Consider the following 57,671-nt stretch of genomic DNA (forward strand, 5'->3'; position numbering starts at 1 on the left):
CGGAGGAAAACATGGTCAGGCAAAAGTGTAGCGGTATTAGGCGCAGCTATTTAGAGCGTGGCTCCCCTCCGTCCTCATCCTTATTAAATTGATATTGTGTTTATCTGTCAACAATATGATCCCGTATTTAGTTTATTAAACCCCGTAATACGGGGTTTACCACTACCACTTCTCCTTCCGTTATGCTTTTTTATTATCTCCAGGCATACCAATGTTTGTTTTGCTACAGGAGACAATCATGACATCACATCAGTTATTACGCTTAAAAAAGGTTGAAGAAAAAACCGGCTTGAAACGTTCACAAATCTATCTGTATATGAAAGAGGGTACATTTCCTCGTTCAATAAAAATCGGACCAGCCAGTGTGGCCTGGCTGGAATCAGAAATTGACGAATGGATCAATATTAAATTGTCCCGGCGCTAAACGCGGTCAAGGGAAGGCGAATTAAAGCAACTGATTCAACTAAATACCCTCCAACAGGCTATATACCCAGATATTTCTGCATCTATCTTGCCTGTTGAACAAAATATACGGAATACATATTATGATCCCTTCACTAAATTACGCCGTACTCACCAATGCCCTGCAGGCGCTTAATGAAGGCAATATTCGTCACTGTGAAGATCTCGGTTTCACATTTGACGAAATGAATGCCCTCAGCCAGCTCTCGCCAGATGCACTCTTTACGCTGAGCCGAGCAGCCGCGCCTTTTATCGCAGTCTCGCTACGCCACGATGTTCTGCACCAGTTGCTGGCCCATTCTGGTCAGGAAGAACAGCGCCGACAACTAATTGACCGGGCCATACGACTGGGCGGCTCCATCGCACTGATGAACCACTATTTTGGTCTCACCTCCAATGAAGTCTGCCTTCGCCGTCGGTTGCTGGGTGTCAGCGTGCCGTATGGCCGAACGCCTGAACCGGATGAAAAGACAGATGTGGCTATCTGGTTGCAATGGCAGCAGCGCAGGGTAGAAAACCTTGAATCGCCCGATGCACTGATCACCATGATGCAGGTGACGGAAATCCTGCAGCCAGAGGCCGAAGCGCTGTCACTCACCACGGTCTGGAAACGTATCGCACTGTGCGAACAGGAAGCCGCTACTGGCAGGAGGACTCTCCATGCCGGATGAGATCGACCGCGATCAGGAATTTAATGAACAGCGACTGGAGGAGATGATTGAGCAGAACCGTTTTAAGCCGGGTTCAACACCATCATTATTTCACTGTCGTATATGTGGTAAACCTATTCCTGAAAAACGACGGCAGACTCTGCCGGGCATAACCACCTGTACAGAATGTCAGGAACAACTTGAGCATCGCAGACGCTAATAATAGCGATAAAGACGTTCGGGGATATTATTTCTCTGCACGTCTTTCTGTTTCCATTAAAATAGAATGCCTTCTTTATTATCTGTTCTGCATCCTTCTCCCTCTTTCCGCATCTGATAATCCTCGCCAGTTTATCTCTCTTATTTTTGTTTTGAATTTATCGTTTATATCCCGCACTGAATATCTGATTCTGAAAATGCCATAACAACATGGTTGCCCTGATGGACGTTCATTCGTCCAGGCCGGGGATTGTTCTTTAACAAATTGGATCGGGCTGTCACGTAACCACAATTCAGGGTGCCGCTGAATGTTCTCGCTGACCCGTTAAAACCGGAATGCAGAACCGGGATGTGACCTTTTTATTGCTTTCACGGCTATTTTATTAAAGGAAATACCATGAGAAAACCCAATTATCACGTCTTTATCACTCAGGAAAGTCAGCCCGATGCACAGGGCGAGAAAAACACGTACTGGACCAGGGTTGGTGTGGCCTTCGCACATAACGGTAAGCCTGGCCTGAATATCGTGCTGATCCCCGGTATTGCGGTTTCAGGCAGGCTGGTACTGCTTGAACCGAGAGAAGAGAGTGACATTTCACAGGATGCCGCAGCCGTTTAACCCGCTTTTGTCCTTCTCCCCGGTAACGTGTTTTTGTATACGCTGCCGGACCCACGGTTACGAGGCCACTATGCTTTCCACCACAGCCTTTCTGGCGCTGGCGACGCAGTGCGCCACCAGTGTTCACCCGTCCACGGCACTTGATGTGGCACGGGTCGAATCCGGTTTTCACCCTTACGCCATTGCTGAAATCGTGCCGGGCGGCAAAGGTGTGATTTCACATTTTCCCGCAAGCCATGATGAGGCGATGAGCCTCACCGGACGGCTGGCGGCGCAAGGCCGACGCTATTCGGTCGGCCTGATGCAAATCACCAGCACCAATTTCCGCCATTACGGCGTCACGGCCAGCGACTTACTTAACCCTTGCATCAATCTGTCGGTATTTGAGCGCATTCTCGCCGACTGTTACCGGCGCGGTAGCACTCTGAAACGAGCGCTCAGTTGTTACTACTCCGGCAACTTTGAAACCGGTCAGCGACCGGAATCCGCCTTTAACCAGACCAGCTACGTACAGCGCATTGGCTATGTCGTCCCGTCCACCCGGGAAGACCGGCAGCGAGCCCCTGACCCGAGCACACAACCGTCTGCCCGTTATCCCGCCGTTGTGCTGCGCGGCGAGCCTGCCGGTGCCACTGCGCCGATCCTGACTTCCCTGCATTATCCCGATTCCGTCATTCGCGGCGCTATCCCTGTTATCCCTGATGAGGAGAAATGATCATGCGTAAACGCCGTTACTCCGCTGTTGTTTCCGTGCTGCTGTCTGCCCCGGTGCTGGCGGCGAACAGTGGTTTTAACAAGGCCAATGAAACACTGAGCAATACCTCGACCGGCCTGCTGGGACTGGCCGCCGTCACCATCACACTGGCGACTATGTGGGTGGGCTACAAGGTGCTGTTCGACGGCAAGAGCCTGCATGACATGCGTAACATCATCATCGGCGCGATCCTGATCGTCGGCGCGTCCGGCTTCGGTGCCTACTGGGCGTCATAAGGGAGGCAACGATGGCTACGCTGAATAAAGCACTCACGCGGCCTGCCGCCATTATGGGTATTCCTCTGGTGCCGTTCGTTCTCGTCAGCGGGGCCATCGTCCTGCTGGCAGTCTATGTCAGCTATTACCTGGCGATTATGCTCATTCCTGCATGGGCGGAAATGAAAAATAAAACCCGAAAGGACATTCATTATTTCAGTCTGCTCTGGCTGGCGTTTAAAACCCGTGGGCGGCTTTTCACCAATACCCATTTTGGCGCGAATGCCCTGCTGGCAAACCAGTACGATAACGTTGATGTCTCGGAGTTTATTCAGAAAATGAAATTAAACGAGCGTATTACGCTGGATAAATATATTCCGTACTCCTCCCATATTCACCCTTACGTCATCAGAAACCGTCACCGTGATTTGGTTGCCACCTGGGAGCTGGACGGCACAGTCTTTGAATGTGAAGACGAACATCACCTGACCCTGATGGCCACGCACCTGAATAACGTTATTCGTTCGTATGAGGGTCTGCCGGTAACATTCTATATTCACCGGCTCCGTGAAAAATACCATGATGTTTTTGAAGCCTGTTCGGGTATTCCCTTTTCCGATGAGGTAACACGTCGGTATTACCAGCCGGTAAAAGACAAACCGTTATGGCGGCACCGGCTGTTTTTCACCGTCTGCTACGCGCCGTTCTCTCAGATTGAGAAGAAAACCATGAAAGCGCAGTCGCACAGTAAACGCCAGGCAGCACTGGATGACGCGCTCAAAATCATGCTGGAATACCGCGAAGCACTGGAATCTTCATTATCCCGCTATATGGCAACGCCGCTGGGGATATATGAAGAAAACGGGCGGGTGTATTCCTCACAACTGGCGTTCTTCCATCGTCTGCTTACCGGTCAGTGGCAGAAGGTGGCCGTAACGCGCTCACCATTTTATGAAACGCTCAGTACGCCAGACGTCTTTTTCACCACCGACACCGGTGAATGCCAGACGGTCAGCGGTTCCCGTTTCTTCCGCAGCCTGGAGATTAAGGATTATTCCCCGGAAACCCATACCGGTATGCTGGATGCGCTGCTGTACGCCGAAAGCGAGTATGTTCTGACGCAGTCCTTTACCTGCATGGCACGGGATGAGGCGCAGAATCATATCCGTCTGGCGGAAAAACGGCTTAACTCCACGGACGACGACGCGACTTCCCAGCGCGAAGAGCTGATTGTCCTGCGCGACCTGCTCCAGTCCGGACATGTGTCGTGCGGTAAATTCCACTTTTCCCTGCTGATCTCCTCAGACAGTGCCGGACAGGTGGTGAAGGACACTAACGTTCTGGCCCAGCCCTTCGCCGATCTTGGTATTATGACAACGCTCTCCACCCTGTCACTGCCCGCCGCGTATCTGGCGCAACTGCCGGGCGTGTATACGCTGCGACCCCGACTGGTGGCCGTCAGCAGCCAGAATTTTGCCGATATAGCCTGCCTGCATAACTTCCATCCCCACAAACGCAGCGGTAATCCGTGGGGGGAAGCCATCGCCATCCTCACATCTCCCGGCGGTGGCGGGTATTACCTGAACCTGCACGACAGCCAGGCCGGGCGGGATGACACCGGTGAGAAAACGCCGGGGAATACGGCGATTATCGGGAAAACCGGATCCGGCAAAACCCTGCTGATGACCATTATGCAACAACTGATGCAGAAGTACCGTAACCCGGCGTCGTTTGCGCCTTCTGCCACCATCAAACGGCTGACCACGGTGTATTTCGATAAGGACCGGGCGGCGGAGATGGCGATCCGCCAGGCGGGCGGGCGTTATTTCCGCATCCATACCGGCGAGCCCACCGGCTTCAACCCGTTTGCGCTGGAGCCAACCCGCCGGAACATCAGTTTCATCAAACGGCTGGTGCGCATGCTGTGCCGCCGCAACGGTAAGCCGCTCGATCCGCGCGATGAGGAGCGGATCAGTGCCGCCGTGGACACCATCATGCTGGACTATCCGCCGGAGTACCGCCGGTACGGGATCACCCGGCTGCTGGAAGTGCTGCCGGAGCCGCCGACCACAGACGCCCGCACCAACGGGCTGCGTATTCGCCTGAAACAGTGGGCGCAGAGGGGCGAGTTCGGCTGGGTGTTTGATAACGAGGCCGATACTTTCACCATCAGCGATGTCGATAACTTTGGTATCGACGGCACCGAATTTCTGGATGATGACGATATTCGCGGCCCCGTGACCTTTTACCTTCTGTACCGTGTGACCAGTCTTCTGGATGGTCGCCGCCTGGTGATGTTTATGGATGAGTTCTGGCGCTGGCTGGCCGATGTCGAATTTTCCCGCTTCTCCCTCAATATGCTGAAAGTCATCCGAAAGCTGAACGGTATCTTCGTTCCGGCAACACAGTCACCGGATGAAATCGTCAGACACCCCATCGCCCCGGCGATTATTGAGCAGTGCGGTACCCAGATTTTCCTCGCCAACCCGAAAGCCAGCCATGCGGATTACGTGGAGAAAATGAAAGTGCCGGAAAGTGTTTATGACACGGTCAGGAACCTGGATCCGGGCGAGCATTATATGGTCATCCTGAAAACACCGCTGCGGGCCGGGGAAACCCGCCCGTTTGTGGCGATGGCGAAAATGGATCTGTCCGGGATGGGTAAATTCACCCGGCTTCTCAGCGGCAGTGAGGACAACCTGAAAATATTCGATGCCATTTATCAGGATGGTATGCGACCTGATGAATGGAAAGATACTTTTTTTGACCGGGCAATCTGAAAGCCAACCTGAGGTACTATCAATGCGTTCCAGGAATCACCGTCTGGCATTATTGTTATTTTTCTCGGCGCAGGCGTTCAGCGCCGGAATACCGGTTTTCGACGCCGTGCAGAATACCGAATCCATTAACCAGTGGATGCAGAAACTACAGCAATGGGAGGGTACGGTTACCCATTATAAAAGCGAACTTAATGCGTATAAGAAACAACTGGCTACCGCAACCGGCGTGCGGGATATTCAGGGTTTTCTCAGTGATGCCCGAAGCCTGAAAACCGATATTGATAATCTCCGTAAGAACGGTATTTCACTGGATGATCTGCTGACCACGCAGAACAGTTCATATTCTTATGAACTGCAACACCTTTACAGTAAATACAAATCGTTCAGCGTATGCAGCGAGGAACAGGAAGGAATAAAATATCAGGCCCTGGCCGACAGTTGCAAACAGATAATCCTCAATCAAGCAATGGCGATTGAGAATACCACTGACGTTGAAAACAGGATTAACAGCACACTCAGCGATATATCAGACTTATCTGACCGTATATCGAATGCGCAGGACTCGAAAGAGTCTCAGGATCTGGCTAACGCCATCGCGGCGAAAAGCGTACAGTTAAATGCGCTGACGAATCAGTGGGAGATGTCTGTCAGGCAGGCTGAACAGCGAACGACATTGCTGGAACAGCAAAGACAGAAAGCCTTTGAACAGCAGCAGCTAACGGCACCTGTTGCTGACCTTAATAATTTATAAGGAGGTTATCCGTGCTCAGATCCTTATTCACCTTATGCACACTCTCAGGCGTGATATTACTGTCCGGCTGCAAGGAAACCAAATCCGAAGCCTGGTATAAGCAACATCCTGACGAAACTTATGCGGTTTATACGCAATGCCTGAAGGATGGCGAGGCAAGCGATAACTGCGAATTTGCCCACCGGGCAGCACTTATGTTTGCACAGGAAGGCCAGCCCGGGGTTAAGGAAAAATTCGAGGCGATATTTCAGCAGGAAGCTGCAAAACGAAATGCAGTGACATAGTAATAATATTTCCTCCAACAAAACAGGGAATTCTCCCTGTTTTTTTATTTCCTTTCTTTAAATATCAGGTGAGGCACCATGTCCGGTGGTATTTTTGTTGGTATGGACAAAAACATCATGGATGGACTGAATGCTGTACTGGAAGGTCAGTCTTCCACTTACGGCACGATGATCAGCGTCATCATTGTCAGCTCTTTTACCTTATTTATACTGTATCGCGGTTATCAGACACTGGCTGGCAAACTCCGGACCCCGGTTGAAGATGTCGTCTGGGATGTGGGGCGAATGTTGCTGATCACCACCTTTGTGTTAAACCGGGATGGCTGGCTTGATATGGCGGTAGCGGCTATCCAGGGACTCAAAGACGGTGTCAGCGGCGATGATAATATCTGGGCGCTGCTCGATACTGTCTGGGGAAAGGCACAGGCGCTGGGGCAAAAGTTATTTAATATGGACACATCAACTTACGTCAAACTGAATGGCGGCCTTGCCGAAGTGCTGGTATGGGGCGGCTCTATTGTCCTGCTGATGGCAGCCACCTTTGTCAACCTGCTCGCCGAAATCACCATCCTGTTAATGACCACCACCGCGCCGCTCTTTATTTTCTGCCTGCTGTACGGTTTTCTTAAACCGATGTTTGATAACTGGCTGAAAACGATTTTTGCGGCAATATTAACGATCATGTTTTCCGCCTTATCCATCCGTATCGCCATTAATTACCTGAATAAGATACTGGATGCTGCAACAAAAACATCCGCTGAAACCAATATGGTCACGCTGGCGGCGCAGTGCCTGCTGGCCGGGATAGCGGCAGGTGTGATGGTCTGGTTCTCCGCGAAGCTCGCCAGCGCACTCAGCGGGGCCGCCGTACAGGCGGTGCTGCAGGGGGCAGCCATGAGTGGCCTGAGCGGACTGGCGAACAAATCCGCCGACCTCGCCGGAGCGGGGGTAAAGGGCGGTGCCCGCCTGACTGCGAAAGGCGGCATGGCCGTCGCAGCGGCGACCGGCAGACTCACCGGCGCAGGCGCGGGTAAAACCGTGAGCGCCTGGCAGAAACGCGCCGCAGCCATCGAAAGCATGAAACGCCTGAACCGGCAGCGTCACCGTTAATCCTCCCGATCCTTAATTTCCTTTCCCCGTCACGCCGTGGCCTGCGCCACCGGTGCGGCATTCCTGCATCCATACGATAAGGGGCTTCCATGAAATTCAGCATCATCCTTCTGATGCTGTGCGCGCTCACGGGCTGCGCACGGCATCAGGGCGACCTCCCACCGGTATCCGGCGAACCCGAGCCAGTGAATTCCCCCGCCATCATTCAGGAGCTGACTCACCATGTCTGATATTCAGAACATTGTTAATGTTTCCCGCTCTTTTGAATCCATACTGCTGGAAAAGGAAGAACGTTCCCGAAAAACCGCCTGGCGGGTGGCCGCTGCCGGACTGGTTCTGGCCGCAATGGCGATTGCGGCCATTATTATTCTGCTGCCGCTGAAAACCTCCGACACTGAATTATGGTCAGTGGATAAACAGACCGGGCGCTATGAATATATGACCCGCGTGAAGGAGCGGGATATTGCTGCTGAAAAAGCGCTGGCACATTCACTGGCAGCACACTATGTCAGACTTCGCGAGGGATATAATTATTTCTCCCTCCAGCGTGATTATGACGACGTGCAGTTATTTAACAGCGACAGCGTGAACCGGGACTATCTGGACGGGTTTAACGGCGACCAGGCACCGGACGTGATTTTTAATAAGGCGGAATATGTCGTTTATATCGCCATTATTTCCAATGTGCATGCGCCTGCCACCGGGCCGGATAATCTGGCAACACTGCGTATTAAGCGCACAATCCGTCGTGTTGCTGATAATTCCGTGAAAACGGATGTGTGGAATATCCGCCTCACTTACCGCTACGTCCCGCACCGGCAACTGACCGACAGCCAGCGCGAAGTGAACCCGCTGGGCTTTATCGTCACCAGCTACCAGCGCGATAAAGAGCTGGGGGGGGAATGATGCTGAAACATCCCCTGCTCCTCTCTGGCTTAATGGTGTCATGCCTGGCATGGGGCGCAGCGACACCGCGCGGCAGCGCGTATGACAGCCGGATGCAGAACGTCACGTACAACAGCCAGAACGCCACGGTCGTCAGTACCCGCCCCGGCTACGTCACCATGCTGGTGTTTGATGACGGTGAAACCGTTATCGATGCGCAGGCGGGTTTCCCCAAAGGCTGGACCGTGACGAAAAGCGACAACCGGGTGGGCGTCAGCCCGAACCCGATTACCCAGCCGGTCACGGACGCCAGCGGCAACAACGTCAGCCAGGTGTTTCTGCCGACGGCAAAAGACTGGAAAACCAATCTGTTCGTGGTGACCTCGAAGCGCGATTACAGCCTGGAACTGAACGTGCTGGATAAAGACTCGCCCGCCCAGGCCTTTGTTATCCGCTACCGCTATCCCGACGAACTGCGAAAAAAGTCTGCCGCCGCCAGCGCCGCCCGTCAGCAACATCAGCAGGAAGCACTGGACCGGCAGCGGATAGCGGCGGCATTCGGGCAGGCCACCACGCCGCGCAACTGGCGCTATACAAAACGGGTGGCAGCTGGCTCAGCCTCCATCGCCCCGGACTTTACCTGGGATGACGGTCGTTTTGCGTATATCGGTTTTTCTCCTGCGAAAACCCTGCCATCCGTTTTCCGGGTGGTGAACGGCCTGGAGCAGGCGGTCACGCCCCGAACCATTAAACAGGGCAACTACACCGTGATGGCGGTTCCGGCATCGCCGCAACTGGTTCTGCGTTACGGCACCTCGGTGGTGGGGATCGAAAACGACGGATCCGGGCGTATCCCGCTGACCAACAGTGACACCGTTTCGCCGTCCGTTACGCTGGAGGCAAAATGACCGACAAATCTTTCCCGGACGAACCGGAAAAAACCACCGCAGAACGGGAAGCGGAAGCCCGTGAACGCGCCCACGCGGCAATGGCATATCAGGAGCCGGAGCAGAAAACGCCGCCCGGTCAGCCGGAAGTGACCCGTTTCCGTAAAGCTTCAGGTCGCCGCATGCTGATCGTCAGCCTGCTGAGTCTGGTCCTGGTCATCGCGCTGGCATCCGGTGGCGATCGTCTTCTCAGCGCCCTGAAAACGGGTGATGAGAAAGAATCTGGCACCGCGCCGCCCTCCTCCGGTACGGTGCAGCATGAGCGTAAGAATCTGGGTCTGGACAGTAACCCGTTTGGCCTGTTCGGGCCTGGGAGGCAGGAAAGCACAGACCCTGCCAGTCAGAGCGCCCCGGCCACTCCAGCTCTGCCGCCCGGGCCGCCCGCCCTGAACAAGGCGGCAGCACTGGCAGACGGGCTGAACAGCGACAGTACAGGGTCAGGCGACGATACACGCACGTCCCGAAGCGGATCGCGCAACAACGCGGGAACGTCGGGCAGCCCGTCAGCCTCCACGGCGTACACATCCTGTCAGTCTGTACTGGTCAGTGGCGAAGATGGACGTCTGCGCTGCCCGGATACGACAGCACCGGCAGGCAGCAATAACAACGACAATCCGGGCGTTGCCAGTGTCACTGGTGTCAGGCGGCTGGGCCTCGATCCCGATCTCTATATCCCGGTGGATCGTTATATTCCGTGTTCGATGATGCGGCGCTTCGTATCCGATGTTGGCGGTCATATCTCCTGCCTGATTGGGGAGGATGTCTGGAGCGCCAGCAACCATGTGAAGCTGATCCCGGCCGGAACAGTCGCCCGTGGCGTCTACCGCACCGGCGCACTGCAACACGGGCGCAGCCGGATGTTTGTGCTGTGGACGGAGCTGCGCACGCCGGAGCCCGGCAGCCTGCAAATCCCGCTCACCGATACGCAGGCCACCGGCCCGCTCGGCGAGGCAGGGATCGCGGGCTGGATCGACAGCCATTTCTGGGCGCGTTTCGGCAACGCCCTGATGCTCAGTACCGTGCAGGACGTGGCGGCAGCGGCATCAGATGCCGCGCCGGGTAAAGACCGCAATACCGACTATACCGAAAACACCCGCGCCGCCACGGCGGAAATGGCGAAAACGACGCTGGAAAACAGCATCAATATCCCGCCCACGATGTACCTGAACCAGGGCGATGTGATCGGCATCATGACCGGTACGGATATTGATTTTTCCTCTGTTTATCAACTACGGCTGAAAAAGAAATGGTATGAACGCTGAAAACCTGTCACTGGATTTTATGAAAAACCGGCTGTTTGGCGACTTTCTTGCTCAGGATGGCCTGACAGAAATTGCTGTTAACCGGCCGGGTGAGCTGCATACAAAAATTCGGGGAAAATGGCAAAAACAGGCATCCCCCATCACGTTGCGTCAGTGCCATGCTTTTGCCAGAGCGCTGGCGTCCTGGCATGACGATAATATTGACGATACATCACCCATCCTTTCTGCAACATTAGGATCTGGCGAACGTATTCAGGCGATTATTCCTCCGGCCTGTGAACGTAATACGGTGTCCATTACGCTGCGCAAACCCTCGTTTGAGCAGAAAACACATCAGTCATGGATTGATGCGGGATTTTATCAGCGCGTGGCCGGTCAGGAAAAAACGGAAAGTCAGGATAATGCACTAATCCGGTTATATCACAGCGGGGATATTCCCCACTTTATGGAAAAGGCGGTGGAATACGGCAAAACGATTTTTATTGTGGGTGAAACCGGCTCCGGCAAAACCACCTATATGAAAACGCTGCTGCATTATATTCCGCTGCATCTCCGTCTGGTAACGATTGAGGATAATCCCGAAATCCGTTTTTATCACCACAGCAATTATGTTCATCTTTTTTACCCGGCGGATGCCGGGGATAATGCTATTGTCACGCCCGGCAGGCTGATCCGTGCTAATTATCGTATGAACCCTGACCGGATATTACTGGCGGAAATTCGTGGGCGGGAAGCGTGGGACGCGCTGAAAATTGTCGGCTCCGGGCATGAGGGGTTAATCACCTCCCTGCATGCGGGCTGTCCGGCAGAATGTATTGAAGGGATCATTGACCGCTGCTATGAAAACCCCGACTGCCGGAACATTCCTTTTGATGTGTTGTTACGCAAGGTACTTAAAAGCATTGATGTCATCGTCAGCATTGATATACACGGCGATGTGCGCCGGATGAGTGATATTTACTTTAAGCCAGTTCATTTAAACAGCACGAAAGAGACATTCAGAAAATAACCCCGACAAATAACATTAGCCAAAAAACGCAACCTTTAATTAATCATAATGGTAACTGAAATGAAAAAAGCAATATCCTCCGTATTATTGTTCTGCGTTATTGCATCATGTTCAACATCTGTACTGGCTGCTGATGCCTGCGAGGTGGTGTTATGTATGTACGGTAAAGCAACCGGAAATGGCGGCGGCAGTGAATGTCATTCCGCTGAACGTGCATTCTTTAATATCGTGATAAAGAATAAACACGGCTTTCTTCCTGACCATACGGCCGATGCCAGACAATCATTTTTAAGTGAATGTGATTTGGCAGACCCTGCGGCTATCAGTCAGATCATCAGTAAATATGGCCGCATTCGTGGTTAATACTGGCGAGACGGGCACAGAGCATGACGGTTTTCAGGTTTTTACGGCTTCTATTTTTCGCGGATTAAGAAGCGAAGAAACAGGGGCCGTAAAAATGAGGCTGCGGACAGAAATATTTTCGCGGGTTAAGGAGCGAAAATAATTCAGGCACCGCACCTCACCTGCAAACAGCCGCGCCCACGCGGATTTTGCAGGCCGGGGGGAGCCGGATAAATTTCGCCGCCCCAGCGAGCGAAAAGCTGTCGCCCACGACAGCGGTTTACCCGGGGGGCGCAGCCCCGCACACCGTCGCAGCTAAGTCTCCGGCCCAAAGCCGGTAGCGTGGCGCGACCACCCTCTTTAAAGGTCAGCTTCCCTTTTATTCCCGCTGCGAGGAACGAGCAAAGGGAAGAAAAAGGCGAAAGCGACCGTCTTAAAGAGGGTGGTCGCGCGTAGCGGACGACGGTGTGCCGCCTTTGACCCTGGGGGTTTTGGCGTGGCGTCCAGCCGCGACATTACCCCCATGCACCGAGCAATAAGGGCGTCCAGCCCGCATGTACCGGCGCACGCCGTTTCGTGCAGGGAAGCATGCTTTCCTGCACATGGCCGCACAGCGGCCACCTTCTTTACCCCATACGCTCGCCCCGTCTTTTCGCCCGACACCGTGGGGCGAACTGATGGGGCGATGTCATGGGGCGAACTGCTGACGAAGGAGGCATCGTGATTTTGAATAAGCTGGCCGTTTCACTGTCGCCGATAGTGAATGGGATGCTGGCGGTGCTGGCTTTTGTGCAACAGCATCAGCTGATGCTGGCGCTGTTATCGGGGCTGACGATGCCGTTTTTCGCCTCGTTGAAAAGCGATGAACGGCAAAAAGCCCCGCTGTGGCAAAAGATGATTATTGCTTTTTCAATGCTGTGTTTTCTCTCCGGCACACTGGCCCCGATAGTTATCGGATCCTTCCAGTGGCTGTATAAGACCAGACTCACCAGTGATAATACGGTACTAGCCTGGTCAGCACGGATTGCTTTCACTGTGACCGGGATTATTTTTCATATTATACTTCGCCGGGTATTCACGCCGGAACTGGATAAAATAAAGAAACGCCTTGTTAAAAAAACCACCCTTGAACGGGAATTGCGCACCGATGTCCGCACCGTAAAGTCCCTGCTGCCGGAAACACTGCATTATGATCCGCTGGATTATATCGACCTGAATAAAGGCATTTTTACTGGCATGGACAGGGAGAACGAACCAATGTATCTCCCGTTAAATGACTGGCAGAAACAGCACGCGGATATTATCGGCACCACCGGAGCCGGTAAAGGGGTAGCTGCCGGGATATTGCTATATCAAAGTATTATTGCCGGTGAAGGAGTGTTTGTTATGGACCCCAAAGACGATGAATGGGCACCACACCTTTACCGGAAAGCCTGCGAGGATGCAGGAAAACCCTTTGCCTTAATTGACCTGCGAAAACAGCACTACCAGTTAAATCTGATTGAAGATATCACGCCCGATGAACTGGAAGAATTGTTCGTAGCAGGTTTCAGCCTGGCGGAAAAAGGGCAGGAATCGGATTTTTATCGCATTGATGACCGAAAAGCCGCGCGTATCGCCGCACAATTTGTCAGTGATAATCCATCGGCAACAATCCGTGATGTCTATAACGGTGATTACGTTCAGGGAGTTGCCGAAAAAATCAAAGCATTTTTCGGCAAGATTGAGGAACTGGCAATACTCAATGCCATTAACTCACCAGAAGGCTTTTCGCTTAAGCACATATTTGATGAGGGCGGCTGCTGTTATGTTGTCGGCTCCATGCGAAACAGCAAAATTATTACCGCCCAGCGCATGCTGCTGGTTCGCCTTTACCAACTGGCAGAAAAGCGCGATCGAGTAACAGACGTACCCCGCCCCATTGCTATTTATCTTTCCGAGCTGAAATACCATTTATCCAGACCAGCGCTGGAAGGTTTAGGTGCGGCGCGGGATAAAGGCGTACACATTATTATGGACCACCAGTCCATCGCCGATTTAAACGACTGCCCGGCAGATTTGAAAGGTGACGCCGTTGTCGGTGCGGTTGTTGAAAATGCAAAATTCAAGCTGGTATACCGGGTTATGGACCCGGATACAGCGGAATGGGTGGCGAGAATGTCAGGCACGATTCTGGTGGATGATGAACTCCGTAAAGCGAAAACGGATAATATGCTGACGGAAACGATCGACAGTGAGCGCACAATCCGCCAGGCCGAACGTTTCTTTATTGACAGCAATATGATCCTGAACCTGCCCGATTTTGTCAGCTTTATCTTTACGACAAAAACGCTACCTTCTGCTTCACTGATTTCACCGATAAAGGTCAGAAAGCGTCAGCTAAAAATCTTCTCGGTTTCCCCTGATATTGCCGCATCGGCGGCACCGGTGAAAATCGCACTGGATTTTGACGAGGATGATAAACCATCCATACAGGATGTAATGACAACGTACCCGGATCTTTTCTTCAACGGAAGCGAAGTCAAACCGGCAGAGCCCCAACCTGATGAGGGAGAACACCTGTCCCCGCTGGATTTTTAAGGAGCGGTTATGCTGATTTCGACATATCACGAGCGCCAGACACGCAACAGAGAAAAAATAAAACAACTGCTGAACTTCCTGAAAGAAGAAACCTACAGCGATTTCAAAACGCTGATGCTGCTATTTGGTTTCCGGGATCATAAATCGCTTTATTCGCTGCTGGCAAAAACTGAGAAAATGGGGTTAATCCAGAAGCATGTGCTTGAATCACGGACAATGAAGATTTCATTATGGGGGATCACCAGCGACGGGCTGGCGGTGGTGTTAACCCCGGATGATAAAATCTTTCCCGCGAGGTTTGAACCGTTCAGAATTACCGGCTGGACGCTGGAGCATCATCTTGATAATCAGGCCGCCAGACTTATTCTGGAGAAAAAAGGTGCTTCGGGATGGATTAACGGCGACCGGACCACTTTTATCAGCCAGTATCAGGTGAAACATCGCCCGGACGGGTTACTGACCCTGCCTGACGGTAACGTTATTGCCATTGAAACCGAGCGCCGCCTGAAAACCCGAGCTCGTTATCAGTCGATCATGGCAAGCCACCTGCTGGCCCGTACCCGCAAGCAGTGGATTTACGTTTTTTATGTTGTACCCGATCCACAGAAGAAGCGTGCACTTGAACTGCTGTTTGACAGCATCAGGCATGTCATCATCAACCATCAGCACGTCCCGCTGGAAGAACGCCACCGCCGGGTGTTTCGCATTTATACCCTTGATGAACTGAAACGCCTGTCATTAGACAGCTATACGTAAGCTTTTACACAGGCCAACATGGTGGCCTCACCGGCCTGGCGGCGATACCGCCAGGCCAGAAATTATTTATTCCACTGCGAGGCGCAGACTGTTCGGTACTCGCTGTGCTGCGTTCCGCCTCAGCCTGCGCCTTGCAGCGTTGCCGGTTAAAAACCATGTAACCGCATTCCCTTGCGGTTGTCCGGCTCCGGCCTCAGAGTTTATCCATCAGATAACGATGCGCTTTAGAGGCGGCGCTGGCCGCTTTGAAAATATAGCGCCTGTCGTTTTTCAGAGCTTTCAGCCAGGAAGCAATGTAGCTTTCATGTTGTACCTCTCCCTCAATCCCCAGGTCCGCCATCAGAAAAGCACTTCCCAGCTCCGCCACCAGTTCTTCCTCTGCATAATCCGCACTGCCAAACTTCCCTTTCATTTCACGGTTCAGGCGTTTTTTACCCCCACTCCAGTGGACAAGCTCATGCAGGCCGGTAGCATAGAAGTTAGCCGCATCAGCGAATAGATGGCGCTCCGGTAACCAGACTTCATCAGTTGATGGGCTGAAAAAGGCGTTTTGTCCTTTCTCAATGATGTTTGCGCCGCTCTTCCTGAACAGATTTTCAGCCTGCGGCAACGGGGCAAATGTCGCTTCCGGACTGACAGTTACCTTTGTCAGAGGCAAGCCGTCGATTTGCTGAACGTTAAACACGGTGAAAGTTTTCAGCATCGGGATATGGTCGATTTCTCCGGCGTCGTTTTCCTTCTCCAGCGTGGTGTAGAAAATGGCTGTAGTGCCACGTTCACGCGTGCGAACCTGTCCACCTACCGACTGGGCCTGTTTATAGGTCAACCAGCGTGAATCGCTGAACCCCTGTTTTGATGCACTGCTCCACAGCAACATGATATTCATGCCACTGTAGGCCACGCCGGTGGCGTAATTAGATGGCAATCCAGACATGCCGGATACACGCTGCCACGGGCAGGACCAGGGTTTAACACCGGCTTCCAGCGCTGCAATGATGTTGTCGGTAACGGTCTGATAAATATCCTTTCTGGTTTTAGAAAATTTCGTTTTTGAGGAGCCTGACGGGTCCAGCGGGGATACGCTGGTCGCCGCTGCGGTGTTAGGGGCGCTTGTCCGGGGGTAATGCAGGGAAATTGTCATGGTTTTTTCTCCGTCAGTGTGTGATTTTCGTCTTCGTATCGCCTGACGGTTCGCTTTCCCGGCATCGTTCTGTCCTGCAAGGGCGCAGCATGCGTGCCATTTACCCTTGCGGGACGGGTTGTGTTGGGAAACGATTAACCTGAAGTAGATACGGAGAACGAAAAGTGCACAGGAGAAAAAACTTGCCCCTGCATAGCGGGTGTAGCGCCCCTTAGTTCGCTGCGGTGAAATGTTGTTGGGAAAGGCAGTGTTTTGCATTAAAAATACGGTTCATGTTTTGCTTTCAGACTAGATGTTCACATGCCCTCTATTGATTATCGCACAGTGCTATATCTGCATATCTCTTAAGATCCGAGATACACGCTACCAGCTAAAGCTGAAGCAAAAAGAAGAAAATTAGTCCCAAAAAGTTCTCGATGACAGCTCGTAAAAGTGGTGCAATTATGTGCAGTAACGGTAAGATAATTCCTATCTACACACTAAAATTAAACTTAAGGAAGCGTTTACTGTGGCAATGCAACGAGCATACTACGGTCAGGATCGGGATCGAGAGTATTTTGAGCGTGTTTTTCAGTCAGCAAACATCAACTTTCTTATCGGCTCCGGAGCGTCACTACCAGCTATCCGCATACTAGGAGATATCGAAGCGCAACTAGAAGAGCACGTGCGTTCAGGAGATGACTTAGCCTATTTTCAGCAAGCAGGCGATTTTCTAACCTCAGTTTGGGAAGCTAATGACGTTCTACTCGATAGAACTCAGCAAGGTATACCGCATAGTCAACCCACGTTAGATAACGTAACTGTCACTCGCACCTATTACTCCAGTTTCCTACACTCTCTTGAAAAGATTCTTACCCAAAGAAGAACTGGCCTATTACCTAGGAGAATAAATCTCTTTACCACAAATTATGATCTGTTTATCGAAGATGCTGCCGTCAAAAGCTATAACGTTATCTTAAATGATGGGTTTAGTCGGCGAGGAAATTTGTATGGTGCACATTTATTTGATCCAGCCAGCTTCTACCATACGACTCATGCTACTGGAAACCTTTATAACTATAGCGTTGAGCTACCGACAATAAACCTGATTAAGCTTCATGGTTCTTTATCATGGCTTAAATATAAAAATGATTTTTACTACCAAGTACCCCCATTGAGACCTGTAGCTTTTGCTACCCATGAAGAACTAAGAAATTGGGTGCTATCACATGCACTCATTCTTCCCAGAAAGGATAAATTTCGCGAAACTCTTCTTGAAAATATCTATTACGATCTTCTTAGAAGTTATTCTAATGAATTAGACAAGGAAGGAGCATTGCTTATAGTTTTTGGTTTCTCATTTGCAGATGAACACATAGAGACGTTAACAAAAAAAGCGCTAAGAAACATGTCTCTTAAAGTTATAATATTTTCCTATAATGAAATTTCTCGAATCGCATTTATGGAAAAATTCAGAGACTACTCTAATGTGGAAATAGTTTACACTCCAGGTAAAGAATTAGATTTCACTAAGGTAAACGAAATTATAAATTGTTTTCTGAGGAGATAACTGTGGAACAAGAATTTATTCATGAAGAGGCAGTTCTCCGTGTCGGTGAAGTATGTGAGGTGTCAGGAAGAACAATAAGCATATTGGTCGATAAAAATAAAAACCTTAGCGATCTTTTTTTCCGTGGAAAAGTACTTAAGAACGTATCCGTTGGCGGATTTATCGAAATCAAGAAAGGATTCATGAGCCTAATCGGTAAAATAGAGGCAGAAAAGATACTTGAGGAGAAAAATCCATTAGGAAGCGGTGCTGAGTCCATACGTTTTCGCCGCTACCTGACTGTCTCTTTGTCGGGTTACGTTGATCGGAACGGTCATTTTACTGTCGGTACAAGGGAACTTCCCTTAATTGGAAACGAAGCATTTATAGTGACCGAAGAGATAATTCAGCTCATTCATCAGATAGTGAGAGCACAAACTTGTGCTATCACATTCGCCCGTACTGATCTTGAAGATATCGATATTACCCTACCTGTTAGCGGTTTATTAAATTCTCACATTGCTATTTTCGGTAATACCGGTAGTGGAAAGTCAAACACTCTGGCATCTCTGTACAAACACGGTTATGCCGCATTGTCTGAAATGCTAAAAGAGAGCTTTCAAAGCAAGTGTAAGTTTATATTGTTTGATTTCAATGGTGAATATGGTGCCGATGAATGCATAACCTCGGAGAAAATTGTCTATAACCTTAGCACTTATAATGATCAAGGGGATAAAATCCCTATGCCGGAAGGTGTATTACTTGAACATGAGATCCTTTCTGTCCTTACTGATGCAACAGACAAAACCCAGAAACCATTTTTAAGGCGAGTACTTGAACTCAAATCGGCAGTTCATCGCTCTGATGCCCCTATTGATTTTTTTAGAAATATACTCAAGAAAAAGATCAGGGAAACTTTGTGTGGTAGCGATAAGACACGTTGTGATGCCCTTCTTGATCTTTTTCGACCAATTTTTAACGATCATGAGCATATGACATCCGATCTAGAGTTTCATTTCGGTAGAAAAGTTTGGTTTAACAACACAGGTCGCTTTTTTGACTCTCCTGAAGATACGGAGCATTCAAACCTGTTCAGACTCGCAGAATCCTATGAATTTCCAAATGATGTTATAGAATCCTTGCTTGGATTCATGTATTTGCAGCTAATCCTCGAATTCTTATCCGGTCGCTCAAATCCTGAACACATAGCACCAGTAGTAAATAGAATGAGTGCAAACAGAAAAGATATTAGAAAAGTCTTTGATACCAATGGGAATAGAGATTTTTGGGGCAACAGTAATTTTGTAGTCATCAACCTGAATATGGTCAATCTGACCATGAAAAAAACACTTCCATTATTACTCGCTAAATGGGCCTATGCTGATAAAAAAGCAGGTGACCCCTACTCAACTCTCAGTCTCATCATTGATGAAGCACATAACATCCTGTCTAATACATCTTTTCGTGAAACCGAGAGCTGGAAAGATTATCGACTTGAAACTTTTGAAGAAATCATCAAGGAAGGGAGAAAATTCGGTGTATTTGTAACCCTATCGAGTCAAAGACCGAATGATATTTCCTCCACTATTATTTCTCAGGCGCATAATTATTTCATCCATAGGTTGATAAACCAGAATGATTTATACGCTATTGAGAAGTCAGTTTCTTATATTGACCGTCTCACCGAGGAATCAATTCCCACCCTTTCTACTGGCACCTGCATATTCAGCGGTGTGGTATGTCCAATGCCGCTGAAACTTCGCATCAATGAATTGGAGATACATCATAGCCCCCACAGCAGTACCATTACTTTTGAAGAAATTTCACTACTATGATCATGATTCAATATCAGAACAGTGCAAGATTAGAGATCTGCGTCTCTACTAGGGATAGCCCTATGATGTGCTCATTAATATTTTATTTGAATAAGATGAATAGCAACGACTATTAGGAAAAATAATGATTCTAACTGACAACGAAACAAAAATCGATCTGCTAAACAATGAGGCCATTGCCTCCACCATTATTGGATTGCTTCGAGAGCAGCTCAATCACCCAGTAACAATTGGTGTTCATGGTGATTGGGGTGCAGGTAAGTCGAGCGTACTCGAAATGATTGAGTCGGGCTTCTCCGACAAAGATGATGTTTTATGCTTAAAGTTCAATGGTTGGCGTTTCCAAGGATTTGAAGATGCAAAGATAGCCTTAATTGAAGGCATCGTCTCAGGTCTGGTAGAGAAACGTCCTGCATTGAAAAAAGTTGAAGGAGCTATTAAAGACGTATTCCGTAGTATCGACTGGCTAAAGGTTGCCAAGCGAGCCGGCGGTCTGGCATTAACCGCATTTACCGGTGTTCCGACACCTGAGCAAATTGGCTCCATCATCAACTCCCTGCAAGGTTTGGCTGAAGATCCCGTCAAACTTATGACGAAAGAAAATATCTCTAATACTATCAATGAAATAAAGGCGGTGACGAAAGAGGGAGAAACAAAAAATGTACCGATGGAAGTGGAAACATTTCGCAAAGCATTTGATCAACTACTGAAAGATGCTGGTATCAAGCAACTTGTGGTATTGGTTGATGATCTTGATCGTTGTCTACCTGATACGGCCATTGAAACTCTTGAAGCGATTCGTCTATTTGTATTTACCTCGCGGACAGCATTTGTTGTTGCTGCTGACGAGGCTATGATTGAGTACTCAGTGCGTAAGCACTTCCCTGACCTGCCTGACAGCACTGGGCCACGAGACTATGCCCGTAATTATCTTGAAAAACTCATTCAGGTCCCGTTCCGGATCCCTGCTTTAGGCGAAACAGAGACGAGAATTTATGTCACATTACTTCTTGCTGGTGCTGAAATAGGTGAGAATGACCCAGACTATGAAAAGTTAATCATCGTTGCGCGGGAAAAGTTGAAACGCCCGTGGACAAGTGGTGGATTGGACGCTGCCACGGTAAAAATAACTCTCGGCTCGCAAGCCGATAAAGCAAATAATGCACTAATTCTGAGTGATCAGATCGGACCAATTTTGGCTAGCGGAACAAAAGGTAATCCTCGCCAAATCAAGCGTTTTCTTAATACCCTCTTGCTACGTGACCGCACCGCAACAGCGCGAGGTTTTGGCGATGATATCAAACTGCCAGTACTAGCAAAACTCATGCTTGCTGAGCGATTTATTCCAAGATTGTTCGAACAGATCGCGTTTGTTGCGGCGATACATTCAGATGGACACTGCAAAGATCTTGAAGCATTAGAGACGTTTCTTACGATTTCCAATAAAAACGATGATAAACCAAAAGAAAAAAAAGCCGCAGAAGTATTATTGCCACCTGATAGTACGGTTTTGACTGAATGGAAATCTTCAGAAACGATAAGTGACTGGGCTCGGCTCCCACCGAAGTTATCAGGTCTCGACTTACGTCCCTACTTGTTTGTAACAAAAGATAAAAAAGATTATTTTGGTCCGGTATCAGTTTTGGGCCACTTAGCCGAGGTGGTCGAGAAATTGTTCGGCGGCAAAATGGCGGTTCAAAGTTACGAATCAGAGTTGAAGCAACTTGTGCAACCTGAAGCCGAAAAGGTCTTCGAGGCAGTTCGTAGCAAAATAATGAGCACAGCTACTTTTGATATCAAACCGGCAGGAATTGATGGTTTGAGCGTTCTTGTAAAGGCACAACCAAAATTACAGAGCCAGCTAATGGATTTTCTGGAGGCATTGCCAAATGATAAGTGTGGTCCTTGGGCTGTAAGTGGTTGGCAGAGTGCTATAAAGGATACCGAATGTTTAGCGCGTTTGACTGTACTATTGGGGAATTGGAGCAAACTAACTACTAATACCAGCCTCAAAGTCGCAGCCGAAGCAGCGCTTAAAAATCACAAAGGAATACATTAATGGGAACATCAACAGCTTATGGAGGGCCTGGCGGCGGGACTCCACTTATTCCATCATGGTTGGATAACGCCCCCCCGGCATCCCCGCAAGGCAATGGCCCAGGACAAGACGACCAGCAGCCAATAGATCGTCCTGAACCCCTGACTCCACCAAATCGCCCACCAATACCAGGTACAGCTGATCCGCAACGTTTCTCAAACGCGCGCAATAACTTCACACGATTTGCAGGGTCTGGTGGTTCAGATCGAGCAAGCCTCGGGCGGGCCATATCGAAGTATGTTTCAACGTCATCAGGTGGTGCTAGGCAGGCAGCACAACGTATGGGAGCTTCCAGAGGGGCGGGGGCACGGCTCCTCGGTTTCCTAGCGGAGGTACAAACAAGGGGTGTCAACGAAGCGCTACGCTCACTGAATTTAGAATCGCTAGCAGGCCGTCCAATCACTGAAATTTTCATTGGGCTAGCTGATTTCATCTGCCCAGGAGCAGGTACTGTTGATGAGGGCATTGCCCGTGAAGCATACATCGAGACTATCGTAGAACTTGCTAACGAAGGTCTCACTGATTTGAATACATTTACACCAGATCAAATGCAAACCGTTTTCGAACTATATGCTACTCACGCGATCGAAGCACGCATTTGTAATGACATTGGAACCAAAGCGGTGACGATGCCAATAAATGCGCATACAGCACATCTTGTTGAGCAGCAGGTGCGAGATTTCATCCGGGGTGGAGTAAGCGATGCACTCGCACGCGCTCAAATTGGGACAAATCATCTTACTCCAGAGCAAATTCAAGGATTCGTGGATACGATCTATGAGTCTGCGTTTAGAATTTTACAGGCTCTTGGCGATGCAGAGGCTAATAAACAATGATGCGACAACTCCTAGTTGGTCATTTCGGTTATGACGATTCATTTGACCCTGTAGCAGGCTTAGATGAACAGATAACTTCCCTACAGCTCGTCGCCAGCAAACAAACGTTGGATTATGGAATTGGTCATGCACTGTCCAGCCTTAACAATATCGGCATATTCCCAACAGAAATGGGCATTGACCTGTTGGTTTTAGCAGCCCATGTCCATGCTGCTGACACACGAATCTCGCGTGTTGAGCAATCGCAGGATTCGTGGACACGCGAGATAAGATTGATAGTACCTGTGAGTAATCCCTCTCGTTGGTATTCAGCAGCGCCAACCCTCAAAAATTCTCTTGATTTTTTAACCGGCGATCGCTGGACGGTCGATTTTAGGCCACGCCCCGAGCGATTTAATACTGTCGTCAAAGAAGCACCACCAACCCTGATTGCTCACCCATTTGATTCAGTCAGTTTATTCTCAGGTGGACTTGATAGTTTAATTGGAGCTATCGACTCGTTAGAGAGTGGAACTACACCGCTTCTGGTTAGTCATTTCGGAGAGGGGGCAACAAGTGATGCACAAACTAAGCTGTTTGCCGGTTTAAAAAAACATTACGTCAAATCATCTTTAGGGAGATTGCGAGTTGGTATGTCCTTTGAGGAAGGACTTGTGGAAGGCGTAAGTTCAGAGAATAGTACTCGAGGCAGATCTTTCTTGTTTTTTGCTCTCGGTGTTTTCGCAGGAACCGGACTAGGAAACCATTTCGTTTTGCGCGTCCCTGAAAATGGATTGATTGCTCTAAATGTACCGTTGGATCCACTACGATTGGGATCAAACAGTACTCGCACGACGCACCCATATTATATGGCGAGATGGAATGAACTACTTTCCATACTTGGCATCAATGGCGAAATTCAAAATCCGTATTGGAACAAAACTAAAGGGGAGATGGCTTCGTCTTGCCAAAATCCTTCTCTTTTAAAAAGCCTGATATCAGATTCACTATCGTGCTCATCACCGGCCAAGGCCCGTTGGTTGGGGCATGGCATTGAACAGTGTGGCTATTGTTTGCCATGCCTGATCCGCCGAGCAGCATTAATGGCAGCATGGGGACCTGATAGTGATCCAACGGTGTATACAGTGGCAGATCTTCATGCTCACCCCTTGGACACGCGCCAAGCAACTGGAGTACAGGTCAGATCATTTCAATATGCAATTGCTCGTCTGAAAGATAATCCGCAACTAGCAAGTATCTTGATTCACAAGCCTGGCTCGCTTGCGGATGAAGCAATGCATTTAGACCAGCTAGCTGGTGTATATCAGCGCGGACTTGCTGAAGTTGCGCGACTTATCGACGGTGTTTCGACAAGACCAGCTTGAAAAGGATATTTACATGAATGCAACTAAAGGGCTTGTCGATTTTCACTGTCACCTTGATCTCTACCCTGATCATTATTCAGCAGTCAGAGATGCAGAGAAAGCTGGAATATTTACATTGGCAGTTACGACAACACCGCGCGCATGGCCTCGCAATCACGAGATTGCAAAGCGTACGAAGTATGTCCGAGCAGCATTAGGGTTACATCCCCAATTGGTAGCCAACCATGAAAATGAACTAGAACTATGGGATCATTACCTATCGGAGACACGCTATGTTGGTGAAGTTGGACTGGATGCTGGTCCTCGCTTTTTCAAGTCACTCGATGCGCAAAAGCGAGTATTTCAACATATATTGCAACGTTGCGCTCAGGCTGGCGATAAGATCATTACAGTCCATAGCGTCAGAGCGGTCAAAATTGTACTAGACTTCATTGAAGCATATTTACCCTTAGGGCGTGGGAAAATTGTTCTCCACTGGTTCACTGGAACAAAGAACGAGGCGAAGCGAGCATTAGAGTTAGGATGCTATTTTTCTATTAATATGGAAATGATTAGCAATGCCAGACATATTCCTATGATACAGTCTATTCCAATTGAGCGAGTGCTAACAGAAACCGATGGTCCATTCACACGTATTGATAATAGGCCTTCACAACCAGCTGATATAGAAAATACTGTAGAAGAACTAGCCCATTTATATGGGCTATCCACGAGTGATATGGTCTACGTCATTCGGAATAATTTGCGGACCCTAATCAGTTATTGAAGGCAACCTTACTATGATTAAATGAAAAAGAGATTGGTGTTCATCTTGGTGGTCTTGACAGAGAAGTGACTCAAGTTTCGCTTATATATTAGCTTGTAACTGAATAAGGCAATCCCAATTACAGAGCCAAATTTGAACAGCCTGATTACTAGCAGGCTTTTTGCTTTTGTGCACCAATGGAAAAGAGTTCAGTCTCGGAACTGGGGGGCCTGTTAACGATTGTTGCAACCAGCTCTTCAGACGGAGATAAGACACACTATGTTACTTAAAAAAATAGATATCAGCAAATTAAGTCATATAAATAGATAGATGAAGGTTATTGAGAGATAATCATCAATTTAGAATTCGGATTGCTTTCTTATAATGATGGTACAGCAAGATCAACACTGTGTAGCTCATGCAACTCCACTATGGTGCCGCTATAGTTGTTTCTGCGTGCCATCCAGCTTGCGATGAATAAGCGAAACCAACGTAAGGATGTCCAGCGCATCCAGTTCAGACATGGGCCAATTCTTCTTAGGCGCATGGGCTAGTGGATTGCGCACAGCACCGAATAGACCAATCAGTAGATTCGCAAAACCTTTCTGTTCGCTCTTTTCTGAGTCGGTGGTGAGCGATCCCAAAGTCAGAACAGGTTGTTGTCCGGTAAATGCCTTGTTCACCAAGTCAGCACCATCACCGCTCAACCCGGACAACTGACGAATACGTTCCGCAACCCCCTTCGTCGCCTCGAAGACGGCATGAAAATAGTTTTCGTCCAGAAGTTCGGCACGGCAATAGTTCAAAACTTCCGCATGCACAGCACGGCTTTCGAGTGCAGCCTTAAGTCGCCCGGCGCGGGCTCGAGCAGAATCCAGAGTCGTTACTTTAGCAGCGCTCGCGACCTTACCATCCTCACGGATATAAAAACCGGAAAAAGCCAGGACAACATTGAGTTCATCACGTCGCCAGGCAAACACCGATGGATCACGGGCGTAATTAACCGGGTTCATCGCACGGTTAATGAACATAATAAGATGGTTGCCGACCTGATACTGGTTCTGCGCACCTGCGAGCGCATTAAACAGACGTTTCCACTTTGTCATTCCTGGCGATGTGTCCGCAACTTTAATTTCTTGTAGCAGTCGCTCGATCTGCGACCCACTCAAGCCACGTTCGGTATCAGCAAGGACGCGACAGGCGGCCTCAAGGTGCTGAGAGTTGAATGATGGAATACGTATCATGAATTATCTTTCTATCACCTCTCAGACCCACTCGAGCGCCGTGATGATCGATTGCCCTTCGGTGCCGACCTCCACAAACAGAGCGTGCTCGTAACCAAGCTGCTGCTTATAACCTCGAAGTTTTAGTAGATCGATCTCTCTATCGACGCGACTCGTTGATTTTTTGAACTCCAAGACCAAATGATTCTGTCGTGTACCTCGGCGATGCACGATCACATCTGGAAATACTGTCTTTGCCTCAACGTCTTCGCTGTCTGGATAAAGTTCCAAATGTCTGAGCCGTTTAGGTTCAATGCTGTCCCGGTTGTATTCGCAATCTACAGTCCAACCGGGGAAACATTGCTGGAGGTACATCGCAAAGCGAAAGGTAATCGACCGTTCGTTAGCATCGATACCGAGAAGATCATGATCAATGAATAGTAGCTCGGACAATGCATGTGACACAGCTTCGCCTGGTGCATATTGGTTGAGGTAGTGAATTTGTTCCGGGGTCAGTGCCATCATCACATTCGCATACTTAAGAAATTATATTGGGCTTTCAAGAAGAATGAGTACGCTGTAGGTTCCATTTTTCATTGCCTAACTAAGGCTCACACTGAAGGAAGTATACACTGATTGAAACGTCGTGAGGATTCTCTGTCTCGCGTCGTCTAGCTCGTCAGCCACGCGTTGCGTGAGCGTAAACGTGGGGCAATCGGGCTGACCACATCCACAAGGTCTGATTTCCCCTTCCTTAAGCCGAGTTACGAAGATGCGCCGCAGTTGGTCGACCTGACGAACCACTTTTCCCATCACTGTCTGGATGCGTTGATTTTTGAGATGGTGGATCGAAGGAATGCGCCTGATCTCGACGCCCTCACGCGTTCTCCACAAACCTGTATTTAGTGCGCCAATGGTATCTTCGATTGCCTTCTGAAAAGCAGGGAGAGAACTTTCTTGTTGAAACGGTGTGCGAAATGCTGGCCGGTCAAATACGGAAGCCATCAGTTGCAGAACATCGGCGTCGGAAAGGTCGGGAAAATCATCCGTGAATTTTTGAATATCAGCTTCAACATCAGGAAACTCGACGCCCTGGACAAAACGGTGCAGCAGATATTCAGCACGAAGACGCAAGTTTTCTTCGAACTCTACGCCCGACCATATCGTTACATGCCTGACGCCTAGGGAAGCTGCTGCTTGCTCGATGCGCGTTCTGCCAGCATCCGAGACCGCACCACGAGAGACGAACTTAAAGACGTCTGGGACACTGCCAGTTGCTTTAATCGACTTACTCATGTCGCTCTTGGCTTTTGCCAGTGTCAACGTGTCTCGGTTCGCGCATTGGATGATGGTCTTACGTGCTGGCTGGTCATCAAATGGTTCAATACCCGAGATATCTCGCCCTTGATCACCTCCTGATTGACCGTGCCAAATCAGATCATGCCAACCCGCGCGCAGGTGGTATGCAAAAACAAGGCGCTCGAACTGGATACCACTGTAGTCCTCAAAATGAACCGGAGAAACCGTTATCGTCGCCATACTCGCTCCTTTTCTGCTGCTATTAGTCTTCGGTAAACCTTACTACGTCCCTGTGAATTTCCGCCGTTACCCAATGAAAAGCACCAAATATTGGTGGCAAACCTTGCTTCACCAAATGCCCACGGAGTTTGAAATGCAGAATAACTTATTAGTAAACTGGACGCGACAGCAGCACTGTAGCTCGCGCACAAAACAAATCTCCGGATCGAGTGTCCTTAACGACCTGTCTCAATTAATCAAAAACGGAGTTCTGCTATTTCTTAACACAATCCGTCGCCAAGAGCTGAGGCAGATTGAGATTGGCCTTGTAGCCAAAACGACTATCTACGAGATGGGTGCGGGATCTGGCCGAGATGGAAGAATGACTCAAAGTGCTCAAGTAAGCCCCTCGTGTTAACATCTGAAAGCCAGAAGTCCGTCTACAAATATGTAGATGATGCTACCCACTGATTGACTGTGTTTACCAAACAAATTTAGGGAAGAGACAAAGTCTATTAATTAATTTGACTGCTCCGCGTTGAGTGACACATTACGCCGTTAGCAACGCCTACTGCGGGCACAAAGCGGCCAGTCCTGTTGGCTGTCAGATCCGCTATGAGCAAAAAGTGGAAGCTCATAATTGTTCTCACCTCCGATGGTGCAATACGTAACTTACAGCGCGATAATCTGCAACGAGCCGATCGCTTGGTTCTGCCCTTGGATTAATTCCTAATGATTGATATTCACTTTGAATTTTGAAGACATTATACCGCTTGTAATTTCATAGCATAGTTGATGACAAATGATATTCCTGGTGGTTTAATTAAGTGATTGCCAACAGTTTAAAAGAGGAATTATGGGCACGGAAATTTCACTTAAGGTTTCAGGTGCAACGCTAGATTGGAGTAAAAATAGCTTAGGTGTTGATCATGGTGCATTGTTCCAGTCAACCGACCACATAATGATACCTCAGCACGAACGCTATGATCTGGAAGAAACCGATGAAATTGATGAAGAAAGACGCCTTCAGTGGACCGTACTCAGGAAGCCTCTTGCAGCAGTAGCTGAACGGGTTGAGTTACTTGGTTTTTCTCTTACTGCTATTCGTGCGGAATATGAAAATCTTGTAAAGCATGAGGTTTATCAAAGAAACGAAATGATTGAAGCCTATCCCGATAATTGGGAACCTTTAGAAAATCTTTTTAGTTTTGATGAGTTTCTGGGCTTACTTAAGAGCTATGATCTGGGGGAGTTAAACGATAAAGATATCGACTTTGATAATTCAAAAAAAACAGAGAATGATAATTTCATTTTGAAGTTATTCCCTAACGACATTTTAAAAAGAATTCCTCTCTATGATCCTTATAACAACTTTTACTGGTCAGAAAAAACAGCGTTTTTCAGTGTCATAAACATACTTCATCCATACTCTATGATCAAACTTTTAAGTGAAAACAAACATAATCTTAGTGAGTATGTCGAGTGGGACTATGGGGAAATAGTCGCTAACGGATGGGTTCACATTAACCAAATAAAAACTGAAATTAACCGTGAAAATTCTTTTCTCATAGCAACTGAAGGTTCCTCGGACTCACATATATTACAAAAGGCATTTAAGCTAATTAAGCCTAGCGTTTGTGAATTTTTTCGTTTCATCGATGTAACATCTGGCCATCCATTCCCCGGCACTGGGGGATTATCAAAGTTTGCTGAGGGATTAGTAAAAATTGATGTACAGAACCAAATCATTTTTGTACTCGACAATGATAGTGAAGGGGTTGAAGCTTTCAAGAAAATCATAAAGATGAAGCTTCCTCATAATATGAGTTGCATATGTCTTCCGGATCTTAAGGAGTTTGAAAGTTTCCCTACTTGTGGCCCAGACGGCCTAACCTTATCCAATATTAATGGAACTGCTGCCGCTATAGAGTGTTACTTGGATTTAACATATAGTGAATATGACTCATACATTGTTAGATGGACTAACTATAAAAAAGAGACCGGGATGTATCAAGGCGCACTTGAGTTTAAAGAGTATTACGCAAAAAGATATCTTGATACATCAGAAGTTAAGCTTATCGAAAGTAAATATGACACCTCCAAACTTGAGGCTTTGCTTAATGCGATCATTGATGCTTGTTCCAAATTATCTGGAGCAATACGTATTGAAAAAATAAAGAGTCACTATCCAAATATATGGACTGAAGAAAAAGTTTAACTCCATTGAATTATTTTTAACAACCTGAAAATAATATTGTGTATCACGTCATTCAAATATTACAATACGGCATATTGGGTGTCCGTTTCTGGCACAGAACAGACAGCCCTTATAGATGTGACAATAGTAGCGATCACCAAATGCACGAGACCGCTCTAATCAGTTTTGATTGGTGGTCATTCTGGTGGTCTTGACAGGAAGAGTTTTCAGGTTTAGCTTATTTATTAGCCAGCTACTGGCAAAGGCGATCCCAGTCAGAGGAGCCAAATTTAAGAAGCCTGCTTTCGAGCGGGCTTTTTGCTTTTCATTATTCCCCCGCTAGCTCAGGATAGCTTCCCGCCTGGCAGGCCCTTCATTTGCAGCGCCATAAGAATGCGTGCCAGTTGTTTGAACGCTAACTCATCTCAGTCAAACTGGAAAACTTATTAGCCGCTGTAACTCATATTATATCTCCATACAAAGATGTCCCCATTGGTAGGGTTAAAATATCTGCCTCTGTGTTATTCTCTAACCATTAATTTCAGGGAGATACTCAGGTTAAGGCTCTTTTAGCATGATGCAAAACTCGTCTAAAGATATCCTTTCAGCGTGGCATGATTATGTGAAATTCAGTGGCGCAGAAAAGAGTAAAATACCGGCCAGCAAGGTGCATGAGCACCAACAACTCATGCTCGGTATAAATAATTGTGAAGAAAACCAGAGCGGAGTAGTACTCCGTGTTACGCCTGAAATGCGCAACCACTGGCGCCGGCGTTTCGTTAAATATGACGAAAAGGGTAAAACTACCCACATTGAGCCTGTTAACCTGCTATTTCCGGTACTGCGCTGTATCGAAAATGAGCGAGGTAAGGCCAATGTAAAATACCTTCCGCTGTTCTCTTTCCCCCTCCCAAAATCATTTTTTGAACAGAACGAAAACACCCTGCTAGTTCCCGTTAAAGATGGGCAACTTGTTAGCGCATTCCCCTTCGCTTTTCGTGAAATGTTTGGTGTTCAGCTGGATGAGCTCGGTGAAAACCGTCATATGATGAGTATCGTCAGCGCGCTCACGGGATGTAAATATGACACGTTCCTTGAGGCGTTTAAGGCTCTTCTGAAATGGGTCACTCAGCAATCAAACAGTAAATATCAGGGGCTGGAAACTGCGTTTAATGCCCTGGTGGCTCCGCTGCATAATGAGGATTACAACCTCAAGCGTGATGCGGAAGATTTCACCTGGCTTTGTGATAACGCGGTTGGTGATTTCCCGTTGCTGGAGCAGTATCTCAGCCATATCCATAGTGACGAGAAGGCCCCGCATATTCACGAAGTGGTGACTGGCGGTTTGTTTGAAACGCAATATCCTCTGGGCCATGGGCAGATGGCGGCAATACAGGCGATTAATCAGGATGAGCGCCTGATTGCCGTACAAGGTGCGCCGGGTACGGGTAAAACTACGCTATTCAAGTCACTCATCGCACAACAACTGGTTGCCAGAGCACTGGCAATTGCTGATGGAAAGGACCAGAACTTCGGCATGCTGGTCACGTCCACTGCAATAAAAGCGGTGGAGAATATCATTGACGATCTGCGCAGTGACCCTGCAACTCAGGATCTGGACTGGTTATGGTTTCATAGCGGCTCGAACGAACGGGTTCAGCATGAGCTTACCCGGCTTGAGAAACTGATTGGTCGCTGGCGACAGGAAAGCTATGACCAACAGCAGCAGCACGATTTTTTAGCGGTTTTACTCAAGCATCGCGACGAGATGAACGCTTGTTACCGGGCATATCTGAATGAAAAGGCAGTCGCGATACAATCTGTTGTGGATTGTGGTCTGGACACCCGACTAGCAAAAGAGCTACCGGCCCATTTCATGGAAAAAATTCCCCCACTCGCCGCTCATGCACAGATACTCGGTATTGATGTTTCGCTTCATCACCCCGACGACCTGGATACCTTAGCCTGTCAGTTAGAACAGCGCCTGCAGGAATTTAGGGAGATAAAAGCGCAGCGTCTACAGGCCAGCAGAATTTACCAGACGTTGCAGGCGACATGGCCGCAGCAGCATAGTCTGGAGCAGATACTTAGCTGGATGGATTCACCGCTACGCCCGGCCCTGGAACTGCATTACCGCGACTATCCGCGCAAAGGGATAAAGCGTTATCTGGCTCGTTTTTTCGAGAGGAAATATCCAGCAAGGTTGCAACAGATGAGCCTGGCTGCACCGGAGGACTTTCGCAAATTCAGTCTTTCTTCCCTTCCCCATCGTCAGCTGGCTGCTCTGGCTGATGCTGGGGAAATGCTTTCACAGCAGGTAGACAGCTTAGCGCTACTGGCGCTGCTCCTGCATGCGGAACCCGAAGCTCAACAGGAAGTTGGCCTGTTGGCTCTTAATACTGAAGTAGCAGAATTGCAGGCACAATGGCGTCAGGTCATCCGGGCGCAACAGCTAACGGCACAGTATCAACAGCTTTATCCGGAAGGTAACTGGTGCGACATTTCGCGTAAACGCTTTATCAGGCAACACCGGGAAATGTTCGAAGCCGCTATCGGTTATCTCTGGCAAGAGCAACTGAAGCGGAAAATTGAGCTGGAAGAGGTACTGACTCATTGGCGGGCGTTGATGAGTAAGCGCCTTAGTGCGGGCTATTATCGCTGGCTGGATAAGCTTGATGATTTCTATTGCGCACTGTCTCTTGTATATCCGGTAATGGCGACCACGCTGGTTTCCGCGTGGAAGGTTGCTGGTTATCGTAAGCTCGATGAACTCAAGGGGCATAAACCGTGGCACCTGGCACTGTGCGACGAAGCGGGCATGATTTCGCTTGAATCCCTGGTGCCCCTATTGAGTCGCAGTGAGAAAGCGATGATTGTTGGCGATCCTCTGCAAATTGAACCCATCAGAAACCTGTCAGAAAACCTGCAAACACAGTTGCGTGAGCGTCATTTCGCCAGCAACAATACGTTGTATGAGCGTGTCTCACCTGCAAGCGTCACGGGCTGGCACCGTGCTGCGGGTACGCTTTCCGGCAAGGTAGACGATACGGGTAATGGCATCATTCTCGATGAGCATCGCCGGTGCCAGCAACCTATTGCCGACCTTTTCATCCGACTGGCGAACTATCATGGCGTCAGCGTGGAAACGGCCTCCCCTTCTAGCCGTATTGCCAGCGCGTTTGAGAAATCAGGCGGACATCATTTGATGTTCTACAGCGTAGAAGGTCAGAAAGGCGATATGGTTAACACTAATCTGGATGAAGTTGATGCTATTGAGCTATTGCTGGATAAGCTGGAAGAAGCTGGTTACGATCTGACTGCCGATGTTGGCATCGTCACACCCTATAGCAATCAGAAGTCATTGTTGATTAAACGTCTTGCGCAACGAATGAATCACTGGCAGAAAAACTGCATTGGTACAGTGCACCAGTTTCAGGGCGTTGGCTTTGAGGTCATCATTTATAGTCCGGTAATTTTTCATCCTCTTGATAATCCGAATTTTCAAAACGATGCACCAAACATGCTTAATGTCGTGGTTTCACGCGCAAAGCAGCAATTTATCGTTGTAGGTAACCATCATCGATTGCGGCAAGCAGGTGGATACCTGAAAGTCCTTGCGGATAGCGTTGCCGAAAGCTTCCTTCTTGAACAAGGTAGCCAGCATCCGAATTTTGCCAGCCTAAGCCAGACCCCCCGTCTACAGCGTTATTATCGCGACTGTGAACATATTGCCGCATTTAGCGCGCTGGCCAGTCAGTGTGAACAGGAGCTGGTTATCATCGCTCCGTGGATCCGCCGGGGAGGTAAGCATTATCAGAGGCCGGAGCTGGCGCAGTTGGTAGCCACGCAGCGGCGTGGCGTCAGGGTTAAAGTTTATTACGGCTACTATCATCAGCGCATGGATCGTGCGGATGATAATGATGAGACTCTGGTTGCCGAGTACCGCGAACAACTAGGAAAAGAGAATATTATCCGGTTGACGGAAGGGACACATGAAAAGGTAATGATGATCGATGGCCGCTACATTGTTCTCGGGAGTTGGAACTGGCTATCTCATGGTTATCACCATAGCTGCGAGCGCAGTGAACAGTTCACTAATGCGATTCGTCATGAGATCAGTGCAGAACTGGATGATGCGTCGCTGGTGAAGGAGCTTAGGGAGCGGCTGAGGCTGGAGTAAGGTCAGAATTATTTTTACCATTTATTTATTCATTAAAATGATCGGTCGGGAAATGGCAACAAAAGCAGAACAATTCAGACTTCAGGTCACGCCCTGGTTTTTCCATTACTGCAACGGTCGGTTGTCTGATGCCCAGCGCCTGCGCCATTTCCACCTGAGTTTTCTGGACTTTTTCACGCAGTTCGGCGAGGTGGATATTGAGCAGGATGTCTGCCGCCATCGCCTGAGCTTCGGCCGCGACTTCGGTTTTTTCATCCGTAATAAGCAGTTCCAGCGTTCTGCCCATCGCGTTACGCCTTCTCTTTAAGTGTGTTCAACCAGCTCGTGAACTCCCGATCGGCAATCGGGAGCATCTCATCGTAAAAACGCTTTTCACTACCGACCTTATTTCCGGCACAAAGCACAATACCTGTCCGGGCCGGGTCAAAAGCGAAAAACGCCCGAATCGGATCGCCCCGGCTTTGAATACGCAGCTCTTTCATGCTGCCGTAGCGGGAGCCTCTAAGCGTATCGGCATACGGTCTGGACAAACCCGGCCCCTTTTCCTGCGGGACCAACAGCGCTGCAAGCACGCTGGCTCGATCGGTATCATCGAGCGAGGCAAACGTATCCGTTGTTTTAATCGTCCACACGGGACCTCCCGTATAATATAGGTTAAATCCTAAGCACCCCGGAGGATTTAGGCCACCGGTAAGAAAGGGAGATGCTTATTTTCCCCTGACGCTTATGGGGCCGTAAAATAAAGCTGAAAATCGCAGACGGTGAGATATTTGATGCTATCGGGATGTATCAGCTGAAAGCGTCCTGAAGACAGCGTAAAAGCGAGAATCCGGACACCTCTATAGGGATATACACAGGCAGATAAAAAGAAATCTGATTGGCTAAAGATAAAGATGTCAGACGTTTATCAAGGAATGTTCCCTAAGAAAATTCCAATACAAAGAGTGTGCCTATTGTTCAGAGCTTAATGATAACTCAACCCTATCATTTTTAATTTACAAAAACCTATAAAAAAACAAATTATAAACCTTTAACACCATTTACAATGAAAATCACAAACAAAAAACCCACAAAATGATAACTTTGCAGTGGTTACGTCTTTTAGAGCCTCAGCTGCATGCCTCATTGAGACGGGTGATGTTAGATTACTCTCAATTCGCTGAATGGTTTTATTAACGATGAGTTAAAGGTCAACCCAAGGATGAGATCGCGTTCAGATATGAATCTATCAACTAATATTTTATCTAAGGATAAATATTTCACTCTGGGCCTGATTGAACTGCTTGGAGTAGAGTTTATTGACAATTTCTTTTTGATTATAGATTTGGACTCTAACGACCTTTCGGGTTCGGAGTGGATTTATTTTTCAAATAAAAACATTGTTGCCTTCGCCTCCAGCGACTTAGCTTTTTATAAGTCCGAGCTATTTGAAAAAATAACCGTACTGGACAAAAAAAGTAATACCAGAAGCATCCTGAATTTCTTTTTAAAGAAAGAAACCTCAGGAAATTATCATACAAAGTACCGGCTAAGCCTGCGTGAAAAGCAGATGTTAAGCATGTTAAGCAGAGGGGAAAGCAACCAGGAGATCGCAGAAGAGTTTGGCGTGAAACTTAAGACTATTTATACGCACCGCCGCAACCTGATGAATAAATTAGGTTGTAAAAACAGGATTACGTTTCAAAAGTTATTTTTCAACAATAAATGTTTTTTTAAGTGAAGCATAGCTTCAGGATTATTCATAAACAGGAGTTTTATCATGAACAAATTAGCACTTATCGTTATTTCAGCACTGTCCCTGAGTTCTGCTGCGGCTCTGGCCGATACCGTTACGGTGAACGGCGGTACGGTGCATTTTAAAGGGGAAGTGGTTAACGCGGCCTGCGCAGTCGATGCTGGTTCTATCGACCAGACCGTTCAGTTAGGCCAGGTTCGTTCTGCAAAGCTGGCGACCGCAGGCAACACCAGCACGGCTGTCGGCTTCAATATCCAGCTGAATGATTGTGATACCACCGTCGCCACCAAAGCCTCCGTCGCGTTTACCGGCACGGCGATTGACAGCGCCAACCCAACGGTACTGGCCCTGCAGAACTCCGCCGCGGGCGGCGCGACTAACGTCGGCGTACAGATCCTTGACCGTACCGGTACCCCGCTGGCGCTGGATGGCGCCGCCTTCGGCGCGCAAACCACGCTGAACGATGGCACCAACGTTATCCCGTTCCAGGCTCGCTACTACGCGACTGCCGCAGCCACTGCCGGTACCGCTAACGCGGACGCCACCTTTAAAGTGCAGTACGAGTAATTTTTCATCAGGCAGGGAAGCGCGTCGGGCCAGGACGGCCCGTTATCCGAATAAGAGTAAGGGTGATAACGATGCAAAGAATGAAGTCTGGTCTGTTGATTTTATTGCTCCCACCGCTGGCGCTGGCAGGAAACCAGTGGGACACCATGCTGCCCGGCGGAAACATGCGCTTTCAGGGGATAGTCATTGCCGAGTCCTGCCGCGTTGAAGCGGGCGACCGGCAGATGACGGTCAAGATGGGGCAAATCAGCAGCAATCGGTTTCATTCGGCCGGGGAGGACACCAACCCCGTCCCCTTCGATATTCACCTGCAGGAGTGCAGTACCGCCGTGAGCCAGCGCGTTGGCGTGGCGTTTCACGGCGTCGCCGATGGTAAAAATCCGGACGTCCTCTCGGTTGGCGAGGGTCCGGGGATCGCGACCGGCATTGGCGTTGCCCTGTTTGATAAAACCGGCAGTCAGATCCCACTCAATGCGCCCGCAGGGGCATGGACGCAGCTGCACACGGGGCCAACGACGCTGCATTTTGTCGCCAAATATCGTTCCACCGGGAATCAGGTCACCGGAGGAGCGGCAAATGCTCAGGCCTGGTTCTCCCTGACCTACCAGTAATCAGCGCCGGTAACAGGAATTCACCGTGAGAAAGAAAGAGATAAGCATGAAAAATAGACGGGCTACCACGCGCGGGATGCGCGGTTTACTGGCAGGACTCCTGCTGCTCTCCACCGCCGGTTTTACCGCTCAGGCGCAGGCCGGCGTGGCGCTGGGCGCGACCCGCGTGATTTATCCGGCCGGACAGAAACAGGCTCAGCTGGCGGTGACCAATAACGACGACAGCACCTATCTGATCCAGTCATGGGTAGAGAACGCCGATGGCGCGAAAGACGGGAGCTTTGTCATTACCCCGCCGCTGTTCGCCATGCAGGGGAAGAAAGAGAATACTCTGCGCATCCTCGATGCCACCAACGGCCGGCTGCCGCAGGACCGGGAAACGCTGTTCTGGATGAACGTCAAAGCAATTCCATCGATGGATAAATCAAAGCTCAGCGAAAACACGCTACAGCTGGCGATTATCAGCCGTATCAAGCTTTATTACCGCCCGGCCAAACTGGCGCTACCGCCGGATCAGGCCGCGGAAAAGCTGAAGTTCCGCCGCAGCGGAAGCTCACTCACGCTGATTAACCCAACCCCTTATTACCAGACGGTCACCGAGCTCAACGCCGGAACCCGGGTGCTGAAAAATGCGCTGGTCCCGCCGATGGGCGAAGCCAGCGTCAGTTTACCGTCCGATGCAGGTCGCGAGATTACATACCGGACGATTAACGACTACGGCGCACTCACCCCGCGTATGAAAGGCGTCATGCAGTAACTGACCGGGGAGCAGCGCTCTCCCCCTGAACGAAAAAAATAACGATGGCCGGGCGACTTTGGACCGGAGGGACTATGTCACATCTGAAATATGGACTCGACCACTTGGGCTCCCGGCGAATGACTCCAGGATCTGCTCGCGTATTCGCGCAGATCCCCCTTGCCCTTTTACTTTCCTCACCGGCTTTTTACGCGCAGGCGGAGCTCTATTTCAACCCACGCTTTCTGGCGGACGATCCCGCCGCCGTGGCGGATCTGTCCGGTTTTGAAAAGGGCCAGGAGCTGCCGCCGGGTACCTATCGCGCGGATATCTACCTGAATGACGGGTATATGACCACCCGCGATATCACCTTTAATGCCGCTGAAAAGGGCCACGGGCTGGCCCCCTGCCTGACCCGCGGACAGCTGGCCAGCATGGGCGTGAATACCGCGGCCATTGCCGGAATCGACGTGCTGGCGGCGGATGCCTGCGTACCGCTAACCGAGATGATCAAAGACGCCACCACCCGCTTTGATGCCGGGCAGCAGCGGCTGTATCTGACCGTGCCCCAGGCGTTTATGGGCAACCGCGCCCGCGGCTATATTCCGCCTGAGCTCTGGGACCACGGAATTAACGCCGGGCTACTGAACTACAACTTCACCGGCAACAACGTGCACAACGACGTCGGCGGCAGCAGCAACTACGCGTACCTGAACCTGCAGAGCGGGCTGAACCTCGGCGCCTGGCGCCTGCGCGACAACACCACCTGGAGCTACAGCAGCAGCGGCAGTTCGTCGACCAATGAAAACAAGTGGCAGCACGTCAATACCTGGCTTGAGCGTGATATTACGCTACTGCGTTCGCGCCTCACGCTGGGCGACAGCTACACCAACGGCGACGTCTTTGACGGCATTAACTTCCGCGGCGCGCAGCTAGCTTCCGACGACAATATGCTGCCGGACAGCCAGAAGGGTTTCGCCCCGGTCATTCACGGGATTGCCCGCGGCACGGCTCAGGTATCGGTCAAACAGAACGGCTATGAAATTTACCAGAGTACGGTGCCGCCCGGCCCGTTTACCATCAACGATCTCTACGCCGCAGGCAACGGCGGCGACCTGCAGGTGACCATCAAAGAGGCCGACGGCAGCAGCCAGGTCTTCACCGTCCCCTACTCGTCCGTTCCGGTGCTCCAGCGCGAGGGCCATACCCGCTATGCCGTTACCGCCGGCGAGTACCGCAGCGGCAACAATCAGCAGGAGAAACCGAAGTTCTTCCAGGGCACCCTGCTGCACGGCCTTCCGGCGGGCTGGACGCTGTACGGCGGCACCCAGCTGGCGGACCGCTACCGCGCCTTTAACCTCGGCGTGGGGAAAAACATGGGTGACCTGGGCGCGCTGTCGCTGGATATCACCCAGGCTAACGCCACCCTGCCCGATGACAGCGAGCATCAGGGGCAGTCGGTGCGTTTCCTCTATAACAAGTCGCTGACGGATACCGGCACCAATATTCAGCTGGTGGGCTACCGCTACTCGACGCGCGGCTACTTCAGCTTCGCCGATACCACCTACAGCCGGATGAGCGGCTACAACGTCGAGACCCAGGACGGGGTGATTGAAGTGAAGCCTAAATTCACCGACTACTACAACCTCGCTTACAACAAGCGCGGCAAAGTGCAGCTTAGCGTCACCCAGCAGCTGGGGCGCACCGCCACGCTCTACCTGAGCGGCAGCCACCAGACCTACTGGGGCACCGGCAAGGCCGATCAGCAGCTTCAGGCAGGACTCAACGCCGCCATCGACGATATCAACTGGACGCTCAGCTACAGCCTGACCAAAAACGCCTGGCAGCAGGGGCGCGACCAGATGCTGGCGGTCAACGTCAATATTCCGTTCAGCCACTGGCTGCGTTCCGACAGCAAATCGGCCTGGCGACACGCCAGCGCCAGCTACAGCATGTCCAACGATCTGAACGGCAGAACCACCAGCCTCGCCGGGCTGTACGGCACGCTGCTGGAGGGCAACAACCTGAGCTACAGCATGCAGACCGGCTACGCCGGCGGCGGTGAGGGCAACAGCGGCGGCACCGGCTACGCGGCGCTGAACTACCGCGGCGGCTACGGCAACGCCAACGTCGGCTACAGCCGCAGCGACGGCATCAAACAGCTGTACTACGGCCTGAGCGGCGGCGTGCTGGCCCACGCCGACGGCGTCACCCTGAGCCAGCCGATGAACGACACGGTGGTGCTGATCAAAGCCCCCGGCGCAGACAACGTCAAAGTGGAAAACCAGACCGGGGTTCAGACCGACTGGCGCGGCTACGCCGTGCTGCCCTACGCCACCGAATACCGGGAAAACCGGGTGGCGCTGGACACCAACAGCCTGGCCGATAACGTCGACCTAGACGATGCGGTAGCCAGCGTGGTGCCGACCCACGGCGCCATTGTCCGCGCGGAATTTAAGGCCCACGTCGGGCTCAAGCTGCTGATGTCGCTCATCTATAACGGAAAGCCGGTTCCCTTCGGCGCGCTGGTGACTTCTGACGGCAGCCAGGCCAGCAGCATCGTCGCCGATAACGGCCAGGTCTACCTGAGCGGGATGCCCCTGGCGGGCAAAGTGCGGGCGAAATGGGGCGAAGGTCCGAACGCCAGCTGCGAGGCTGACTACAGCCTGCCGCCGGAAAAACAGAACCAGATGCTGATCCCGCTGTCCGCCGAGTGCCGCTAAGGAGACCATGATGAGAAAAACCCTGTATCTGCTGAGCGCCCTCGTATCGCTGGCGGTCAACAATGCCAGCGCGGCGGACAGCACCATCACCATCAGCGGCTACGTTCGGGATAACGCCTGCGCCGTGGCGGGTGAGTCGAAAGATTTTACCGTCGATCTGATGGATAACGCCGCGAAGCAGTTCCATGCGGTTGGGGCAACCACGCCGCTGGTGCCGTTTCGTATTGTGCTGTCGCCCTGCGGCAGCTCGGTCACCGCGGTGAAGGTCGGCTTTGTTGGCGTTGCCGACAGCATCAATACCGACCTGTTACAGCTCGACGGCGGCGCCTCAGCGGCGGCAGGGATGGGCGTGCAGATCCTTGACGCGCAGCAGACGGCGCTGCCGCTCAATGCCGCGTCGTCTGCGATCCCCTGGACCACGCTGACCCCCGGCCAGACCAACACGCTGAACTTTTACGCCCGGCTGATGGCCACCCGGGTACCGGTGACCGCCGGACACGTTAATGCAACCGCAACATTCACGCTTGAATTTCAGTAACCGGAGGCGCTGATGAACCCGACCTATTCCGGATGGCTGCTGGCCGCGATGCTGGCGGCGTCCTCCCCGACGCTACAGGCCGCCGACGTCACCATTACCGTTAACGGCAAAGTGGTGGCCAAACCCTGTACCGTTTCCACCGTTAACGCCACCGTCGATCTCGGCGATCTCTATACCTTTAGCCTGGTCTCCGCCGGCGCCGCTTCGCCCTGGCATAGCGTGGCGCTCACCCTGAGCAACTGCCCGGTCGGCACGTCGCGGGTCACCGCCAGCTTCAGCGGTACGGCGGACGCCACCGGCTATTACAAGAACCAGGGTACCGCCGGCAACATCCAGCTTGAGCTGCAGGATGAGGGCGGCACCACGCTGAACACCGGCGCGAGAAAAGAGGTACAGGTCGACGACGCCACCCAGTCCGCCAGCTTCCCGCTACAGGTCAGAGCGCTGACGGTCAACGGCGGTGCGACGCAAGGAACTATTCAGGCGGTGATTAACGTCACCTATACCTACGCCTGAGCCAGGAGAACAGAGTAATGAAAAAGATAATCACCCTGCTGTTAACGCTGCTGCTGGCGGGCTGGTCGCTTAACGCCTGGTCGTTCGCCTGTAAAACCGCCGCCGGGGTGACAATCCCCATCGGTGGCGGATCGGCGAATGTTTACGTGAACCTCGCGCCGGCGGTCAGCGTCGGGCAGAACCTGGTAGTGGATCTCTCGACGCAGATTTTCTGTCATAACGACTTTCCGGATTCCATGATCGACTACGTAACGCTGCAGCGCGGCTCGGCCTACGGCGGGGTGCTGTCGAGCTTTTCCGGCACCGTCAGGTATAACGGCATCAGCTACCCGTTTCCAACCACCAGCGAAACGGCGCGTATGACCTATAGCTCCATTGTTGATAGCCCCTGGCCTACCGTCCTCTATCTGACGCCCGTCAGTAGCGCAGGCGGCGTCGCCATTTCCGCCGGGTCGTTGATCGCGGTCCTGATCCTGCGTCAGACCAACAACAAGGATAACGACGACTTCCAGTTCGTGTGGAACATTTACGCCAACAACAACGTCGTGGTGCCAACCGGCGGCTGCGACGTTTCTGCTCGCGATGTGACGGTGACGCTGCCGGAATATCCCGCATCCGCCGCCATTCCGCTGACGGTTTACTGCGCGCAAAACCAGAATCTCGGCTATTACCTCTCCGGCACCACGGAGAACGCGGGCAACTCGATATTTACCAATACCGCCTCAGCGTCCCCTGCCCAGGGGGTGGGCGTTCAGCTGACGCGCAACGGTAGCGTCGTACCCGCCAACAGTACGGTGTCGTTAGGCAACGTAGGCACCTCGGCGGTCAGCCTCGGATTAACCGCCAACTACGCGCGCACCAGCGGGCAGGTGACCGCGGGTAACGTGCAGTCGATTATCGGAGTGACTTTTGTTTACGAATAATCTCCCGCCCCCCGGCGGCGGGCAGCCGCTCGTCGCTATCCTGTCGCCCTGTTCGCTGGCTGCCGAGGGGCTGAGCGGGATAATAGCGAAGGGAGGAGCCAGGCCCGTTGTGCTGCCCCCGGAGACGCCGCCCCTGCCTGCCGGCGTTCGCCGCGTGGTGGTGTTTCTCCCGGAAGGCCCCGCCGGGCTACTGGCAACTCTGAAGCGGGCCGCCGCGCTGCTGGCGCGGTCCCCCACGCCGCTGCCCATGCTGTTCCTGAGCCGCAGCCCGGCAAGCTGGCTGTGGCCCACCCTGGTGCATCAGGTCGCAGACCGGCGTTTGCTTACCGCCGTACGGGCCGCCGCTTCCGATTTGCCGGTCCCCTGCCTGGCGGCGCTGCTGCGCGACGCCGTGCTCGAAGAATACCCCTCTCTTGAGCAGCTGGCAGAGGATGAAACGCGAGCGCTCGGCAAGCGCCCCGCCGGGATCACCCGGCCGGAGCTGGACGCTATCCTGGGTTTACTCTGCGGCTACCGCGCCAGCGCTCAGGCTCAACGCCGCGGCATCAGCCACAAGACGCTCTACAATCAAAGAACCGCAGGATTAAAAAAAATGGTGGAACACCACCCTGAAATGGCCGCCCGCTTTCCCGGCAGCCAGATAAGAGACCAGAAAAGCGAGAGCATCGCCGCCCTTTCCGCTTTCGAGCGTGAACTTGTCCATGCGATCCACAGCCGACAGATTTTTCCGGTATTTCAGCCCATTACCGATGAACACCAGCAGGTAAAGGGAATGGAGATCCTCTCCCGCTGGAACCGAAACGGCAGCGTGCTGGCTGCCGGCGATTTTTTACCGCAAATACGCTCGGAATATGCCTGGCTGGTGCTCACCGCGTTTGTCCTTCAGGAAGCGGTGCAGAATATTAATCAGCATTCCGGCGAGTGTTATTTCGCCGTGAATATTCCCGCCGCCGTCGCCGGCAACGAGAACCTGCTTCGCATGATGGAAACCGCGCGCCAGCAGCTGCGTCAGCCGCACAGGTCGCAGAGGCTGGTGCTGGAGTTTGCTGAAAATACCGACCTCAACGGTCACGGCAAAATCGCCGAAAATATCGCCCGCCTGCAAAAGCGCGGCTTCCCTATCATGCTTGATGACTGCTTCTCGCAAAGCAGCGTGATGTTTCCGGTGCGCACGATGAGATTCTGCGCTTACAAGCTGGATATGAGCATCGTCAACGATATGCAGCACGATCCGCACGCGCTGGCGCTGATCAGAAGCCTTATCTTCTACTGCCAGCTGACCGGCAGCCGCTGTATTGCCGAAGGCGTAGATAGCATGGAGAAATTCAACAAACTGCAGGCGCTGGGAGTCGACCGCTTTCAGGGCAACTACCTCTCGGCGCCGGTTGGCAGGGAGAACGTGGCGGAGCTTCTTCAGCCGCTTTCGGGCGAGGCGGAGCATCGCGCCGCCATCGCGGTACCGGTAACGCCCGATGGAAAACATCGGGCATTGGCGACACTTCAGCGCAGCTCCGGCCAGTAGCCACGGTTGGCGACGATCAGTTCATCAAGGATAGCTTTTGCGACCGAAGCGCTAGGTACCGTTTTGGACAGGGTCATCGCCTGCCAGAGCTTCTGATAGCTTCCTTCAACCCAGGCATCGACCACCAGTTTTTCAACCGCCACCTGCTGCTCCATCATCCCCTTTTGAAACAGCGGGATCTTACCCATCGCCAGCGGCTCGGGGCCATTAACGCCCACCAGGCAAGGCACTTCAACCATCGCGGTATCGTCAAAATTCGCGATAGCGCCGTTGTTTTCCACAATCAGCAGCATTCTCTCCTGGGTGTTAAAGGCGATGGCGCAGGCGAGGTCGACAATAAAGGTCGCATGCGCCCCGGCATGGAAATGCGCCTCTTTGGCACTTTGCCGGGCGACGATCTCTCTGGCCATATCAAACACCTCCTTCTCTCTCCCCGCCATCACTTCATTGGCGCGAGTAAAGTCAGGGTCTGAATGGGCAACCTCATAGTCGGCATAAAAATAGTACTTCAGATAAGTATTGGGTAACGTATCGGTATCCAGCGCAAAAACGTCCTTCACCTTTTTGAAGGTCTCAATCCAGCTCGGCGCTTTATGCTGAAAATCCTCTTTCGGACTGCAATAGCCCAGCTCGGCAACGTGGTTTTTTAACGCCGGCATTAAATCGTTGCCGGCCTTATCGGTAATGCTGGTCCACCAGCCGAAATGGTTGAGGCCAAAATAACGGACGTTCATCTCTTTACGCGATTTCAGCCCGAGAATATCGGCGAATAACCCTTCAATAGCCACCGGCATATCGCAGATATTAATAATTTTGGCCGTCGGGCGTAGCCGACGCGTGGCCTCGGCAACGATCGCCGCCGGATTGGAATAGTTGAGCATCCACGCGCCCGGCGAATACGTTTCCATGTAGTCAACCAGCTCAAGGACGCCGGCGATAGAGCGCATACCATAAGCGATACCGCCCGGGCCGCAGGTTTCCTGGCCAATCACGCCATATTTAAGCGGAATTTTCTCGTCTTTCTCGCGCATCTCATAGAGGCCGACGCGAATATGCGCCATCACGAAATCGACGCCCGTAAAGGCTTCCTGCGGGTCGGTGGTGAAGCTAAAAGCAACGTGCGGATAATGTTCAGCCACCAGAATCGCACAGGCTTCGCCAATCACTCGCTGGCGATCGTGATGATTATCATAGAGACGAATTTCGCTTAACGGAAACCTGTCCATATTTTCCAGCAGCATCATAACAATCCCTGGGGTATACGTACTGCCGCCGCCGGCTATGGTCACAACGAATTTATTTTTCATCTTCCACCTCATTATTCATGTACATCTAAATAGCGATTCACGGCATTACGGATTTTATTAACCCCTAAACCATAAATAACCTGAACGTGATTGCCTTTGATAATGACGCTGGTACCGCCGCTGGTCTTCAGAATCTGTTCCTGAATTAATGCGGGGTCCCGCACGTCAACCCGAAGCCGCGTAAAACAGTTCTCGACCGAACAGACATTTTCTTTGCCGCCAAGGCCCAGAATGACCTGCTCGCCGGAAGCCCTGTCAGGCGCACTTACGCTTGCCGGTTGGTTAGCCCCCTCCCCCTGCTGCTCCTGGCCCGGCGTACGCATTTTGAAACGCAGAATCAGAAACTTACCGATATAAAACATCGTCGCGGTTTCCATTAAACCCAGCGCGACAAACACAGGCCAGCGCGTGAGGTGCGCTCCCGCCGGAATGTTGTAAACAATAAAATCGATAATGCCGTTGGTGGCGCAGACCCGCACATCCAGCAGCCACGCCAGCATCTGGAAAAAACCGTCCAGTAATGAATAAACCAGCCATAGCAACGGTGCGGTAAAGATAAATAAGAACTCAAAAGGTTCGGTGATCCCCACCAGGAATGAAGTCACAATCAAAGGAATCAGCGTGATTTTCAACTTTTGCTTATTTTCCGGCCTGGCGGTTGTATAAAAGGCCAGGGCCATTCCGGCGGTACCGAAAATTTTCACCATACCGTAGGTGAGAAATCGCGCCGAGTCGCTTAACGGCCCAGCGCTATGGGCAATTTCAGCGAGGAAAATCGGTTTTGCCCCCACCACCGTCTGGCCATCAATCAACAGCTGTCCGCCAATGGAGGTAAAGACAAAGGGCGACCAAATCAGGTGGTGTAGCCCGGTCGGGATAAGAAAACGATTGAGAAAACCGTACAGAAAAACGCCGGCGGCGCCGAAGGTTTTCATCACCCCGGTCAGCGCCGATATGCCATGTTCAACAATCGGCCAGACGTACACCGTGGCGATGGCAAACACGCCGACCAGCGGGATCATTACGATCAGAACCAGCTTGCTGTTGCCATAAATTGAGAATGCGCCGCGAAACTCGATATCGACAAAGCGGTTATGAATGAAAGCCACCGCGCAGCCCAGAATGATGCCAAGAAACACGCCCATATCAATGACCTGGAAGCCAAAAATAAAGGTTTGCCCGCTGCCGTAAAGCTGCGCGTTGCTGCTCCCCTCAACAAGCCGCCCGGTCAGAGTAAGCCAGCTATTGTTGGCCGCCAGGTACATAAACCAGGTCATTGCGGCAACAAAAGCCGCTTCCGCTTTTCGGGTTTTTGCCAGCCCGCTGGCCAGCCCGAGGCAAAAGAAGAAGCCAAGATTGTTCATGATGGCCCAGAGCATGCTGGAAACGTATTTCCCCAGCAGATAAAGCGAGCTCTCTTCCGCGACCCAGATTTTATTGGTTGTCATACTAAACAACGCAATCAGCAGACCAATAACCGGCAGATACAAAACCGGCCCAATCATGGCCTTCGAAAAATCCTGTAATTTTTTTACCCCGATCATCCTCACCCCCTGTCCCGCACATCGGCCGTCAGCGCCCGATACATGCGTTTCAGCCTATGCGCCGGCAGACATAATTCAGAGCGGTGAAATCGTCATCTGTGATGAAAGTCATATCTCTCTTGCGGCAACAGATATATAAGTAAAAGCAGATAAATAGATGACAGAGACAAAACAACGCCCCGCAATGACAAAAATATGTCAATTATTAACAAGATAAAATGATAATCCGCTGACAGAACACACCACGAGAAATCTATAAGTGATATATAAAACAATCGCAGACAGGCTAAAAAATCGCATCAATAGCGATGAATTCGAGGTGGGAGATGCGCTACCGAGTGAAAAAGCGCTGGCCGGGGAGCTGCAGGTCTCCGTCATGACCCTGCGCAAGGCGCTCACGCTGCTGGAAAGTGAGAAGCTGATCGTCAAACGCCACGGCAGCGGTTCATACGTGGCGCGTAAGAGCAATTATCGCGGCGGGGAACTTGACGGCTTCAACTACCAGATGCACATCGGCGGCGTCACCAACTATCGCAATAAGGTCATTGAGTTCACGATGCTTGATGCGCCTTTGGCTATCGCACAACAGTTGAAAATTGAGCCGGGAGAGAAGGTCTATTACGTCAGACGCATTCGGATGATTGACGACGTACCTATTCTGATTGAGAACAGCTATATACCGGTGGCGATTTTTCCCTGGCTAAGCGTTGGAAATCTGGAAAGATCGAAATTTAACTATTTCAAGAAAGAGTGCAATATCACCATCCTGGAGAGCCACCGCAGCTATACCCCGGTTCTGGCCACCCGGGAGCAAGCAGAGCTCTTACAGGTTCCACAAAACAGCCTGCTGCTACGGGTGCAGTCGATCAGCTATGCCCATAACAATACCATTGTTGATTTATCCGATATTTACCAGAATACCAACAAATACAATGTTAAACATATTACGCGCCGCTAAATACCGCGGGATACGGCTGACGCAGGCCACCGAGAGCCGTCCAGCGTCAGCTGACGATAGACGACAGCTGACAATTCTGCGTTGGCAAATGACTACCAGCCGCAGACGTTAGTCTCTTCGTCGGACTCGTAGCCGCGGACAATATTAATCAGATCTTTTACCGCATCGGCCGCCGTCTGCGGATCCTGCAGCTCAGCCAGAGAAGCAAACTCGCTATCGACCGAGACGCCGTTATTATTGTTGGTCACCGTCAATATAAACCCCTTTCCTCCGGCATTTTCCACCGACAGCGTGGAAATAAGCTCAGCCACGGCCTGGATGGCGATATCAGGGACATACAGGGCCATCGGCTTAAGATACACTTTTTCTTTTTTATCTTTATTATTCCCGTTGATCGCCGCTAACGAATAGCCTTTATTTTCACTGTTCATCATATTACCTATCCCTCAATCAGAATGTCAGGGTCAACGTAAAAATCGACGTTAAAAACAGTATCCTCGGTTAACGCCTCGATGCGGTGCCACTTTTCGGGCGGAAAAACGCCAAATTCACCTTCGGCAATGGTCAGGGTTTCAACCGGTTCCGCGCTGGTTTCATCGGCATATCCGAGATAGCGTATCGCCCCTCGCATCACCGACAGGCGCGGATAGACGCCCTGCCGGGTACCGGCATCCAGATGCCGCTTCCAGATTGAGGCCGGCGCCGTCCGCTTCGTCCACAGCGGCGTGCTCCGGGTATGCACATAGTGGGTAGGAATAATGATTCGCTGCATGATTTCGCCTCTCTTAACGCACCACATATACGGTCGAAAATGGGAAAATATGTTGCATATGATATACCCCTTTTAATCATTGCGGGTATTATTTTTTACCGATGCGTTTTCCTACCCCTTATTGTACTCATTAGGGATTAGATCTATTCAAAAATAAATATGGGCGATTTTAGATAAACTAAAACCGCCCATATTAAAAGGCAAATTACTTATTTTCAGGTGAACTGAGCGGTCCCGGTTTACCGATTAAATACCCCTGGACCAGGTCACAGCCTAATTTGCGTAAGGACTGCAGCTGCTCTTCTGTTTCGACACCTTCGGCCACGATGCGCATATGCAGACTTTTACCCATGCTGATAATCAGCCGCACGATATCGAGGTCATCTTTCTGATCGGGAATGTTAATCACAAAAGAGCGGTCGATTTTTATCTTATCGAACGGGAAATAGCTTAGCCGCGATAGCGAAGAATAGCCGGTGCCAAAATCATCAATGGAGATCTGCACCCCGAGCTCGCGCAGCTGGCTCAGGATCTCGAGAGAACGGGTATTTTCGTTAAAGACGTCAGACTCGGTAATTTCCAAATCCAGCCGATACGGATCCAGCCCGGTTGTTCTTAAGATGGTTACCACGGTATCGGTCAGTGAACTGTTCATTAACTGAACCGGCGACACGTTAACCGACACTTTGAGCGGCGACGACCAGCTGGCGGCCGCTTCGCAGGCGGTTCTCAGCACCCATTCGCCCAATTGATTAATCAGGCCAATCTTTTCCGCTACCGGAATAAATTCGGTCGGCGGGACGCTGCCGCGCAGCGGATGAAACCAACGCACCAGCGCTTCGTAGCCGTAGATTTCACCGTTCATGGTGTCGGCTATCGGCTGGTAGTAAACCCTGAACTCACCTTTGTTCAGCGCCTGCATCAGGTCATCTTCAAAGGATTTATTCTCCTGCTGGCGCTGAAGCAGTCCGGGACGGAATACCTGAACGTTGCCGGAACCCTCTTTTTTCGCTTCATACAGCGCCAGGTCGGCGCATTTGTATAAATAGTCGGTACGGCTTTCCCCGTCAGAGATCACAATCCCGATACAGGCGCCAATCTGGATCAGCGAGTCGTAAATCTGATACGGCTGGCTGATCTTTTCCCGGATCACCTTCGCCCGCTCCAGCGCCATCTCTTCGGTTAAATCATGGGAAACCAGGGCAAACTCGTCCCCTCCCAGCCGGTAGAGCGTTTCTGACGTTTTGCGAAAAAAGGAGAGACGGCTGGCCAAATCCTGCAGCAGCTTATCCCCGGCATCGTGACCCTGGGTATCGTTGACGTCCTTGAAATTATCCAGGTCAAACAGCATCACGACCGCTGAGCCGTTATAGGGCCGCACCTGATTGACGACCTCCTGCAGACGTTGCCAGAAAGAGAGACGGTTGGGCATCCCGGTCAGCGAATCATGATAGGCATCGTACTGCAGACGGCGGTTCTGCACCTGAAGCTTTTCTTTTGAGGCCTGCAGGTCGGTCGCCAGTAATTTCATCCGCACGTGGGCGCGACGCAGGGTGTTATTCTGCTTCAGCATCAACAGCCCGAGCGTGATACAGAGAACAATCAGCAGAATGGAAATCGCCGAATAGATGTAATAGAGATTTTGTATTTTATCGTGGGTCAGATTAACCAGATTAAAATCCTGGGCGAGCGAGGTGGACGCGAGTGAGGTCAACGGCCCGTCCAGGGTACTCATCTCCTGCAGCATCAGCTTCAGCTGCGCTGTCGTCATGGTGTCCAGCTGCTTATCCAGCCGGTCCAGAAGATCAATCAGGCTGTTAACTATCGCCTTACGGTGAGGATCTTTGCCGATAAACTTTCCCAAATCACCCTGCTGCAGCAGCGCAATCTGGCTCATCATAATTTCCAGACGCAGGCGCACCTCATCGTGGTCGCTTCCCTTCACCCCCAGCCCCATCGCGCTGAGTCGCGCCTCGAGGCGCATGTACTCGGAGACTATCTGGGAAACGGACCACGAATCAGTATAACGGGTTAATTTTTGCAGCTCACTTTGCCGCTCATGCACCAGATAAGTAATGTAACCGGTCACAATGAAGAGCGACAAAATAATGGCAGTGAGTATTCGATTCAAGATCAAACCCTTACTCAATTATAATCTTCGAAACCTGCCATGCCGAACGGGAATAATAAATCTGATTCTGCAATTCCGGGCTACTGTCGTAAGGATAAACAATAAATAAGGGCCCTTTATCACGAATGCGCATATATTCGCCGTTCATTTTTAAAGCCAAAATTACCGGAAATTTATGAAAGTCGTCCAGGGGGACAATGGTGGTGTAATCGTTGAGCGCCAGCACCCGGGCTGACTTGCCTTTGGCGCCGACTAAATCCATGAGTTTACTGAGGGAAATGCCGTCAAAGCGGACCTTGCCCGAATACCATGGCGTGGTCGTCACCAGCGTTTCCATCCCCAGCTTTTCTAATGCGGCGACATCAAAAACGGCGGTATCGCCCTCATTCGTATTAGCAATCAGGCCGGAAATAGTTAAAACGGGTTTGCCGACAGGCGCTGGCAGTTTTTCTGCAAAAGCGGAAGGCGAAACCATGACACAAAATAAAGCTGCAAAAATTAAACGCATTTAACTCACCCTTCCGAAATTGGAGACTTGTTAATTGTAAACCATTTAAGTCATTTCTTAAAAGGTGTCCCCGTTGGGTTCAAAAATTAAAATTAAAAACAATAAGCGAAGTCCTAAGCTCGCATTCTGAACGGGCTACAAGGGCGTTCATCCCCCGGCGAAGCAAACGCTTTATGCCTTTAAACGCCCAGAGCAGGTAAAAATCTTTTCACATGCCCTTCTGCGCGGTAGTCTCAGGACAGGCGCGAATTCGGAAAGCGTCTCATTCCAATAATTAAAAACTCAGCAACAGACAGGACAGGTATGGACTCAACGTTAATTTCTCAGCGCCCCGGCAAGGAGGCATGTTCACTCAACCGCGCCCGCAGAGCGGCCTGGGGCAGCTTCGCCGGGGCCGTGGTCGACTGGTACGACTTTCTTCTCTATGGCATCACCGCCGCGCTGGTATTTAACCGGGAATTTTTCCCGCAAATCAGCCCGGCAATGGGCACCCTCGCCGCCTTTGCCACCTTCGGCGTCGGCTTCCTCTTCCGCCCGCTGGGCGGCATTATCTTCGGCCATTTCGGCGATCGCCTCGGGCGCAAACGCATGCTGATGCTGACGGTATGGATGATGGGGATCGCCACCGCCTGTATCGGTCTGCTGCCCTCCTTCAACCAGATTGGCTGGTGGGCGCCGGTTCTGCTGGTCCTGCTGCGCGCCGTCCAGGGCTTTGCGGTGGGCGGCGAATGGGGCGGCGCGGCGCTGCTGGCGGTAGAGAGCGCGCCGAAAAATAAGAAGGCGTTCTACAGCAGCGGCGTGCAGGTGGGCTACGGCGTCGGATTGCTGCTCTCTACAGGGCTGGTGTCGCTGATAAGCTCCTGCACCACCGATGAACAGTTCCTCAGCTGGGGCTGGCGTCTGCCGTTCCTGTTTAGCGTCGTGCTGGTGCTGGCGGCGCTCTGGATCCGCAACGGCATGGCGGAATCCGCCGAATTTGAACAGCAGCAGCGCGAACAGGAGCTGCAGCCGAAGAAAAAGCGTCTGCCGGTCGTGGAAGCGCTGTTCCGCCATCCGGGCGCGTTCTTAATGATTATCGGCCTGCGCCTGTGCGAGCTGCTGACGATGTATATCGTTACCGCCTTCGCGCTTAACTATTCCACGCAGAATCTCGGCCTGCCGCGCGAGCTGTTTCTGAATATTGGCCTGCTTGTCGGCGCCATCAGCTGCCTGACGATCCCCTGCTTCGCCTGGCTGGCGGACCGCTTTGGCCGTCGCCGCGTCTATATCACCGGGGCGCTGATCGGCACCCTCAGCGGCTTCCCGTTCTTTATGGCGCTCGAAAGCCAGTCATACTTCTGGATCCTGTTTTTCGCGCTTATGCTGGCAAATATTGCGCACGATATGGTGGTTTGCGTTCAGCAGCCGATGTTTACCGAAATGTTTGGCGCCAGCTATCGCTACAGCGGGGCCGGCGTGGGGTATCAGGTTGCCAGCGTTGTCGGCGGCGGTTTCACGCCGTTTATCGCCGCCGCCCTGGTCACCTTATCCGGCGGCGCCTGGCATAGCGTCGCTATCTACTTGACCGCAGGCTGCCTGCTCTCCGCCCTTACGGCGATGCTGATGAAACCCAGCCGCCAGGGCGAATAGCGTCGATAAGGAGAAATCATGATTCAGGAACCCTGCTGGCCGCTGCGCTTTAGCCACCAGCAGCTACCGGTTGGTTACTTTGCCGATCCCACCCTTGCCGAGCAGCCGCTGTTTGCCCGGGCGCTCGACGGTGAGGCGGTGGCTCAGCTCTGGCAGGCCCCGCAGGGGTTTGTGGTGCCGGGAAGCTACCGGAAATTTGCCGAACTCCCGGCGGTGAGCGAGCAGTTCGCCGGCCAGGGATGGCCGGTCTGGCAGCGCCGCTCCGGCGGCGGGCTGGTGCCGCAGGGGCCGGGAATTGTCAATCTCAGCCTGGCCTGGCCGGTCTATCACTCGCTGGGCGAAGCCGCAGAGCCGATTTATCTTTTCCTCTGCGGCCTGTTGCAGCGCACGCTGGCGACCTTTGGCGTGGCCAGCCACTGCCGGGCGGTTAGCGGTTCATTTTGCGATGGTCGCTATAATCTGGCCTGCGGCGAGGGCGAGCAGGTGCGAAAAATAGCCGGCACGGCCCAGTACTGGCGACCAATGGCGGAAGGTCGAGGCCATGTGGTTCTCGCGCACGCGGTGGTATTGCTGGATGCCGACCTGGCGGCGGCTCACCGGGCGGCCAATGATTTCGAAGCCCGGCTTGGCAGCGGGCGCGAATACCGCGCCGATAAAACCGTGACCCTGGCGGAGCTGGTTTCAGAAGGCGCCGATTTGCTGCCCCGCTTTCGCGAGGCGCTGGCGCAGCAGCTGGAAAATATCAGCTGAAGGTCGCCTTCAGATAGCGGCTGAACGTCTCTACCGCCCGCGATACGCGCGGCGTGTAGGGGCGAATGACGTACAGACTTTCCGCAAACGCATCCACCGGCCGCCATCCCGGCAGCAGCTCCTGAACCAGCCCCCGGCCAATCGCTTCCCTGGCGCTAAAATCCGGCAGTAAGGCAACGCCCAGCCCCGCCAGCACCGCGTCGCGCAGGGATTCGCTGTTATTGGTGGCAAACGGCCCCTGCACCTTCACGCTCACCCGCTCGTCGTCGCGCTCAAAGGTCCAGTGCGGGCTTTGCGGCCCGCGCGGGTAGGTGAGGCATTGATGCTGACGCAACGCGTCAGGCGAATCGGGGCGGCCAAAGCGGCGAATATAGTCCGCCGAGGCGACCACCAGGGTGGCCGTACGGCACAGCGGCCAGGCCACGTGGGTCTCCGGCAGCAGCTCGCGGCGACAGTGACGAATAGCAAGGTCGAACCCCTCGCTGGCGAGCGACACCAGTCGGTCGGTCACCTCCAGCTGGAGATGAAGCTGCGGATGCTGGTGCAGAAAAGGGGTGATGGCCGGGACCAGCTGCTGACGTGAAAATGCGACCGGCGCGGTCAGGCGCAGCGTACCGCGCAGGGGGCCGCCTTCCTCGTCGCAGGTGCCGGTAAAGATCTCGCGAATCTGCCCAAACGGCTCGTTCAGCTCCGCCACCAGCCGCAGACCATCTTCGCTTAAGGTCACGCTGCGGGTGGTTCGGTGCACCAGCGTTTTACCGGTAACCCGCTCCAGCTCGCTGATTTTCTGGCTGATGGCGGATTTGCTGACCGCCAGCTTTTCCGCGGCGCGGGTATAGCTTTTTTGCTCCTCCAGCACCGTAAGCCAGTACAGGTGGGTCCAGTAAATTTCCGGGCGGATCTCGCGCATAGCAATTGTTCACAGATAAAAACAATGAGTTCAAATATAGCGGTTTTTGCCGGCTTCAGCACGGGTTAGCATCTCTCTCACTGAGGTAACCCGACAATAAGGACCATCTGCTATGCCATTACTGACGTTTGATATCATTGAAGGACGCAGCGAAAACGAGATCAAAACCCTGCTGGATGCGGCACATCGCGCCGTGGTGCAGGCGTTCAAGGTGCCAGAGCGCGACCGCTACCAGATTGTTCACGAAAACAAAGCTCATCATATGATTATTGAAGATACCGGGCTGGGGCTGACGCGAAGCCGGGAGGTGGTGGTGGTGAGGGTATATACCAGCCCGCGCAGCGAAGAACAGAAGCAGCTTTTTTATGCCACCCTGCTGGCTGAGCTCCGGGAGCACTGCGGGCTGAGCGGCGATGATCTGATGGTCTCGGTAATCAGCAACCACAAAGGGGACTGGAGTTTTGGCTGCGGCGTGGCGCAGTACATCACCGGCGAACTTTAGCCCTGGCGGCGATGCGGCTCGCCGCATCGCCCTGCGGGTGGCGGGAAAATCAGGATCGCCGGGCGCCGGCGATACGCTGTCTGGCTTTATGTTCAATATTTTCCAGCAGCTCCTGCACGTCGTCTTCATCGATATCGAGAAACTGGCCGTCCAGCAGGGCCGCGTGAATATCATCGCGGGTCACCGACAGGCCCAGCGGTACGGCTTTGGCCTTTACCTCTTCCGCGGCCAGCGGGTGCGGGTAGCGTCGTCCCACCAGGTTGTTGAAGACGATGGCCAGCAGCGCCAGCATCAGGGAATTGAGCAATACCGGCGTCAGAACAAAGTGGTAGCCTTCACTCTGCACCCCCGCCCCGCCGAGGATCGCCGTTAACGCCACCGCCCCACCCGGCGGATGCAGGCAGCGCAGGAAATACATACCGGCGATCGCCAGCCCCGCCGCCACGCCGCAGGCCAGCGCCAGGTTCGGGATCGCCATTCCCACTGTCACGCCAATCAGCGCCGAGAGCACGTTGCCGCCGACAATCGACCACGGCTGGGCCAGCGGACTGCTCGGGACGCCAAACAGCAGCACTGCCGATGCGCCCATTGGCGCGATAAACCAGATATTGACCTCGCCTAACAGCCAGTGGCTGAACATGCTGGTCACCGCCAGTCCCGTCCCGGCGCCGAGAGAGGCCAGAACAATATGTTTTCTGGCAACCGGCAGGGCGTGCGGCTTGAGGCGACCGAGGAAAATGCGGATCCGCGAAAAGAGCGATCCGGGTAAAACGCTTAACATCGTGTAGCTCGCTTACGTCATAATAAGAACTTATGTTTCATTTTCTTTTTTTAACCTTATTTTAACAACCATGTCTTTGTCGTGGCTTTTCGTCATTCATTTTGTGAATGTAAAAACGGCGCGCGCTACGTTAAAATTCCCTCACCTCTGGGTATCAGCATTCTATGGATTGAAGGTCAAACACGTTGAATAACAAGATAAAATTAGAGAAAGAGATCGCATGGGCCAGTCAGAATATGCCGCGCACCCTGCGTCAGGTCGCCGCCCTGCCGGATCTCAGCCAGGTGCGTCTCGCCTGCTGTATGCACCTCGATATGAAAATGATCCCCCTGGTACAGGGAATTCTGGAGAAAGGGGCGAAGGTTTTTCTTACCACCTGTAACCCAACGACGGTGCAGGATGACGTGGTCGCCTGGCTGGTGGAGCGCGGCGCGGAAGCCTGCGCCTGGCGGGATATGAGCGACGCCGACTGGCAGCAATCCTGGGAAAAAGCGATTGCCTGGCAGCCGACGCATCTGTGCGAAATGGGCGCGGATATTACCACCCTACTGCATCAGCGCGGGGAGTTTGGCAACATCGTCGCGGGCCTTGAGGCGACCGGCTCTGGCGTTAGCCGCCTGGGCGATATTCGCCCCGGCTACCCGATTTTTAACTGGGATGATTTGCCGGTAAAAGAGGGCCTGCACAACCGTCATATGGTCGGCCTGACCGCCTGGCACACCTTTTTCCAGACGACCCACCTGACCCTGCATGAGAAAAAAGTGCTGGTCATCGGCTATGGTCTGGTTGGCCAGGGCGTAGCGGCGGCGGCGAAGGCCTTCGGCGGCCAGGTAATGGTAGCGGAAATCGACCCGGCGCGGAGACTACAGGCGGCCTACGATGGCTGGCACGTCGTTGAATTACAGGAGGCGATTGCCTCCGCGGACGTGGTGGCCACGGCGACCGGCGGTAAAAAAGTCGTTAACCGCCAGGCGCTGGATAAGTCCAAAGACGGAGTGTTTATTCTCAACGTGGGTCACGTGGCGGAGGAGATTGACTGTGAGTACCTGCGCCAGTTCCGTCATGAAGAGGTCATGCCCTATATCAACGCTTACCGGATGGGCGATAAAAACGTTTATCTGATGGCGAACGGTTCAATGCTCAACCTGACCGCAGGCTTTGGCGATAGCCTGAACGCCTTTGATGTGACCCTGGCGGTAATGGCCAGCGGCATTCAGCATATCGTGACCGACGGCATGACGGCGCCGGCAGATGTTTACCTCCTGCCGCAGAGCGTATGGCAAAAAGCGCTGTAAGCACATGCGCTGAATAATTTTCCCGGAGGCGGCGCGCTGCGCCTGTCCGGGCTACCGGCCCGCAGACGGTGATGCACCCGTAGCCCGGCTAAGCGCAGCGCGAGCCGGGAGAAACCACGCCAATCCATCACTCCGGCACATTCCCCGCAGGCGGCGCGATGCGCCTGTTCGGACTACCGGCCCGCAGACAGCTGTGAATTTGTAGCCCGGCTAAGCGCAGCGCGAGCCGGGAGAAACCACGCCAATCCGTCACTCCGACACATTCCCCGCAGGCGGCGCGCTGCGCCTTGCCCGGGCACCGGACCGCAGACAGCGGTGGACTGGTAGCCCGGTCAGCGCAGCGCCACCGGGAATAAAGCAATGCCTACAGCAGGGCCAGCAGAAATATGACTTCGCCCAGCTCAATCGCCGCGCCTAATGTGT

55 protein-coding genes (1 of these 55 running past the window's edge) are annotated in these 57,671 nt (G+C 51.9%); 40 read left to right on the forward strand and 15 right to left on the reverse strand.

Translation table 11 applies throughout. The features are described 5' to 3' along the window. The first annotated feature begins 238 nt into the window (after window positions 1-238). The 18 genes from SIK97_RS13145 to mobC all read left to right on the forward strand — a co-directional run bounded on the left by SIK97_RS13145 (window position 239) and on the right by mobC (window position 15,625). A complete protein-coding gene (locus SIK97_RS13145; protein ID WP_003036401.1) occupies window positions 239-424 on the forward strand; it encodes an AlpA family transcriptional regulator in 186 nt (61 codons plus the stop codon). Window positions 425-545: 121 nt separating this feature from the next. Next, window positions 546-1,133, forward strand: coding sequence for a DUF2857 domain-containing protein (locus tag SIK97_RS13150; RefSeq protein WP_003036399.1), 588 nt, complete (start codon window positions 546-548; stop codon window positions 1,131-1,133). Beyond that, window positions 1,123-1,332 carry a TraR/DksA family transcriptional regulator gene (locus SIK97_RS13155; RefSeq protein ID WP_003036397.1) on the forward strand — a complete coding sequence of 70 codons (210 nt, stop codon included), beginning with the start codon at window positions 1,123-1,125 and terminating at the stop codon, window positions 1,330-1,332. The genes SIK97_RS13150 and SIK97_RS13155 overlap by 11 nt, the downstream gene beginning before the upstream one ends. Window positions 1,333-1,728: 396 nt before the next feature. Further along, complete coding sequence (locus SIK97_RS13160; protein ID WP_003036394.1) at window positions 1,729-1,950, forward strand: hypothetical protein; 222 nt, start codon at window positions 1,729-1,731, stop codon at window positions 1,948-1,950. Window positions 1,951-2,020: 70 nt separating this feature from the next. Continuing rightward, a complete protein-coding gene (locus SIK97_RS13165; protein ID WP_003036391.1) occupies window positions 2,021-2,665 on the forward strand; it encodes a lytic transglycosylase domain-containing protein in 645 nt (214 codons plus the stop codon). Next, on the forward strand, window positions 2,662-2,940 hold the full coding sequence (locus SIK97_RS13170; protein ID WP_003036389.1) for a TrbC/VirB2 family protein: 279 nt from the start codon (window positions 2,662-2,664) through the stop codon (window positions 2,938-2,940). The genes SIK97_RS13165 and SIK97_RS13170 overlap by 4 nt, the downstream gene beginning before the upstream one ends. An 11-nt stretch (window positions 2,941-2,951) precedes the next feature. After that, on the forward strand, window positions 2,952-5,699 hold the full coding sequence (locus SIK97_RS13175) for a VirB3 family type IV secretion system protein (protein ID WP_003036386.1): 2,748 nt from the start codon (window positions 2,952-2,954) through the stop codon (window positions 5,697-5,699). A 22-nt stretch (window positions 5,700-5,721) separates the two neighbouring features. Next, entirely contained in the window at window positions 5,722-6,450 is a 729-nt protein-coding gene (locus tag SIK97_RS13180) for a type IV secretion system protein (RefSeq protein WP_003036383.1), read from the forward strand. An 11-nt stretch (window positions 6,451-6,461) separates the two neighbouring features. Further along, window positions 6,462-6,734, forward strand: coding sequence for an EexN family lipoprotein (locus SIK97_RS13185; RefSeq protein ID WP_003036380.1), 273 nt, complete (start codon window positions 6,462-6,464; stop codon window positions 6,732-6,734). A 78-nt stretch (window positions 6,735-6,812) separates the two neighbouring features. After that, window positions 6,813-7,844 carry a type IV secretion system protein gene (locus tag SIK97_RS13190; protein WP_003036377.1) on the forward strand — a complete coding sequence of 344 codons (1,032 nt, stop codon included), beginning with the start codon at window positions 6,813-6,815 and terminating at the stop codon, window positions 7,842-7,844. An 89-nt stretch (window positions 7,845-7,933) separates the two neighbouring features. Further along, the gene (locus SIK97_RS13195) at window positions 7,934-8,074 is read left to right on the forward strand and encodes a hypothetical protein (RefSeq protein WP_020078407.1); all 141 of its coding nucleotides are present in this window, start codon (window positions 7,934-7,936) and stop codon (window positions 8,072-8,074) included. Continuing rightward, window positions 8,067-8,750, forward strand: a complete 684-nt coding sequence (locus SIK97_RS13200) for a virB8 family protein (protein ID WP_003036371.1) — start codon at window positions 8,067-8,069, stop codon at window positions 8,748-8,750. The genes SIK97_RS13195 and SIK97_RS13200 overlap by 8 nt, the downstream gene beginning before the upstream one ends. After that, window positions 8,747-9,637, forward strand: coding sequence for a P-type conjugative transfer protein VirB9 (gene virB9 / locus SIK97_RS13205; protein WP_003036368.1), 891 nt, complete (start codon window positions 8,747-8,749; stop codon window positions 9,635-9,637). The genes SIK97_RS13200 and virB9 overlap by 4 nt, the downstream gene beginning before the upstream one ends. After that, entirely contained in the window at window positions 9,634-10,938 is a 1,305-nt protein-coding gene (gene virB10, locus SIK97_RS13210; RefSeq protein ID WP_003036367.1) for a VirB10/TraB/TrbI family type IV secretion system protein, read from the forward strand. Before virB9 ends, virB10 begins: the two co-directional genes overlap by 4 nt. Beyond that, window positions 10,928-11,947 (forward strand): P-type DNA transfer ATPase VirB11, encoded by a 1,020-nt coding sequence (gene virB11, locus SIK97_RS13215; protein ID WP_003036362.1) that lies wholly within the window; start codon window positions 10,928-10,930, stop codon window positions 11,945-11,947. Before virB10 ends, virB11 begins: the two co-directional genes overlap by 11 nt. Before the next feature lie 60 nt (window positions 11,948-12,007). After that, window positions 12,008-12,310, forward strand: coding sequence for a TrbM/KikA/MpfK family conjugal transfer protein (locus tag SIK97_RS13220; RefSeq protein WP_003036360.1), 303 nt, complete (start codon window positions 12,008-12,010; stop codon window positions 12,308-12,310). A gap of 699 nt (window positions 12,311-13,009) precedes the next feature. Next, entirely contained in the window at window positions 13,010-14,869 is a 1,860-nt protein-coding gene (locus SIK97_RS13225) for a type IV secretory system conjugative DNA transfer family protein (protein WP_023337491.1), read from the forward strand. A 9-nt stretch (window positions 14,870-14,878) separates the two neighbouring features. Continuing rightward, window positions 14,879-15,625: a MobC family replication-relaxation protein gene (gene mobC, locus SIK97_RS13230; RefSeq protein WP_003036354.1), complete on the forward strand. Its 747-nt coding sequence runs from the start codon at window positions 14,879-14,881 to the stop codon at window positions 15,623-15,625. A 193-nt stretch (window positions 15,626-15,818) separates the two neighbouring features. Here mobC and SIK97_RS13235 read toward each other — a convergent pair whose 3' ends face one another. After that, window positions 15,819-16,766, reverse strand: coding sequence for an ArdC family protein (locus tag SIK97_RS13235; protein WP_003036351.1), 948 nt, complete (start codon window positions 16,764-16,766; stop codon window positions 15,819-15,821). A gap of 514 nt (window positions 16,767-17,280) precedes the next feature. Here SIK97_RS13235 and SIK97_RS13240 point away from each other — a divergent pair. The 6 genes from SIK97_RS13240 (at window position 17,281) to qatD (ending at window position 25,193) form a co-directional block, all read left to right on the forward strand. Beyond that, complete coding sequence (locus SIK97_RS13240) at window positions 17,281-18,315, forward strand: SIR2 family protein (RefSeq protein ID WP_003036348.1); 1,035 nt, start codon at window positions 17,281-17,283, stop codon at window positions 18,313-18,315. A gap of 2 nt (window positions 18,316-18,317) precedes the next feature. Next, complete coding sequence (locus SIK97_RS13245) at window positions 18,318-20,129, forward strand: ATP-binding protein (RefSeq protein WP_003036345.1); 1,812 nt, start codon at window positions 18,318-18,320, stop codon at window positions 20,127-20,129. A 124-nt stretch (window positions 20,130-20,253) separates the two neighbouring features. Beyond that, the gene (gene qatA / locus SIK97_RS13250; RefSeq protein ID WP_003036342.1) at window positions 20,254-22,188 is read left to right on the forward strand and encodes a Qat anti-phage system ATPase QatA; all 1,935 of its coding nucleotides are present in this window, start codon (window positions 20,254-20,256) and stop codon (window positions 22,186-22,188) included. Beyond that, entirely contained in the window at window positions 22,188-23,063 is an 876-nt protein-coding gene (gene qatB, locus SIK97_RS13255) for a Qat anti-phage system associated protein QatB (RefSeq protein ID WP_023337495.1), read from the forward strand. The genes qatA and qatB overlap by 1 nt, the downstream gene beginning before the upstream one ends. Further along, window positions 23,060-24,427, forward strand: a complete 1,368-nt coding sequence (gene qatC / locus SIK97_RS13260) for a Qat anti-phage system QueC-like protein QatC (RefSeq protein WP_003036334.1) — start codon at window positions 23,060-23,062, stop codon at window positions 24,425-24,427. Before qatB ends, qatC begins: the two co-directional genes overlap by 4 nt. Window positions 24,428-24,440: 13 nt before the next feature. Next, a complete protein-coding gene (gene qatD, locus SIK97_RS13265) occupies window positions 24,441-25,193 on the forward strand; it encodes a Qat anti-phage system TatD family nuclease QatD (protein ID WP_003036330.1) in 753 nt (250 codons plus the stop codon). 419 nt (window positions 25,194-25,612) lie between these two features. Here the strand turns inward: qatD and SIK97_RS13270 are convergent, their stop codons facing one another. From SIK97_RS13270 to SIK97_RS13280, 3 genes are all read right to left on the reverse strand, one after another. Beyond that, window positions 25,613-26,416, reverse strand: coding sequence for a TIGR02391 family protein (locus tag SIK97_RS13270; protein WP_003036327.1), 804 nt, complete (start codon window positions 26,414-26,416; stop codon window positions 25,613-25,615). A gap of 21 nt (window positions 26,417-26,437) precedes the next feature. Continuing rightward, window positions 26,438-26,917, reverse strand: a complete 480-nt coding sequence (locus SIK97_RS13275) for a hypothetical protein (RefSeq protein ID WP_031617716.1) — start codon at window positions 26,915-26,917, stop codon at window positions 26,438-26,440. A gap of 78 nt (window positions 26,918-26,995) precedes the next feature. Continuing rightward, window positions 26,996-27,934, reverse strand: a complete 939-nt coding sequence (locus SIK97_RS13280) for a hypothetical protein (protein ID WP_003036321.1) — start codon at window positions 27,932-27,934, stop codon at window positions 26,996-26,998. 835 nt (window positions 27,935-28,769) lie between these two features. On the opposite strand from SIK97_RS13280, the gene SIK97_RS13285 reads away from it, so the two are divergent. Beyond that, window positions 28,770-30,131, forward strand: coding sequence for a HEPN/Toprim-associated domain-containing protein (locus SIK97_RS13285; RefSeq protein ID WP_003036316.1), 1,362 nt, complete (start codon window positions 28,770-28,772; stop codon window positions 30,129-30,131). A 553-nt stretch (window positions 30,132-30,684) separates the two neighbouring features. Continuing rightward, entirely contained in the window at window positions 30,685-34,290 is a 3,606-nt protein-coding gene (locus tag SIK97_RS13290; protein WP_319610937.1) for an AAA domain-containing protein, read from the forward strand. A gap of 25 nt (window positions 34,291-34,315) precedes the next feature. Here SIK97_RS13290 and SIK97_RS13295 read toward each other — a convergent pair whose 3' ends face one another. Both SIK97_RS13295 and SIK97_RS13300 read right to left on the reverse strand, forming a co-directional pair. Next, entirely contained in the window at window positions 34,316-34,576 is a 261-nt protein-coding gene (locus SIK97_RS13295) for a helix-turn-helix domain-containing protein (protein WP_049083458.1), read from the reverse strand. Between the two features lie 4 nt (window positions 34,577-34,580). Continuing rightward, window positions 34,581-34,922 (reverse strand): type II toxin-antitoxin system RelE/ParE family toxin, encoded by a 342-nt coding sequence (locus SIK97_RS13300; protein WP_049083459.1) that lies wholly within the window; start codon window positions 34,920-34,922, stop codon window positions 34,581-34,583. A gap of 587 nt (window positions 34,923-35,509) precedes the next feature. Here SIK97_RS13300 and SIK97_RS13305 point away from each other — a divergent pair. From SIK97_RS13305 to SIK97_RS13345, 9 genes are all read left to right on the forward strand, one after another. Next, complete coding sequence (locus SIK97_RS13305) at window positions 35,510-36,010, forward strand: helix-turn-helix transcriptional regulator (RefSeq protein WP_009653324.1); 501 nt, start codon at window positions 35,510-35,512, stop codon at window positions 36,008-36,010. A 39-nt stretch (window positions 36,011-36,049) separates the two neighbouring features. After that, on the forward strand, window positions 36,050-36,592 hold the full coding sequence (gene fimA, locus SIK97_RS13310) for a type 1 fimbrial major subunit FimA (RefSeq protein WP_014229989.1): 543 nt from the start codon (window positions 36,050-36,052) through the stop codon (window positions 36,590-36,592). A gap of 71 nt (window positions 36,593-36,663) precedes the next feature. Next, a complete protein-coding gene (locus SIK97_RS13315; RefSeq protein ID WP_014838896.1) occupies window positions 36,664-37,203 on the forward strand; it encodes a fimbrial protein in 540 nt (179 codons plus the stop codon). Between the two features lie 46 nt (window positions 37,204-37,249). Then, window positions 37,250-37,960: a fimbria/pilus periplasmic chaperone gene (locus SIK97_RS13320; protein WP_014229991.1), complete on the forward strand. Its 711-nt coding sequence runs from the start codon at window positions 37,250-37,252 to the stop codon at window positions 37,958-37,960. 74 nt (window positions 37,961-38,034) lie between these two features. Further along, the gene (locus SIK97_RS13325) at window positions 38,035-40,662 is read left to right on the forward strand and encodes a fimbrial biogenesis usher protein (RefSeq protein WP_057173928.1); all 2,628 of its coding nucleotides are present in this window, start codon (window positions 38,035-38,037) and stop codon (window positions 40,660-40,662) included. A gap of 10 nt (window positions 40,663-40,672) precedes the next feature. Next, window positions 40,673-41,200, forward strand: coding sequence for a fimbrial protein (locus tag SIK97_RS13330; protein ID WP_014229993.1), 528 nt, complete (start codon window positions 40,673-40,675; stop codon window positions 41,198-41,200). A gap of 12 nt (window positions 41,201-41,212) precedes the next feature. Further along, on the forward strand, window positions 41,213-41,716 hold the full coding sequence (locus SIK97_RS13335) for a fimbrial protein (protein WP_025106063.1): 504 nt from the start codon (window positions 41,213-41,215) through the stop codon (window positions 41,714-41,716). A gap of 17 nt (window positions 41,717-41,733) precedes the next feature. After that, window positions 41,734-42,639, forward strand: a complete 906-nt coding sequence (locus SIK97_RS13340) for a fimbrial protein (protein ID WP_014229995.1) — start codon at window positions 41,734-41,736, stop codon at window positions 42,637-42,639. Next, window positions 42,626-44,161: an EAL domain-containing protein gene (locus SIK97_RS13345; protein ID WP_192845382.1), complete on the forward strand. Its 1,536-nt coding sequence runs from the start codon at window positions 42,626-42,628 to the stop codon at window positions 44,159-44,161. The genes SIK97_RS13340 and SIK97_RS13345 overlap by 14 nt, the downstream gene beginning before the upstream one ends. Here SIK97_RS13345 and SIK97_RS13350 read toward each other — a convergent pair. Together SIK97_RS13350 and SIK97_RS13355 are read right to left on the reverse strand one after the other, a co-directional pair. Then, window positions 44,140-45,468 carry a 6-phospho-alpha-glucosidase gene (locus tag SIK97_RS13350; protein ID WP_014838902.1) on the reverse strand — a complete coding sequence of 443 codons (1,329 nt, stop codon included), beginning with the start codon at window positions 45,466-45,468 and terminating at the stop codon, window positions 44,140-44,142. The genes SIK97_RS13345 and SIK97_RS13350 overlap by 22 nt on opposite strands. Window positions 45,469-45,479: 11 nt before the next feature. After that, on the reverse strand, window positions 45,480-47,012 hold the full coding sequence (locus tag SIK97_RS13355) for a PTS transporter subunit EIIC (protein ID WP_025106061.1): 1,533 nt from the start codon (window positions 47,010-47,012) through the stop codon (window positions 45,480-45,482). Window positions 47,013-47,271: 259 nt separating this feature from the next. On the opposite strand from SIK97_RS13355, the gene SIK97_RS13360 reads away from it, so the two are divergent. Continuing rightward, the gene (locus SIK97_RS13360; RefSeq protein ID WP_014229998.1) at window positions 47,272-47,970 is read left to right on the forward strand and encodes a GntR family transcriptional regulator; all 699 of its coding nucleotides are present in this window, start codon (window positions 47,272-47,274) and stop codon (window positions 47,968-47,970) included. Window positions 47,971-48,062: 92 nt separating this feature from the next. Here the strand turns inward: SIK97_RS13360 and SIK97_RS13365 are convergent, their stop codons facing one another. The 4 genes from SIK97_RS13365 to SIK97_RS13380 form a co-directional block, all read right to left on the reverse strand. Next, on the reverse strand, window positions 48,063-48,401 hold the full coding sequence (locus SIK97_RS13365) for a DUF1869 domain-containing protein (RefSeq protein ID WP_046877351.1): 339 nt from the start codon (window positions 48,399-48,401) through the stop codon (window positions 48,063-48,065). Window positions 48,402-48,409: 8 nt separating this feature from the next. After that, a complete protein-coding gene (locus tag SIK97_RS13370) occupies window positions 48,410-48,742 on the reverse strand; it encodes a DUF1971 domain-containing protein (protein WP_004852354.1) in 333 nt (110 codons plus the stop codon). Between the two features lie 205 nt (window positions 48,743-48,947). Next, entirely contained in the window at window positions 48,948-50,873 is a 1,926-nt protein-coding gene (locus SIK97_RS13375) for a putative bifunctional diguanylate cyclase/phosphodiesterase (RefSeq protein WP_057173926.1), read from the reverse strand. A 10-nt stretch (window positions 50,874-50,883) separates the two neighbouring features. Beyond that, on the reverse strand, window positions 50,884-51,381 hold the full coding sequence (locus SIK97_RS13380; protein WP_032693833.1) for a molybdopterin-dependent oxidoreductase: 498 nt from the start codon (window positions 51,379-51,381) through the stop codon (window positions 50,884-50,886). Between the two features lie 303 nt (window positions 51,382-51,684). On the opposite strand from SIK97_RS13380, the gene shiA reads away from it, so the two are divergent. Beyond that, the gene (gene shiA, locus SIK97_RS13385) at window positions 51,685-53,010 is read left to right on the forward strand and encodes a shikimate transporter (RefSeq protein ID WP_047723385.1); all 1,326 of its coding nucleotides are present in this window, start codon (window positions 51,685-51,687) and stop codon (window positions 53,008-53,010) included. A gap of 18 nt (window positions 53,011-53,028) precedes the next feature. Continuing rightward, the gene (locus SIK97_RS13390; protein WP_047723384.1) at window positions 53,029-53,760 is read left to right on the forward strand and encodes a lipoyl protein ligase domain-containing protein; all 732 of its coding nucleotides are present in this window, start codon (window positions 53,029-53,031) and stop codon (window positions 53,758-53,760) included. Here SIK97_RS13390 and SIK97_RS13395 read toward each other — a convergent pair. Next, complete coding sequence (locus tag SIK97_RS13395) at window positions 53,753-54,670, reverse strand: LysR family transcriptional regulator (protein ID WP_004852363.1); 918 nt, start codon at window positions 54,668-54,670, stop codon at window positions 53,753-53,755. The genes SIK97_RS13390 and SIK97_RS13395 overlap by 8 nt on opposite strands. A gap of 112 nt (window positions 54,671-54,782) precedes the next feature. Between SIK97_RS13395 and SIK97_RS13400 the strand changes: the two genes are divergently transcribed. Continuing rightward, entirely contained in the window at window positions 54,783-55,172 is a 390-nt protein-coding gene (locus SIK97_RS13400) for a tautomerase family protein (protein WP_047723381.1), read from the forward strand. A 49-nt stretch (window positions 55,173-55,221) separates the two neighbouring features. On the opposite strand, the gene SIK97_RS13405 is transcribed toward SIK97_RS13400, so the two are convergent. Beyond that, window positions 55,222-55,953 carry an HPP family protein gene (locus SIK97_RS13405; protein WP_047723379.1) on the reverse strand — a complete coding sequence of 244 codons (732 nt, stop codon included), beginning with the start codon at window positions 55,951-55,953 and terminating at the stop codon, window positions 55,222-55,224. A gap of 185 nt (window positions 55,954-56,138) precedes the next feature. Between SIK97_RS13405 and SIK97_RS13410 the strand changes: the two genes are divergently transcribed. Continuing rightward, window positions 56,139-57,248, forward strand: coding sequence for an adenosylhomocysteinase (locus SIK97_RS13410; RefSeq protein WP_047723377.1), 1,110 nt, complete (start codon window positions 56,139-56,141; stop codon window positions 57,246-57,248). Between the two features lie 364 nt (window positions 57,249-57,612). Here SIK97_RS13410 and cobS read toward each other — a convergent pair whose 3' ends face one another. Beyond that, window positions 57,613-57,671, reverse strand: the 3' end of a protein-coding gene (gene cobS / locus SIK97_RS13415; RefSeq protein ID WP_014838908.1) for an adenosylcobinamide-GDP ribazoletransferase. It continues 682 nt past the right edge of the window; the window shows 59 of its 741 coding nt (coding positions 683-741); its start codon lies off the right edge, out of view; its stop codon occupies window positions 57,613-57,615.

Source organism: Klebsiella sp. JN_Kp126, from assembly GCF_033843325.1.
In the GTDB taxonomy this organism is placed as follows: domain Bacteria; phylum Pseudomonadota; class Gammaproteobacteria; order Enterobacterales; family Enterobacteriaceae; genus Klebsiella; species Klebsiella michiganensis.

Excerpts from the sequence above, each read along its gene's own strand:
- SIK97_RS13170 (WP_003036389.1), top strand. The coding sequence starts at position 2,662 with ATGATCATGCGTAAACGCCGTTACTCCGCTGTTGTTTCCGTGCTGCTG.
- SIK97_RS13165 (WP_003036391.1), top strand. The coding sequence starts at position 2,021 with ATGCTTTCCACCACAGCCTTTCTGGCGCTGGCGACGCAGTGCGCCACC.
- SIK97_RS13145 (WP_003036401.1), top strand. The coding sequence starts at position 239 with ATGACATCACATCAGTTATTACGCTTAAAAAAGGTTGAAGAAAAAACC.
- SIK97_RS13350 (WP_014838902.1), bottom strand. The coding sequence starts at position 45,468 with ATGAAAAATAAATTCGTTGTGACCATAGCCGGCGGCGGCAGTACGTAT.
- SIK97_RS13155 (WP_003036397.1), top strand. The coding sequence starts at position 1,123 with ATGCCGGATGAGATCGACCGCGATCAGGAATTTAATGAACAGCGACTG.
- SIK97_RS13330 (WP_014229993.1), top strand. The coding sequence starts at position 40,673 with ATGAGAAAAACCCTGTATCTGCTGAGCGCCCTCGTATCGCTGGCGGTC.
- SIK97_RS13395 (WP_004852363.1), bottom strand. The coding sequence starts at position 54,670 with ATGCGCGAGATCCGCCCGGAAATTTACTGGACCCACCTGTACTGGCTT.
- SIK97_RS13335 (WP_025106063.1), top strand. The coding sequence starts at position 41,213 with ATGAACCCGACCTATTCCGGATGGCTGCTGGCCGCGATGCTGGCGGCG.
- SIK97_RS13340 (WP_014229995.1), top strand. The coding sequence starts at position 41,734 with ATGAAAAAGATAATCACCCTGCTGTTAACGCTGCTGCTGGCGGGCTGG.
- SIK97_RS13160 (WP_003036394.1), top strand. The coding sequence starts at position 1,729 with ATGAGAAAACCCAATTATCACGTCTTTATCACTCAGGAAAGTCAGCCC.
- SIK97_RS13315 (WP_014838896.1), top strand. The coding sequence starts at position 36,664 with ATGCAAAGAATGAAGTCTGGTCTGTTGATTTTATTGCTCCCACCGCTG.
- SIK97_RS13295 (WP_049083458.1), bottom strand. The coding sequence starts at position 34,576 with ATGGGCAGAACGCTGGAACTGCTTATTACGGATGAAAAAACCGAAGTC.
- SIK97_RS13355 (WP_025106061.1), bottom strand. The coding sequence starts at position 47,012 with ATGATCGGGGTAAAAAAATTACAGGATTTTTCGAAGGCCATGATTGGG.
- SIK97_RS13280 (WP_003036321.1), bottom strand. The coding sequence starts at position 27,934 with ATGGCGACGATAACGGTTTCTCCGGTTCATTTTGAGGACTACAGTGGT.
- SIK97_RS13370 (WP_004852354.1), bottom strand. The coding sequence starts at position 48,742 with ATGCAGCGAATCATTATTCCTACCCACTATGTGCATACCCGGAGCACG.
- qatD (WP_003036330.1), top strand. The coding sequence starts at position 24,441 with ATGAATGCAACTAAAGGGCTTGTCGATTTTCACTGTCACCTTGATCTC.
- SIK97_RS13325 (WP_057173928.1), top strand. The coding sequence starts at position 38,035 with ATGTCACATCTGAAATATGGACTCGACCACTTGGGCTCCCGGCGAATG.
- SIK97_RS13380 (WP_032693833.1), bottom strand. The coding sequence starts at position 51,381 with ATGCGTTTAATTTTTGCAGCTTTATTTTGTGTCATGGTTTCGCCTTCC.
- SIK97_RS13290 (WP_319610937.1), top strand. The coding sequence starts at position 30,685 with ATGATGCAAAACTCGTCTAAAGATATCCTTTCAGCGTGGCATGATTAT.
- SIK97_RS13400 (WP_047723381.1), top strand. The coding sequence starts at position 54,783 with ATGCCATTACTGACGTTTGATATCATTGAAGGACGCAGCGAAAACGAG.
- SIK97_RS13195 (WP_020078407.1), top strand. The coding sequence starts at position 7,934 with ATGAAATTCAGCATCATCCTTCTGATGCTGTGCGCGCTCACGGGCTGC.
- SIK97_RS13175 (WP_003036386.1), top strand. The coding sequence starts at position 2,952 with ATGGCTACGCTGAATAAAGCACTCACGCGGCCTGCCGCCATTATGGGT.
- SIK97_RS13150 (WP_003036399.1), top strand. The coding sequence starts at position 546 with ATGATCCCTTCACTAAATTACGCCGTACTCACCAATGCCCTGCAGGCG.
- virB9 (WP_003036368.1), top strand. The coding sequence starts at position 8,747 with ATGATGCTGAAACATCCCCTGCTCCTCTCTGGCTTAATGGTGTCATGC.
- SIK97_RS13405 (WP_047723379.1), bottom strand. The coding sequence starts at position 55,953 with ATGTTAAGCGTTTTACCCGGATCGCTCTTTTCGCGGATCCGCATTTTC.
- SIK97_RS13270 (WP_003036327.1), bottom strand. The coding sequence starts at position 26,416 with ATGATACGTATTCCATCATTCAACTCTCAGCACCTTGAGGCCGCCTGT.
- SIK97_RS13180 (WP_003036383.1), top strand. The coding sequence starts at position 5,722 with ATGCGTTCCAGGAATCACCGTCTGGCATTATTGTTATTTTTCTCGGCG.
- SIK97_RS13275 (WP_031617716.1), bottom strand. The coding sequence starts at position 26,917 with ATGGCACTGACCCCGGAACAAATTCACTACCTCAACCAATATGCACCA.
- SIK97_RS13235 (WP_003036351.1), bottom strand. The coding sequence starts at position 16,766 with ATGACAATTTCCCTGCATTACCCCCGGACAAGCGCCCCTAACACCGCA.
- shiA (WP_047723385.1), top strand. The coding sequence starts at position 51,685 with ATGGACTCAACGTTAATTTCTCAGCGCCCCGGCAAGGAGGCATGTTCA.
- SIK97_RS13365 (WP_046877351.1), bottom strand. The coding sequence starts at position 48,401 with ATGAACAGTGAAAATAAAGGCTATTCGTTAGCGGCGATCAACGGGAAT.
- SIK97_RS13190 (WP_003036377.1), top strand. The coding sequence starts at position 6,813 with ATGTCCGGTGGTATTTTTGTTGGTATGGACAAAAACATCATGGATGGA.
- qatA (WP_003036342.1), top strand. The coding sequence starts at position 20,254 with ATGATTCTAACTGACAACGAAACAAAAATCGATCTGCTAAACAATGAG.
- SIK97_RS13220 (WP_003036360.1), top strand. The coding sequence starts at position 12,008 with ATGAAAAAAGCAATATCCTCCGTATTATTGTTCTGCGTTATTGCATCA.
- fimA (WP_014229989.1), top strand. The coding sequence starts at position 36,050 with ATGAACAAATTAGCACTTATCGTTATTTCAGCACTGTCCCTGAGTTCT.
- qatB (WP_023337495.1), top strand. The coding sequence starts at position 22,188 with ATGGGAACATCAACAGCTTATGGAGGGCCTGGCGGCGGGACTCCACTT.
- SIK97_RS13285 (WP_003036316.1), top strand. The coding sequence starts at position 28,770 with ATGGGCACGGAAATTTCACTTAAGGTTTCAGGTGCAACGCTAGATTGG.
- qatC (WP_003036334.1), top strand. The coding sequence starts at position 23,060 with ATGATGCGACAACTCCTAGTTGGTCATTTCGGTTATGACGATTCATTT.
- SIK97_RS13240 (WP_003036348.1), top strand. The coding sequence starts at position 17,281 with ATGCAACGAGCATACTACGGTCAGGATCGGGATCGAGAGTATTTTGAG.
- SIK97_RS13320 (WP_014229991.1), top strand. The coding sequence starts at position 37,250 with ATGAAAAATAGACGGGCTACCACGCGCGGGATGCGCGGTTTACTGGCA.
- SIK97_RS13200 (WP_003036371.1), top strand. The coding sequence starts at position 8,067 with ATGTCTGATATTCAGAACATTGTTAATGTTTCCCGCTCTTTTGAATCC.
- SIK97_RS13390 (WP_047723384.1), top strand. The coding sequence starts at position 53,029 with ATGATTCAGGAACCCTGCTGGCCGCTGCGCTTTAGCCACCAGCAGCTA.
- SIK97_RS13305 (WP_009653324.1), top strand. The coding sequence starts at position 35,510 with ATGAATCTATCAACTAATATTTTATCTAAGGATAAATATTTCACTCTG.
- virB11 (WP_003036362.1), top strand. The coding sequence starts at position 10,928 with ATGAACGCTGAAAACCTGTCACTGGATTTTATGAAAAACCGGCTGTTT.
- mobC (WP_003036354.1), top strand. The coding sequence starts at position 14,879 with ATGCTGATTTCGACATATCACGAGCGCCAGACACGCAACAGAGAAAAA.
- virB10 (WP_003036367.1), top strand. The coding sequence starts at position 9,634 with ATGACCGACAAATCTTTCCCGGACGAACCGGAAAAAACCACCGCAGAA.